Here is a 57,671-nt window from a genome sequence, read left to right as displayed (position 1 = left end):
CATTCTCGAACGGCTGAAGCGTGAGCGGCCGAAATTCGATTATGCCATCCGCGATCTGATGGAAGTGCTGCCGCTCATGACGGAGAGCGACGCGCCGGTGCCGACCGCGATCGCGCGGGGGATCCGGGAAGTATTCGGCAAGGAGCCGGAATATGTGATCTCGCCCGGCACCTACGACCAGAAGCATATCAGCCGCATCGGCCATCTGCATGATTGCGTAGCCTACGGTCCCGGCATCCTCGATCTCGCCCACAGGCCCGACGAATGGGTCGGCATCGATGACATGGTGGAATCGGCGAAAGTCATGGCGATCGGGCTCGACGTGCTTTTGAAAGGGGCAGCAAAGGCGGCATAACGGCAGGAAACCAGAACCTTTGCATTCTCGCAAAGCCCCTTGAATTGAAAGCGATTTTCCACACACCCGATTTACTCGCACGACAATTCGCGCTTCTATGGATCGGGTTCAACGCGTGCCGGGAGAATAAGGATGGGAAGCTTCAAATCCATTTTGGGAGCCACAGCGATTTTGCTGGCCACGAGCACGGCCGTATTCGCGGCACGTACCGATCTCGTGCTCGGCCTGGTTCTGGAACCGCCACATCTCGACCCGACCGCCGGCGCTGCCGCGGCAATCGATGAGGTGGTCTATGCCAATGTCTTCGAAGGATTGACCCGCATCGGCCCCAATGGCGAGGTCGAGCCGGCACTGGCGGAAAGCTGGGAAGTCTCCGATGACGGCAAGACCTATACTTTCAAGCTGCATGACGGCGTCAAATTCCACGACGGCAGCAGCTTCGACGCCGAGGACGTCAAATTCTCCCTCGATCGCGCAAGGGCAGCCGATTCCACCAACGCCCAGAAGGTCCTTTTCGAGGCAATCGAGAATGTCGAAGTCGTGGACCCGCAGACGGTGAAGGTGACGCTCAGCAGGCCGCAGGGCGCCTTCCTCTACAATATGGGCTGGGGCGATGCCGTAATCGTAGCGCCGGAATCGGCGGACGGCAACAAGGAGAAGCCGATCGGTACCGGTCCCTTCAAGTTCCAGAACTGGGCCAAGGGTTCATCCATCACGATCGTCAAGAATCCCGACTACTGGGGCGAGCCGGTCGCACTCGAAAAGGCCGAATTCCGCATCATCCCCGATGCCGCCGCGGCCATTCCGGCCATGCTTTCGGGCGACGTGCAGGCTTTTCCCAACATGCCTGCCGGCGACGCGCTTCCGCAGATCCAGGCCGATCCGCGTTTCGAGGTGGTGATCGGCGCTACCGAAGGCGAGACCATCCTTTCGACGAACAACAAGAAAGAGCCCTTCGACAATCTGAAGGTACGCCAGGCCATCGCCCATGCGCTCGACCGCGACGCGATCATCGCGGGTGCTTCGGAAGGTGGCTACGGTGTGCCGATCGGCTCGCATTTCTCGCCCGCCAACGAGGCCTATGTCGATCTCACCGACACCTATCCCCACGATGTCGAGAAGGCGAAGGAGTTGATGAAGGAAGCCGGCCTAGAGAACGGCTTCAAGGCCACGATCAAGCTGCCGCCACCTTCTTATGCACGCCAGGGCGGCGAGATCATCGCCTCGCAGCTTCGCGAGATCGGCATCGAACTCGAGATCATCCCTGTCGAATGGGCGCAGTGGCTGGAGCAGGTCTTCACCAACAAGGATTACGACCTTTCGATCGTCTCTCATACCGAGCCGAACGACATCGAGATCTATTCGCGGCCCGACTACTACTTCAATTATCAGAATCCCGAGTTCAACAAGGTCATCGAGGAGCTCGACACCACTACTGATCAAGCCAAACGCAACGAGCTCTACAAGCAGGCACAGACGATCCTGGCCAAGGATGCGGTCAATGGCTTCCTGTTCGAACTGCCGAAGATCGGCGTCTGGGACGCCAAGCTTGAAGGAATGTGGGAAAACTCGCCGGTTCAGGCAAATGATCTCACTGCGGTGAAGTGGACGGAGTGATCGCGGACGCCTCTTCTCCTCTTTCGCAAAGCGCCGGGTAGTGGATCCGGCGCTCCCGTTTTCCGGATTCCGGAATGATCTGGTCCATCTTCAGCTTGATTGACGACTACACCTGGATTCCTGTGACAAGTACAGGAATGACGATTGCAAATTTTTCTTACGTCCAATCCCAAAGGTCTATGGCTGGCATCGGCATTTTTGGAGGATTTCATTTCTGTGCTTGTCACAGGGATCCAGAGTCTCGCCGGTTCCGCTCCCGATGCGACGCAGGATATGTAATAAAAGGCTGAATGACCGCCTATCTCTTCAAACGGTTGGCAATCGCGCTGGCGACGCTCATCGTGGCGTCGGTGGTCGTGTTTGCCGTTCTGGAGGTCCTTCCGGGCGACCCGGCACGCATCATGCTCGGCATGAATGCCAGCCCGGAAGCCCTTGAATCCCTGCGCGAACAGATGGGCATGAATCAGCCGCTGATCACGCGGTATCTGAACTGGATCAGCGGCATGGCTATTGGGGATTTCGGCCGCTCCTACACCTATTCCTCGCCGGTCATCGAACTCATTGCCGAGCGAATAACGGTCTCCCTGCCGCTGGCGATCATGTCCCTGCTCCTTTCCACCATCATCGCCATCCCGGTAGGGATATTCGCGGCCTCCCGGCGCGGCAAACTGGCCGATACAATCTCCATGGGTGCTGCCCAGGTAGGCGTGGCGGTACCCAATTTCTGGTTCGCATTGTTGTTGATCTATATCTTCGCCGTCGCCCTGCGGCTCGTACCCGCCGGCGGGTTCCCCGGCTGGGGTGACTGGTGGCAGGCATTGAAGGCATTGATCCTTCCGGCGGTCGCGCTCGCCCTGCCCCAGGCCGCGATCCTGGCGCGTGTGACCCGGTCGGCCATGCTGGACGTGCTGGGCGAGGACTATATCCGCACCGCGCACGCCAAGGGCATGCCTCGACACATCGTTTTGTGGCGCCATGCCCTGCGTAACGCTATGATTCCCGTGCTCACCGTTCTCGGCCTGCAGTTCGCCTTCCTGCTCGCCGGCACTATCATCATCGAGAATGTCTTCTACCTGCCGGGCCTTGGTCGTCTGGTTTTTCAGGCCATCACCCAGCGCGACCTGATTGTCGTGGAAGGCGTGGTCATGCTGCTGGTCGCCAGCGTTGTGGCGGTGAACCTGATCGTCGACCTGCTTTATGCGGTTGTCGATCCGAGGCTGAGGGCACGCTGATGACCATGCCGGCGTCCTCCCAACCCGACGATTTCCGCCACTTCCTGCACCAGGCACTGAGAAGCGGTTCCTTCATGACGGGCCTGATCATAACGCTGCTGATAGCCGCTATGGCAGCGCTATCATTCATCTGGACGCCCTATGACGTGACCAATCTCGTCGTGGCAAACCGCATGCAAGGGCTTTCGGCAGCCCATCCCTTCGGCACCGATCATCTCGGCAGGGATATCCTCTCGATGATCATGGTCGGATCGCGCAATTCGATAGCGGTCGCCATCGTTGCCGTCGGCATCGGAATGGGCATCGGGGTACCGCTCGGCTGCTGGGCAGCCGCCCGCGGCGGTTGGCTGGACGAAGTGCTGATGCGCTTCAACGACGTTGTCTTCGCCTTCCCCGCACTTCTTTCGGCGATCATGATCACGGCGATCTTCGGCCCCGGCGCTGTTAACGCTATCATTGCCATCGGCATCTTCAACGTGCCGGTCTTCGCCCGCGTCGCCCGGGCTGGCGCCCTGGCGCTGTGGCCACGCGAATTCATTCTCGCTGCCCGCGCCGCCGGCAAGGGCAAGGCGCTGATCACCATCGAGCATATCCTGCCCAACATCGCCAGCATCCTGCTCGTGCAGGGCACGATCCAGTTCGCGCTCGGCATATTGGCCGAGGCTGGTCTTTCCTATCTCGGGCTCGGCGCGCAGCCGCCGATGCCGTCCTGGGGCCGCATGCTCTTCGACGCGCAGACACGCATGATGATCGCGCCCAACCAGGCCATCTTCCCCGGCCTTGCGATCGTCATCACCGTGCTTGGGCTCAACCTTCTCGGCGACGGACTGCGCGACATCCTCGATCCGAGATTGAGGCGCGAGCGATGAGCCTCCTAGAGATCGAAAAGCTGTCGCTGGACATTGCCGGCATGCCCATCCTCAAGGGGATGGACCTGGCGATCGACGCCGGCGAGGTCATGGGGCTGGTGGGCGAATCAGGCTCCGGCAAGTCCATGACGGCGCTAACAGTCATGCAGCTTTTGCCGAATGCCTCCCGGACGCGCGGCCGCGTGACCTTTGACGGCATCGACATTCTGTCCGCCCCGGAGGCCGCCATGTGCCGCCTGCGCGGCGACGACATCGGCATGGTCTTCCAGGAGCCGATGACGGCGCTGAACCCGGTCAAGACGATCGGCGAGCAGGTTGCCGAAGGCATCCGCTGGCACACCGGCGCCAACCGTCCCGATGCCGAGGCGCGGGCGCGCGCGATCCTCGACCGTGTCGGCCTGCCGGAAGCCAGGTTTCCGCTCTCACGCTATCCGCACGAGCTCTCCGGCGGCCAGCGCCAGCGGGTCATCATCGCCATCGCCTGCGCCTTGAAACCGAAACTGCTGATAGCCGACGAGCCGACCACGGCGCTCGACGTGGTGCTGCAGAAGCAAATCCTCGAACTTCTGCGCGATCTGGTCGACGAGAATCGGATGGGGCTGCTTCTGATCTCGCACGATCTCGCGGTAGTGGCCGACATGGCCGATCGCGTAACCATCATGCGTCATGGCGAGGTGATGGAAGCCAGCGAGACGGCAAAGATCCTGACCCAGCAGAAACATCCCTATACGCGGCAGCTTGCCGAGGCTTCAGTGCATGTGCCGGTGCGGAATGCCCCCTCACGGAGCGGGTCGGCCGGCGTAGCCGGACGGGGTGGGGCGCACGAAGATCCCTCCTTCCCGCCCCCACCCGGCCCCGCGGGCCACCCTCCCCACAAGGGGGAGGGTAAATCGGCCCCCCTCCTCGTCGTCGAGGGCGTTACCCGCGACTATGCCGGGAGGAGAAAGTCGCTTTTCTCGAAAGCCGAACCGTTCCGGGCCGTCGATAATGTCTCTTTCTCGCTGGATGCGGGTCAATCCATGGCGCTTGTGGGCCGCTCCGGCTGCGGGAAATCGACGCTCGCGCGCATGATCCTCGCCCTCGACCGGCCGACCAGCGGCGAAATCCGGCTTCTGGGGCAGACAGTTGCAGACAAATCGGAGGCCGAATTACGGCCCTCCCGACGCGAGATGCAGGTGGTCTTTCAGGATCCTTACGGCTCCTTCGATCCGCGCCACAAGGTCGAGCGGCTGATAGCCGAGCCCTTGCATCTTTTGGAGAAGAAACCCGCCCGTACCGAGCGGCGCGAAATGGTGGCCGAGGCGCTGCACGAAGTCGGGCTGGCGCCGTCCGACATGGACAAATACCCTCACGAATTTTCCGGCGGCCAGCGTCAGCGGATTTCGATCGCCCGCGCCATCATCACGCGGCCAAAGCTGATCGTGGCGGACGAGCCGGTCTCCGCCCTCGATGTCTCCATCCGCGCGCAGGTGCTCGATCTCTTCGCGGACCTGAACCAGCGGCTCGGCGTCGCCTACCTGTTCATCACTCACGACCTGACGGTGGCCCGCGCCATCACCGATCAGGTCATGGTGATGCATGAAGGAAAGATCGTGGAGGAAGGCCGCACCTCGGAAGTGCTGGACAATCCACAGACGGAAGCGGCCAGGGCCCTTGTTGCCGCAGCTCCGGACCTTGAGCGCGCCATAGCGAGACGCCTTGGCGAAACCGCTTAGCCTGCTTCAGGATCGACCAGCCCTCGGGCATCGATCCAACGCCTAGCCGAATCCGTCTTGCGAAAATCGGCCCTTTGTGATGCAAGCACGCGGCGGCTCGTCAGGCATTGGCTCAATATGTTCGATATTTCAATCGAAACCGTTCTCTTGCTCGGTTTTGCGGCATTTTTCGGCGGTTTCATGGATTCCATCGCCGGTGGAGGCGGGCTGATCACCGTCCCTGCCCTGCTGCTCGGGGGCTTCAGCCCCATCGAAGCGCTCGGCACGAACAAGCTGCAGGGCATTTTCGGCTCCGGCTCGGCAACGATCACCTACGCCGCGAAGGGCCATGTCGATCTGAAAAGGCAGCTTCCAGCGGCCTGCATGTCCTTCCTCGGCGCGGTGCTCGGCGCGCTGACTGCAACGATCATCCCGGGAGACTTCCTCCGCGCCGTCCTGCCTTTCATGCTGATCGCGCTGGCGCTCTATTTCGCACTGAAGCCGAACATGGACGACCTGGATCGGGCACAAAGGCTGTCGCCTTTCCTGTTCGGCCTACTGCTCGCTCCTGTGATCGGCTTTTATGACGGCGCTTTCGGGCCGGGCACCGGCTCCTTTTTCTTGCTGGCTTTCGTCTCACTGGCCGGCTACGGCGTCCTGAAGGCAACGGCGCATACCAAAATGCTCAATCTTGCCTCGAATCTGGGCGGCTTCACAGCCTTCGCTTTCGTGGGAGCAGTTGCCTGGAAGATCGGACTGATGATGGGGGTCATGCAGTTCATCGGCGCGCGCGTCGGCGCAAATCTGGCAATGAAAAGGGGCGCACGGATCATCAAGCCCCTGCTCATCATCGTCTGTATCGGGCTTGCCGCCAGGCTCCTCATGGACGAAACCGACCCGCTCCGTATCTGGCTCGCCGGCTGAGACCCTTTTCCAGGAGCTGATCCGCCCTAGTCTCTTCGATGGTGGGTGTTTGAAGGAGGAGGCTATGGCCGAAGCACCACGCATCTATCCGACATTCCGCTACCGCGATCCCGCACGCATGATCGACTGGCTCAGCAAGGCCTTCGGCTTCAAATTGCGTGTAAAATACGGCGAAGACGACCGCATCGACCATGCGGAACTTGCTCTCGGCTCCTCGATGATCATGCTCGGCCAGGTCAGGGACGACGGGTATGGCGCTATTGTCGGCGGTCCGGGCGAAAATGGCGGCAAATCCGTGTACCTCGCTGTGGAGGACATTGATGCAGTTTACGCCTCGGCAAAGGCCGCCGGCGCGGAAATCCTGACGGAGCCGTATGATACCGACTACGGTAGCCGCGATTTCATGTGCCGCGATCCCGAAGGCAATATTTGGAGTTTCGGCACCTATTGGCCGAAGGCGGGCGAGAAGCCGATGTGAGGGATTGAATTCCCCCATTCCGGTTCGCTTCGCTCATCAGCCCCCCGGACCGGGAGAGGAAGCGCCTGCCGTGCAAAGCGCCTTTGCCTTGGCTCACATTGCGCACATATGGCAATGGTCTAAACTGGTACTCCAAGAAGAAATAAGCCAGGGAGGCCGCCATGGATGCCACGGTGGACAAGGCCACGGGCCAGTTCGAGCTGAACGATGATCAGCGCGCCATCCGGGAGATGACGGAGGCGTTCGCCGCCGAACGCGTCGCCCCTTATGCGCTCGACTGGGATCGTGAACGATATTTTCCCTCCAATATCATACGCGAGACCGGGCAGCTCGGCTTCGGCGGCATCTATATTCGCGAGGATGTCGGCGGCTCTGGCCTCGGGCGCCTCGATGCTGTCCTGATCTTCGAAGCGCTGGCGAGCGCCTGCCCCGGCTTCTCCTCCTTCATCTCGATCCACAATATGGCGGCGTGGATGATCGACATTTTCGGCGACGAGCAGCAGCGTCAGCGCTTTTTGCCGAAGCTGACCTCGATGGAATGGCTGGCAAGCTACTGCCTGACGGAACCCGGCTCCGGCTCCGACGCCGCTGCGCTGAAAACACGGGCCGTGAAATCCGGTGGCAATGGCAGCGACTACGTCTTGAACGGCGCCAAGCAGTTCATTTCCGGCGCCGGCGAGTCAGATGTCTATGTCGCTATGGTGCGCACGGGCGAAGAAGGCCCGAAGGGCGTTTCGACCATCGTCATTCCCAAGGATGCTCCTGGCCTCTCCTTCGGCGCGACCGAAAACAAGATGGGTTGGCACATGCAGCCCACCCGGCAGGTCATCTTCGAAGACTGCAAGGTGCCTGCCGAAAACCTGCTTTCGGGAGAAGGCGCAGGCTTCAAGATCGCCATGGCCGGGCTCGACGGCGGCCGGTTGAACATCGCTGCCTGCTCGCTGGGCGGGGCGCAATCAGCGCTGGACAAGGCGCTGGCCTACACCGCCGAGCGGCAGGCATTCGGGCAAGCCATCAACCAGTTCCAGGCTTTGCAGTTCAAGCTCGCTGACATGGAGACCAATCTGCAGGCCTCGCGCATGCTGCTCTATACGGCTGCCTCCAAGCTGGACCGCAAGACGCCGGACGCCTCCAAATGGTCGGCCATGGCCAAGCGCTTTGTCACCGACACCTGCTTCGACATCGCCAATGATGCACTGCAGCTTCACGGCGGCTACGGCTATCTGCATGAATATGGCGTGGAGAAGCTTGTGCGCGACCTGCGCGTGCACCAGATCCTGGAAGGCACGAACGAGATCATGCGCGTCATCATCGCAAGGCATTTGATAGGCAGATAAGCCAGTGGCAATCGGAACAGGTTGCGACCGAATGCCGATCTGGCGACTGCCGAATTCCGGAGGACACATCACCCCATGACCACCATCGCATTTATCGGCCTCGGCAATATGGGCAATCCCATGGCCGCCAATCTCGTCAAGGCCGGCCATACCGTGCAGGGCTTCGACCTGATGCCGGAAAACCTCAAGACCGCCGAAGCCAATGGCGTGACCGTCATGGCCGACGGGCCGGCGGCAGTGAAGGGCGCGGAGGTGGTCATTACAATGCTGCCGGCGGGCAAGCATGTGCTCACGGTCTATGACGTGATCGTGCCTGCCGCAGCACCAGGCACGCTCTTCATCGAATGCTCGACCATCGACGTGGACTCCGCCCGCAAGGCCCATGCAAAGGCTGCCGAGCACAACATGCTTTCCATCGACGCGCCGGTTTCGGGCGGCGTTGGCGGCGCGGAAGCCGGAACGCTGACCTTCATGGCCGGCGGTTCTAAGGAAGCTTTCGCCAAGGCTGAGCCTGTTCTGGAGCCCATGGCGGGCCGTGTCGTCCATTGTGGCGACGCGGGTGCCGGCCAGGCCGCCAAGATCTGCAACAACATGATCCTGGGCATTTCCATGATCGGCGTCGGCGAAGCCTTTGTTCTGGCCGAAAAGCTGGGTTTGTCGCATCAGGCGCTGTTCGACGTCGCCTCGACCTCTTCCGGCCAGTGTTGGTCGCTGACCACCTATTGCCCGGTCCCCGGCCCAGTCCCGACCTCACCCGCCAATCGCGACTACAAGCCCGGCTTCGCGGCGGCTCTGATGCTGAAGGACCTGAAGCTTGCGCAGGAAGCAGCACAGAATGCCGGAGCCGTGACCCCGCTGGGCGCGGAAGCCACTCAGCTTTACGCCCTCTTCAATGCCATGGGCCATGGCGGCTCGGATTTTTCCGGCATCATCAATTTCCTGCGCGGACAGGGCGGCGAAGCCAAATAACGGCATTTGCCCTTGCCATCAGGACGCTGAAGGGGCATTCGGATACGGCTTTGTCATAAAACCGGATCCGAAGAAGAATGCCCGCATATCGTTCCCGCACCTCGACCCATGGCCGCAACATGGCTGGCGCGCGCGGCCTCTGGCGCGCCACCGGCATGAAGGACGATGATTTCGGCAAGCCTATCATTGCCGTCGTCAACTCCTTCACGCAGTTTGTTCCCGGGCATGTGCATCTGAAGGATCTCGGCCAGCTCGTGGCGCACGAGATCGAGGCGGCGGGCGGCGTGGCCAAGGAGTTCAACACGATCGCCGTCGATGACGGCATCGCAATGGGCCACGACGGCATGCTCTATTCCCTGCCCTCGCGCGAGCTCATCGCGGACAGCGTCGAATATATGGTCAATGCCCATTGCGCCGATGCGATGGTCTGCATCTCCAATTGCGACAAGATCACGCCCGGCATGCTGATGGCAGCGATGCGCCTCAACATTCCCACGGTCTTCGTCTCCGGCGGACCGATGGAGGCCGGCAAGGTAGTGCTCCAGGGCAAGGCTCAGGCGCTAGATCTGGTGGATGCGATGGTCGCGGCTGCCGACGACCGCGTTTCCGACGATGACGTCAAGGTCATCGAGCGCTCCGCCTGCCCGACTTGCGGCTCTTGCTCCGGCATGTTCACCGCCAATTCGATGAACTGCCTGACGGAAGCGCTGGGACTCTCGCTGCCGGGCAACGGCTCCACGCTCGCCACCCATGCCGACCGCAAGCGGCTTTTCGTGGAGGCCGGGCATCTCGCCGTCGATCTTTGCCAGCGCTATTACGAGCAGGAGGATGAGAGCGTCCTGCCTCGCAATGTCGCCTCCAGGAAATCCTTCGAGAACGCCATGGCGCTCGATATCGCCATGGGCGGCTCGACCAATACGGTGTTGCATATCCTTGCTGCCGCCCATGAAGGCGGCATCGATTTCACCATGGACGATATCGACGCCCTTTCGCGGCGCGTGCCGGTGCTCTGCAAGGTCGCGCCGGCCAAGAACGACGTGCATATGGAGGACGTGCATCGCGCTGGCGGCATCATGGCCATCCTCGGCGAGCTTGACCGCGCCGGTCTCATCCATCGTGACCAGCCGACCGTGCATACCGCCACCATCGGCGAGGCGATCGAGCGCTGGGACATCGCTCGAACCAAGAACGGCAAGGTGCGTGAATTCTACATGGCGGCCCCCGGCGGCGTGCCGACCCAGACAGCCTTCAGCCAGGACCGGCGCTGGGATGATCTCGACCTCGACCGCGAAAAGGGCGTGATACGCTCCGCCGAGCATCCGTTCTCCAGGGATGGCGGACTGGCAGTGCTCAAAGGCAATATCGCACTGGACGGCTGCGTGGTGAAAACCGCTGGCGTCGATGAATCGATCCTGAAATTCTCCGGCCCCGCAAAGGTGTTCGAGAGCCAGGATGCAGCGGTGAAGGGCATCCTCGGCAATGAGGTGAAGGCCGGCGACGTGGTCGTCATCCGCTACGAAGGACCGCGCGGCGGGCCGGGCATGCAGGAAATGCTCTACCCGACCAGCTATCTGAAATCGAAGGGCCTCGGGAAAGCCTGTGCCCTGCTCACCGACGGGCGTTTCTCAGGCGGTACTTCGGGACTTTCGATCGGCCATGTCTCTCCGGAAGCGGCGGAAGGCGGCACGATCGGGCTGGTGCGCGACGGCGACATCATCGAGATCGACATACCGAACCGCACCATCCACCTTGCCGTGCCGGAGGACGAGCTCGCCCGGCGGCGCGCCGAGCAGGAGGCTGTGGGCTGGAAACCTTCCGGGCCGCGCAAGCGCAACGTCTCGACGGCGCTAAGGGCCTATGCCGCCTTCGCCACAAGCGCAGCGCAAGGGGCAGTCCGCAAGGTACCCAGCTAAGCTATGACAGCTTACGCGGCGTCATCTCGACGTGCAGGAATCTGCACAAAAAAGCCCAAATTTACAATTGCTTAAGCTCTCGATAACTCCGCGGTAACGATGTCCCGGTAAAACGGAACGCGAGGCGGAAAACGCACACCGCCCACGCTCCGGATCAGGTCTCGCGTGCCGGAGCGGGTTGCCTCCGCAGCGTATCGGCGTCGCGAAGGGCCAGCGTCTGATTGGCAAGACCGCGTTTCTCCCCGCCCGGAGAGCGCGGTTTTTGCATTGCTCCGGCCCGGCTATTTCCGCAGATCGCTTTCCGCCAGCGTCAATGCCCTGGCGATCCTCTCGCAGGCCATGTCGATCGTCTCCTTCGCCCAGATCAGCGGCGGCGAAAGGATCATGGTGTCGCCGACGGCACGCAACATCAGGCCATTGGCGATCGCATGGTCGCGCACCGTCACGCCAGCCACGCCCTCGCCTTCGAACCGTTCACGGCTTTCCTTGTCCTTGACTATCTCGATGGCGCCCATAAGCCCGAACGTGCGTACCTCCCCCACAATGCCGTGACTGGCGAGAGCTTCCGTCAGGGCTTTGCGGAAATAGGGGCCTGTCTCCTCGCGCACGCGGTCGACCAGTCCTTCCTTTTCGATGATTTCCAGATTCTTCAATGCCACCGCGCAGGCGACCGGATGGCCGGAATAAGTATAGCCGTGGAAGAATTCGCCGCCCTTGTCCACCAATGTCGAGGAGATGCGCTGGCCGACAAGCAGCGCCGACAGCGGCTGATAGCCGGAAGTGAGCGCCTTTGCGGTGGTGATCGTATCCGGCTCGATGCCGAGCGTCTGGGCCGCGAACCATTCGCCCGTGCGCCCGTAGCCGGTGATCACCTCGTCCAGCATCAGGAGCACGTCATACTTCCGGCAGATGCGCTGGATCTCCGGCCAGTAGCTCTCTGGCGGAATCTTCACGCCGCCCGCCCCCATGACAGGCTCACCTATGAAGGCGGCGACGTTCTCCGGCCCGGCCTCGAGGATGGCGTCCTCGACTGCCTTGGCGGCCCGCAAGCCGAAATCATGCTCGCTTTCGCCCGGCAGCTTCAGCTCGAAGGAGTAAGGCGGCATGACATGGATGATATTCGGCACCGCGCCATGCAGCTGATCGTGCATCGCCGACATTCCGCCAAGAGACGCGCCGGCGATGGTCGAGCCGTGATAGGCCCAGTTGCGCGAGATGATCCGGTTCTTCTTCGGCTTGCCCTCCAATGCCCAGTAGTGGCGCACGAGCCGCAGCGCGGTGTCGTTCGCCTCCGATCCGGAGGAACCGTAAAAGACCTGATCGAGCCCCGCCGGTGCGATCCGGGCGAGCTTTTCTGCCAAGAGCACGGGTGTGGGTGTCGAACAGCGGAAGAAGGAATTGTAATAAGGTAGTTCCTTCATCTGCTCATAGGCCGCCTCGGCGAGTTCCTGTCGGCCATAGCCGACATTCACGCACCAAAGTCCGGCCATGCCGTCGAGGATTTCCTGGCCTTCCGAATCGTAGACGAAAGACCCTTGGGCCCGCACGATCATGCGCGAGCCCGCAGCCCTAAGATCCTTGTGGTCGGTGAAGGGATGGAGGTGATGGGCGGCGTCGATATCCTGAAGCTGCTTCAGGGAAAAATTCTTGTAGGTCATAGACTTGCGATCTCTGCTTGAAACGGTCCGTCAGGTTTGCGGGCTGTTCAGGCAAGATTCGGCGGCGAATAGCCGATGCGTGCGCAAAGGCGCAGCAATTCGGCATGACGCGTCCGGGGCGACGGCGTCACGGCATGGGAATAACCGGAACGAAACAACTCCATAAATCGAGTGTAGCCGAACGCTCTCTGCCGGTTCAAGCATCCGTCTCATGTCGCATCTCTGACGCTAGTGGTCGTCGCATCCGTGTTGGCGGCTATCCGCTCGGTCCATGATGACCGGCACGCATATGAAATTGGGGAAGAGCATGACGGATCAGTCCATGCCTGCGGAAGCAATGCCTCACACGGATCGGGGCCGCCGCGGCGGCAGGGCCGGAAAACGCGCGGGCGCCTCCACCGCCTTCGAACAACCGCCTTTCCGACAACTCCGTATCCCCTTCCCGCCGACGAATATCCTTTCCGAGGACGAGCTTGAATCGATCCATCTCGCTTCGCTTCGGGTTCTCAAGGAGATCGGCGTGGAGGTGCTCCACGACGAGGCGCGGCGGATGATGAAGGAGGCCGGCGCCGATGTCCGGCCTGACAGCGAGCGGGTGCGTTTTGATCCCGACATGATCCTTGGCTGCCTCGCTTCCGCACCGTCCGTATTTACGCTCCACGCCCGCAATCCCGCCCATGATCTCAGGATGGGCGGCGATAACCTGATCTTAGCGCAGATGGGCTCGGCACCGAATTCGTCCGATATCGATCGTGGTCGCCGCCCCGGCAATCAGGAGGATTTCCGTAACTTCGTCCGCCTGGCGCAGATGCACAACATCATCAATTGCACCGGCGGATACCCGGTGGAGCCGATCGACATCCATCCTTCGATCCGCCATCTCGAATGCATCCGCGACCTCGCCACGCTGACCGACAAGGTGTTCCACATCTACTCGCTCGGCAGGGAGCGCAATCTCGACGGCATCGAGATCGCCCGCATTGCGCGCGGTGTCAGCCGCGAGCAGCTTCTCGACGAGCCCTCCTGCTACACGATCATCAACACCAATTCGCCGCTCAAGCTCGATATTCCGATGCTTGAAGGCATCATCCAGATGTCGTCGCACGGCCAGGCCGTCATCGTGACCCCCTTCACCCTGGCCGGCGCCATGGCGCCCGTCACCGTCGCCGGCGCGCTCGTGCAGCAGAATGCCGAGGCGCTGGCCGGCATCGCCTTCACGCAGATGGTGCGCAAGGGCGCGCCGGTCGGCTATGGCGGCTTCACCTCCAATGTCGATATGAAGTCCGGTGCGCCGGCCTTCGGCACGCCGGAATATATGAAGGCGCAGATGGTAGGCGGGCAGCTCGCCCGCCGCTACGGCATCCCTTACCGGACCTCCAACACCTGCGCCGCCAACACGGTGGATGCCCAGGCTGCCTATGAAAGCGTGTTCTCGCTGTGGGGCGCCATCCAGGGCGGCGGCAATTTCATCCTGCATTCAGCCGGCTGGCTGGAAGGCGGGCTGCGCTGCTCCTACGAAAAGACCATCCTCGACATAGATCTCCTGCAGATGGTCGCCGAGTTCCTGACGCCGCTCGATGTTTCCGAACCTGCATTGGCGGTCGATGCCATCCGCGATGTGGGTCCGGGCGGTCACTTCTTCGGAACGCCGCACACGCAGGAGCGCTACAAGTCCGCCTTCTATTCGCCGATCCTGTCCGACTGGCGCAATTACGAAACATGGGCGCAAGCCGGTTCGCCGACAGCGATCGAGAAGGCAAACCGCGTCTGGAAAGAACGGCTTGCGGCCTATGAGAAACCGGCGATGGACCCGGCGATCGAGGAGGAGCTGAACGACTTCGTCGAACGCCGCATTGCGGAAGGCGGCGCTCCTACGGATTTTTGATTGGCGATGCGATCGGTTCGMCCCCCACTCCGGTTTGCTCCGCAAACCACCTCTCCCCCGTTCGACGGGGGAGAGGAAGCATCTGCCGCAATGACAGGCTCCTTTCCTCTCCCTCCGGAGGGGGGAGAGGTGGCGCCGCGCAGCGGCGAGGAAGTGGGGGAAGGCGCTCGTGACAAACGAAGCCGCTGCAGGTCCGGGGTTACCAAACGCGCGCGCCAACTGCGCCATGGAGATAACGAAGCGGAAGCCCTGCTCTGGCTGGAATTGAAGCGCCGCAAGCTGGGCGGCTACAAATTCACCCGACAACTGCCTATCGGCCCCTACTTCGCAGACTTCGCCTGTCGCAAGGCAAAGCTCATTGTCGAGGTAGATGGCAGCCAGCATGCTGGCAGCCCTTATGACCGCCGCCGCGACGAATTCCTGCGCGGCCAAGGCTATTCCGTCCTGCGCTTCTGGAACACCGATATCCTGAAACATCGCAGTTCGGTCTGCGAAACCATTCTCGCCGCGCTCAACAGTCGGCTTGCCGAAGACGTAGCAGCATCTGACCTTCGCTTTGTCTACGCGCCGCCAGCAATATTCAAATCTTCATACACGGAACTATCCCCATGAAATCTCACGCAAAAGCGATTGTGATCGGCGGCGGTGTCGTTGGCTGCTCGGTGCTCTATCATCTCGCAAAGGCCGGCTGGACGGATATCATGCTGATCGAGCGCTCGGAGCTTACTTCCGGCTCGTCCTGGCATGCGGCCGGTGGCTTCCATACGCTGAACGGCGATCCGAACGTCGCCAAGCTGCAGGCCTACACGGTCCAGCTATACAAGGAGATCGAGGAGCTTTCAGGCCAATCCTGCGGGCTGCATCTGACCGGAGGCGTGATGATGGCCGACACGCCCGAGCGCATGGATTTCCTGCGGCTGACCCATGCCAAGGGCCGCTATCTCGGCATGCAGACGGAGCTGATCACGCCTTCCGAGGCCAAGGCCATGTTCCCGCTCATGGACGAGACGAATTTCGTCGGCGCCATGTGGGACCCGGTCGAGGGGCATCTCGATCCATCGGGCACCACCATTGCCTATTCCAAGGCGGCGAAGAAGCTCGGCGCGGAAATCGTCCTGCGCAATCGGGTCGTGGAACTGACGCAGGAGCCCGACGGCACTTGGAACGTGGTGACGGAACAGGGCACCGTGAAGGCCGAGCATGTGGTCAATTGCGGCGGTCTGTGGGCGCGCGAGATCGGCCGCATGGTGGGTTTGGAACTGCCAGTGCTCGCCATGGAGCACATGTATCTCTTGACCGAACCGATGCCGGAAGTGGAGGAATTCAACGCCCGTACCGGCCGCGAGATGGTCGGCGTGCTCGATTTCAAGGGCGAGATCTACACCCGCCAGGAGCGCAACGGCATTCTGCTCGGCACCTATGAGAAGGCCTGCAAGCCGTGGTCGCCGGTCAACACGCCATGGGATTTCGGCCATGAGCTCCTGCAGCCCGACCTCGACCGCATCGCACCTTCCCTGGAGCTCGGCTTCAAGCACTTCCCCGGCATCGCCAATGCCGGCATCAAGCAGGTCATCAACGGCCCCTTCACCTTCGCGCCCGACGGCAACCCGCTGGTCGGGCCGGTACAGGGCCTGACGAACTTCTGGTGCGCCTGCGCCGTCATGGCTGGTTTCAGCCAGGGTGGCGGGGTCGGACTGGCGCTGTCGAACTGGATGGTGAACGGCGACCCCGGCTTCGACGTCTGGGGCATGGACGTGACCCGCTTCGGCGAATGGGCTACGCTTCGCTACACCAACGCCAAGGTGCGCGAGAACTATTCGCGCCGCTTCTCGATCCGCTTCCCAAATGAGGAATTGCCCGCCGCGAGGCCGGCGCAGACCACGCCGCTCTACGACATCATGCTGAACCAGAATGCCGTCATGGGCGATAGCTGGGGCCTCGAGACTCCCCTCTGGTTCGCGCCCAAAGGGAGCGAGCCGAAGGATATCGTCTCCTTCCATCGTTCGAACGATTTCGAGCATGTGGGAAATGAAGTGAGAGCCACACGCGAGCGCGTCGGCGTCACCGAGATCGCCAATTTCGCCAAATACCAGGTAAGCGGTCCGGGTGCGGAGAACTTCCTCAATCGGCTGATGACGAACCGAATGCCGAAGGTGGGCCGCATCGTGCTGACCCCGATGCTGAACGAATTCGGCAAGCTGATCGGCGATTTCACCATCGCCAAGGCCGCGGAAGATCGTTTCATGATCTGGAGCTCCTCGGCGGCGCAGAAATACCACATGCGCTGGTTCGAGAAGCATCTGCCTAGGGATGGGTCGGTCAGGCTCCATCGCTTCGACCAGACACTGGTCGGCCTTGCGATCGCCGGTCCGAACGCGCAGGCTCTCCTGCAGAAGCTGGTTGACGAGGGCGTCTCGACCCAAGCGTTCCGCTTCATGGATTACCGGGAAATGGCGGTCGGCGGCGCGCCCTGCATGGTCAATCGCCTCTCCTACACCGGCGATCTCGGCTACGAGATCTGGATGCAGCCGGCCTATCAGCGGCTGGTCTATAGCGCGATCAAGGAAGCCGGCAAGGAATTCGGTATCGTCGATTTCGGCATGCGCGCCCTGCTCTCCATGCGGCTGGAGAAGAATTTCCCGACCTGGTTCCGTGAGCTTCGCCCGATCTACGGACCATTCGAAGGCTCGATGGAGCGCTTCATCAGGCTGGAGAAGAACGATTTCATCGGGCGGGAAGCCGCGGCGAAGGAAAAGGCCGAAGGTCCGAAGCTGCGCCGCGTTTCGTTCGTGGTCGATGCCGAGGATGCCGATGTCATGGGCGACGAGCCCGTCTGGGCACGTGTTAACGGCACCGACCACGGAACCGTCGAACCGCCGCACGGCTACGGCGCGCCAAGGTTTGATGCCAGCGGAGCGAAGGCAAAGACTTCCGATGCGGCATCGGATGCTTCTGCAGTAACGGGCATCCATGACGGCGACTGGAGCGTCGTCGGCTGGGTGACTTCGGGCGGCTATGCTCACTATGTCGGAAAATCCATGGCCCAGGGATATGTGCCGGCCGCGCTTGCGGAAAACGAGAGCACTGGCCTGTTCGAGATCGAAATTCTCGGAAAACGGCGGCCGGCCCGCATCAATATAGAGCCTCTCTTCGACCCCAAGGGCGAACGAATGCGCGCCTGATCGGAATCCCCGCCATGGACTCGACCGCTAATTTCGGACGCCACAAGCGCAAGATCGCGCCCTTCGAGACACAGGAAACGCCGTGGACGCCGGAGGAATATGAGCAGCTCTGGATGGAGGCACGTGCAAAAGCCTCGGCGCAGAACTGGCATGCAATCGGCTATGGCGATCTTGCGGAAGGCGAGTGGCGTCAGGCCGGCTTGGCCGATCCGGATCTGCCGGCCATGCGCAAGCTGCGCCTGGAGCGCATCCGCCACGAGCTGACGCGTCGCGATTATGCCGGCATCCTGCTCTACGACCCCCTCAACATCCGCTATGCCGCAGACCACACCAATATGCAGGTCTGGACGGCGCACAATGCGAGCCGTTACCTGTTCGTGGCAACGGAGGGGCCTTCGGTCCTCTTCGAATTCCAGAATTGTTTTCACCTCTCCGATCACACCGGCATGGTGGACGAGGTGCGCCCCGCCAAAAGCATGATCTACATGTTTGCCGGTGACGATTCTGTGGGCGCGGCGCGGGATTGGGCGGCCGAGATCGCTGATCTCGCCACGGCCCATGGCGGCGGCAATCGCCGTCTTGCCGTCGATCATCTCGATCCGGAGCCAGCAGCCGCCCTCTCCGCTTGCGGCATCTCCATCCATAACGGCGAGGCCGTCATGGAGCGCGTGCGCATGATCAAGACCGAGCATGAGTTGCGCTGCATGCGCAGGGCTATCCATTCCTGCGAGCGCGCCGTGGCCGAAATGGAAGCGGCGCTGACGCCTGGTATCAGCGAAAACGAGCTATGGGCCGTGCTTCATCGCGGCAATCTCGTCCGCGGCGGCGAGTGGGCCGAGACGCGACTGCTCGCCTCCGGCCCGCGCACCAATCCGTGGTTTCAGGAATGCTCGGCGCGCATCATCGAGAACGGCGACCTCGTCGCTTTCGATACCGACCTTATCGGCCCTTATGGTTATTGCTGCGACATCTCACGCACCTGGCTTGCCGGTGACGGCCAGCCGACCAATGAACAGCGCGATCTCTACCGCATTGCGGCCGACCAGATCGCTTACAATACCGGGTTGATCAAACCGGGCGTGACGCTGCTTGAACTGTCCCAGACCTGCCGATTACCGCCTCCGGACTGCCGGCCCAACCGCTACGGCGTTCTGATCCACGGCGTCGGCCTGTGCGATGAATATCCAAGCGTCTACCACCCGGAGGATATAGACGAACACGCCCCGGAAGAGCCGCTGCAGCCCGGCATGGTACTCTGCGTGGAAAGCTATACGGGCCGGCTCGGCGGCCGCGAGGGCGTGAAGCTCGAGGAACAGGTTCTTGTCACCGAAACCGGCACGGAAAAGCTTTCAAGCTATCCTCTTGATCCACGCCTTTCGTGAGCAATTCCGGAAAGGAGCCTAAAGCGCGGTCCCAGTTCAGAAGCGCAACGAGAACACTGGCGCCTTCAGGCCGGCAATGTAAGGCAATCCCTTGCGTCTAGCGGTCCAGCCGACGACACGAAGTTCCGCCACCTTCGGCTCGAAGCGGCGGGCGAGATCCCAGGTCCGGCAGTCTATGGCGCATACATCCGCCCTGCCATCGGCAACGGCGATGATCGAGGCGCGGTGTCCCCCTGTTTCGATGCGCTCACGGAAGATGTGAAGCCCCCCGCCCATCGCCTCGAGATCGCGCTTCAGCGCAATGACGCCGGACATGGAATCACCGCTGTTGAAGGCAAGACGGGCGCCTCGGAGGAGATCGAGGGGAAGAGACGATGCGCCGGCCTTGTCTGGTTTGGCACCGTCGGGAGCGTCGTGTCTTGAAGTCCCCCCCTCTGATAGCTGGGTTTCAGCAAAGTCTGCCCACCGCATCAACACGGCGCTGGAATAAAACTCCCCCTCCCCACCCTGGAATTCCGAATAATCCGGCTGGCCGACGACGCGCACATGGGCGGAAAGGCCCATTTCCATCGGCCCCCAGCAGGTCTGAGCAAATAGCAACCGCGGATGTCTCCATAGCGTATGCAGGTCGAGTTCGTCAGGCGGGAGTGTCGCCGGATCGGACGCGATGACCGCCCCGGCCGCATCGCGGATGCCTCCAGGCACTGCGGGCATATCCGCGTTTCGTCGCACCAGGCGCTCGGGGGCGTCGATCCCTTGCCTAAGCAGTTCCTCGCGCAACACCGCCCAGTGCGCATCCGTCTCCGATTGCACCTCAGGCCAGTCATACATTGGCAAAGCGGCGATGAAATCGCTCATGCCGCCTTATCGAGCCTCAGATATACCGAATGCAAGCTCGACGTCATTCCTTGGGCGGCTTTGCCGGCACAGGCACTGTGCCGCCACCCGTGAAGGAGCGGCCGAGAACCCGAGGCCGGAACGCACGGCCCTGCTCCGGCGTGCGGCGGAGCACCGGATGTGGCACCGGCTCCTTCGCCTTGAAGGCGAAGTCCGTCAGAAGCGCAAAATAGTTCGGATAGGCATAGCCGCCATTCATCTTCAGCCATTCCTCACGGCGCGAGCGGAACAGGGCCGGCAGACGATACCAGGGAACCGTCGGCATCTTGTGATGCACAAGATGCAGGTTGTTGTTCAGAAACAGGATCGAGAGCGGCGAACGCTCAACGATGATGGTGCGGCCATCGGGCCGCTCCGACCATTGATGTTCGGCGAAAGTGCGGATCGAGATGATCGACTGTCCGAACCATGCCGGCACGAGCACATAGAGCCAGATCGGCATGCCGAAGCCATAAACCACGATCGGCAGAACCACCGCCAGGCCCAGGCAATGGAGAAGCCATGCCTTCCGCACCACCCGGTCACCGTCGAGCATCAGCTTCACCTCCGAAGAGATGAAGCCGGCATTCGTAATCAGCGGCCCGAAGAAAAAGCGGCCGATCATGGTATTGTTGACGGCGAGCATGAAGCGCACCATGCGCGGCAGTTCCTCATATTGCCAGAGCGCCCGGTAATAGCTTTCCGGGTCCTCGAAGGGATCGGTCAGCCGCTCGTCCGCATGGTGGCGCAGATGCAACGCCTTGAACCGGCGATAGGGATAGACGAGCCCGATCGGCAGTCCGACCAGAGCTTCGTTGACCACAGCATTGCGCGTAGGATGGCCATGCAGACATTCATGCATCAGCGAGGATTGCATGGCTACGGTGAGGATGAGGACGGCCAGGGATGCCAAGGGCCATTCCGGCCAAAGCAGAAAGCCGGCTCCGGCCCATGCCGCATAGCAGGCTATGATGAGAAAGATTGTCGGCCACTCGATAGCCGGCGGGCCGACATGCCGGTTCCCCTTTTTGCGAGTCATCGCTGCCCCTGAACCCGCGCTTTTCGCGCTTCTGTGGTCCGAATCCTTTTGATCTGCTGACACAATACTGTCAGCATGCCACCGGCCCGCAATGCGATTTTGCGCACAAAATGTTTATATTGCTCATCAAATATTGCGATTGTTTATTATAGTAAACATTAGAGTCGATAAATCACATTGCAGGTTTCCATGGACAAGCGTGATCTTGCCGATCTGTTTCGCGACCGCCTGAAAGCGCTCATGGCGCGCTCAGGCCAGAACCAATCGGCCTTTGCAGCGGCAATCGGTATTGACCGCTCCGCTCTTTCCCAGCTTCTTTCCGGTACGGCGACACGCCTCCCCCGGGCGGAAACCCTGCTCAATATCGCCGCAGAGCACAAGGTGTCACTCGACTGGCTTTTGGGCCTGAGCCATGACGAGGGAGTCACGGGCGAATTGCGCGCCAGCCTGGAAATTGCCGAGGCACCCGGCGGCTTCGATCGTACCTTGCTTGCCAAATGGCATGCCGAGGCCGTCGGTACCAAGATTCGCTATGTGCCGGCAGGCATTCCCGACCTGCTTCGGACGGAAGCCGTCATCGCCTATGAAGCGGAGGCGGCCGAACAGAACCGCGCCACCCAGATCGATGAGGCGCAGTACAGGATCGATTACAATCGCCGGCCGGAGACCGACATGGAGGTCTGCATGCCAAGGCAGACTCTGGAGATATTTGCCAAAGGACAGGGCATCTGGTCCGATCTGCCCGAAAGCATCCGTGTGAAGCAAATCGATCACATGGTGCGGCTGCTGGACGACCTCTATCCTACATTTCGCCTGTTTCTTTATGACGGGGCGAAACGCTTCTCGATCCCTTATACGATTTTCGGCCCGATCCGCGCCGCGATCTATGTCGGCGGCATGTATCTTGTGCTGAATGCGACGCAGCCGGTGACGACCCTGACGCGGCATTTCGATTTTCTCATCCGCAGCGCGGAAGTGAACGCGGACGAGGCCGCGGCATTCGTCTCGTCACTCAAGCTCGCCTGACGGATCGCATTTAGCCATCGCATCTCGCGGCGCGTTGACGCCATATAAAGATTTCTTTATATGATTATCTCGATATGAAAATTTTGGAAGATAAGCCTCCCATGGACAACCCGATCGACGCGCTGCTGGCCGAAAAAGGCGTCCTGCTGGCCGATGGTGCAACAGGAACCAATCTTTTCGCCATGGGCCTGCAGTCGGGCGAGGCGCCTGAACTGTGGAATGAGAGCGCTCCGGAAAAGGTGGAAGCGCTGCATCAGGGCTTTGTCGATGCCGGTGCGGACATCATCCTGACCAATTCCTTTGGCGGCACGCGGCACAGGCTGAAGCTGCACGGTGCGCAGGACCGCGTGTATGAGCTGAACCGCAAGGCGGCGGAACTTGCCCGCAAGGTTGCGTCCTCCGCCGGCCGCAGGGTTATCGTGGCCGGTTCCGTCGGCCCAACGGGCGAGTTGCTCCAGCCGCTCGGCGCCCTCACCTATGAAGAGGCTGTCGATGCCTTTGCCGAGCAGATCGAGGGCCTGAGGGCCGGCGGCGCCGAGGTCGCCTGGATCGAGACCATGTCGGCCCCCGGCGAGATCAAGGCTGCTGCCGAGGCCGCTATCCGTGTCGGCCTGCCTTACACCTACACGGGGTCCTTCGACACGGCCGGCCGCACCATGATGGGGCTCGCGCCGAAGGATATCCATGGCGTGGTCGATGAGCTCGATACAAAAGCGGTCGCGGTCGGTGCCAATTGCGGCGTTGGCGCTTCCGATATACTGGCTGCACTGCTCGATATGTCGGAAGCGAAGCCGGATGCAACCATCGTGGTCAAGGGCAATTGCGGCATCCCCGAATTCCGGGGTTCCGAAATTCATTATTCCGGCACGCCCGAACTGATGGCGGATTATGTCCGCCTCGCCGTGGACGGTGGCGCGAAGATTATCGGCGGCTGCTGCGGAACATCCTTCGAGCATCTGAAAGCGATGCGTGCGGCGCTTGACAGCCATACCAAGGCGAGCCGGCCGACCATCGACGACATTGTCTCGCGCGTCGGCCCCATGCGCAACAAGACGGCCGGCGAAAGCGGTGCGGCAACGGCTCCTGCCGGGCGCCGCGAAAGGCGCCGCGCTCGGGCCTGATCGGGCGCGGCAGCAGAGCGCCACACGTGGTCACAAGATTTCTGTGACAAACATGAGGCAAACCGTCTCGCCCTCGTGAGGTTATCCGGCGACAGCCTTCAGCAGGGCATTCGTGATCGACTGCTTCCACCCCATGGCTTCGGCCCAGGGGTCGGCTTGTTCCAGCCGAGCGGCCATGTCGCCGATATGAAAACTGTTAGCGGCCTTCAGCGATGTCAATTCCTCCCAGGAAACGGGCATTGCGACAGGCGCGCCCGTTCTTGCCCGTGTCGAATATGGCGCGATCGCCGTCGCTCCGCGCTCGTTCCGCAGATAGTCGATGAAGACCTTGCCCTTGCGCTTCGCCTTCGAGGCTTGCGCGATATACCGATCGGGCTCCTCTCCCGACATCTGCTTGGCGAAATCATGGGCGAACTGCTTCACCTCCGGCCATTCGGCCCGCCTCTCCAGCGGCGCGACGACGTGAATGCCCTTGCCTCCGGTCACCAGCGGCACCGACTTCAGCCCGATCTGCTCCAGCCGCTCCCGGACGTCGAATGCCGCCTCCCGCACATCGGAAAAGGTCAGCCCTTCGTCAGGATCGAGATCGAAGACCAAGCGGTCAGGATATTCCAGCCGATCGATGCGCGAACCCCAGATGTGGAATTCGAGAGTGCCCATCTGGACTGCGGCTATGATGCCGGCCAGATCGTCGACATAGAGATAACTGTCTTTCTGTCCGTCCTTCTCGACAATATCCATGCGCCTGATCGCATCAGGAAAGCCCTTGGACTCGTGCTTCTGGAAAAAGCATTGGCCCTCGCTGCCTTCCGGACAGCGCACAAGGCTGATCAGCCGCTTTTCGACAAAGGGCAAGATGCGCGCGGCCACTCTCTCATAGTGAGCTGCGAGATCGGCCTTGGTAACGCCCTGCTCGGGAAACAAAACCTTGTCGGGGCTCGAAAGACGAACGCCCGCGAATGTGTCGCGCTGCTCGTGCGTTCCCATCGGGCTTCTCCTTGATCAACAATCCGATGACAGCCTCTGGAACGGCTGGGGAATTCCCGGTGCTGGCTGCTAGAACCGGCCGGTCTGCCGGAAAATGTCGAATGTCGCCCGGATATGATCGGCTGCCGCCTTCACCGGAGCGCTGGCATCCGGCGCAACGATCATGCCCAGATGATAATTGCCCATCGGGGGCAAACCGTCTTTCGGACCGAGTTCGACCAGATCATCGCCTATGAAGGATTTCGGCAAGGGTGCGACCGCCAGATCGGAAAGGATCGCCGCCCGCTGCCCCGCCGTATGCGCGCTCATATAGGCGACGCGGAACTTGCGCCCCACCCCGCTCAACGCATCAAGCGCCCCTGCCCGCCAGATGCAGCCTTCCTCCCAAAGCGATACCGGCAGCGGTTCGCGCATATGGGCGCAGCCGCCCTTGGCGCCAGCCCACACGATCGGCTCCGTAAGCAGGATTTCCACATCCGTACTGCCAGCATTATCCGAGCAGGTAAGCAGCGTGATGTCCAATTGGCGCGCTGCCAACCGCTTTCTCAAATTGGAACTCTGATCGATCACCACGTCCACCGCGATCGCCGGATGCGACTGCGCGAAGCGCTTCAAGACATTGGGCAGCACCCTTTCGCCAAAATCATCCGGTGAGCCAAGCCGCACAATGCCGCTGATATCCGGCATGACGAATTTCGACACCGCCTCGCGATTGATTGCGAGCAATCGCCGCGCGAAGGTCAACAGCATCTCGCCATCCGTGGTCAGCGAGACCGAACGCGCATCCCGCAGGAACAGCGCGCGGCCCAATACCTCCTCCAGCTTCTTGATCTGCATGGAGACCGCCGAAGGCGTGCGGAATACCGCATTTGCGGCAGCCGTGAAGCTGCCCGTCTCGGCTATAGCGACAAAGGTGCGCAGCACATCCAGTTCAAGCAGCGGGAGGGGGTGATTGAGCGGGGCGTTCATCGATTCCTCTTATCAAAAACATTGAACGAAAGCTTCACTTCATTTCGTTTGATTGAATATCAATTACCCCCCATAGTCAATAGCGACCGGACAGAAGCCGGTAGCGAGAAGGAGAAGAGAGATGTCGATATTGTCGATCATCAGCCACTATGTCGAAGCTTACCGGGTCGACCGTCAGCGTACACGCACCGCGCGGCTGATTGGCAGCCTGCCAGCGGAAATCCGCAAGGATATCGGTTGGCCTGGCTCCTATGCCCCGAAGGGTCCCAGAATGAGTGGACTCGACCGTTCATGACCCTCAACTGCGACGATGCAAGAACTACGACCGGCCGCCTGAGGGCTGCCGGCAAGACGGCCTGATGACAGGCGGCCGGTCGGAAGAGACAGGATCGGAGACGGCGAATGTCTATTTTCACAACCCTGCGCCACTTCTTCATCGAATACAGCGCCATCATGGAGCAGGCGCGAACCGGCCGCCGACGGACTAGCCCGACGAACGAAGGGCAGATAAAGAGCCACCGGAAGCGCTTCTAGAGACCGGCATCACGCCATGTCGCATTTCCTATCCTGTGCTTCGCTTTTGACGCGTATGCGCCGCTTAGGCACTCCTATATGAGCAGCGAACGAACGATCACCGGCGGCAACAGCCGATCCGGCAGCCGATGGAGATAGATGATGAAACTGTTTGGCCGCGTCCTGCGCCGACGCCATGAAACAAACCTGACCACCGAACTGGAACGCCAGCGGCTCGCCAAGACGATGCCCGGCCAGACCGGGGCGCTCGCAGCCTCCCGCCTTGGCTTTATCGTCAACTGACGCAGGCCCGTAGCCATTTCTGTGACCGCCGTGCCGGCTGCCTGCCCGCGCGGCGGTTTGCGTATTGAGCAGAATCCCGAAGAGCGATGAAATTTGTCTCTTTCCGCAGCCACATGCCATTGACAGAAAAGCGTTTTCCTGATGACGCTTTGCTGATCGCGACATGGCCTGCTGGTTAGCGGGGAGGTTTGGATGACGCCAAAGAACGCCGTCAAAAGATCGATCGTCTTTTTTCTCATTCCTGATTTCACGATGATCGCCTTTGCCACGGCGCTCGACCCTTTGCGCTCGGCCAATCGCATGCTCGGTTATGAGGCTTATTCCTGGCGGCTGGCCAGCGTGGACGGCAAGCCCGTGCGCGCCTCGAACGGCGTCGAGGTGGCGGTCAACTCATCTCTGGAGGAAGAGCGAAAGAAGATGACCGGACAGGACCGGCCTTCCATGGTCATCGTCTGCACCGGCCTCAATGCCGACCGCTACTCGAACAAGACGGTCTTCGCCTGGCTGCGCGAGGAATACAATCGCGGCGTGGCGCTGGGCGGCCTGTGCACCGGCGCACATGTTCTCGCAGCCGCCGGCCTGCTTGCCAACAAGCGCTGTGCTATCCATTGGGAGAACCTGCCCGGCTTTGCCGAAGCCTTTCCCAAAGCCAATGTCTTTGCCGATCTCTTCGAGATCGATTCCAACATCTATACCTGCGCCGGTGGCACGGCAGCGCTCGACATGATGCTGAAGCTCATTGGTGAGGACTTCGACGACAATCTGGTCAACAGCGTCTGCGAACAAATGCTGACCGACCGGGTGCGCAGCCCTTCGGACCGTCAGCGCCTGCCTCTGCGGGCGCGGCTTGGCGTGCAGAATTCCAAGGTGCTGACCATTATCGAGCTGATGGAGGCCAATCTCTCCGAGCCGCTGTCGCTCGTGGAAATCGCCGAAAGTGTCGGACTTTCACGCCGGCAGATCGAGCGCCTTTTCCGTCAGGAGATGGGACGCTCGCCGGCCCGCTACTATCTGGAGGTTCGCCTGGACCGAGCCAGGCACCTGCTCATCCAGTCATCCATGCCCGTGGTGGAGGTGGCTGTCGCTTGCGGTTTCGTCTCGGCTTCGCACTTTTCCAAGTGCTATCGCGAACTCTATGCCCGCTCTCCCCAGCAGGAGCGTGCCGACCGCAAGCAATTGTTGGCAGCTTAAGCGCGACTATCTTTCGGCGAGACTTACGGGTCGTTCCACATCCAGAAGCGGTCGTCCCACATCTTTTCGCCAATCAGGCAGTCATACTTGCCTTCCGAAGCCGCTGTCATCACGAGGAAATCCGATGGATTCCTGCCGGCCAGCTCGATCACCAGCTTGCGGCGGATCGCCTCCGGGAACTGGGTCCAGTCGTTGACCGGGATCATGAAGGCTCCCGGCCCGCCGATCACGCATTGGGCATAATAGTTGTCGAGATCATCGATGCTGAACGAACTCGCCGCGCCGCCATTCGTCATGAGCGGAAGGCCGTTGATCGTAATGCCTTTCGATACAAGTTCATCGCGCGCGACATCCACCCGCGATCCTTGATTGTTCGGGCCATCGCCCGAAATGTCGAGGACGCGCCGCGCGCCCTTGTAGGCGCTTTCGGCGAAGATATCCCTGGCGAAATTGATAGCCCCGGAAATCGAGGTGCGGCGCGCGCTGCCTGGCGGCTGGGCGGTAAGGCGGGAGGCAACGCGCTCGGCGTCCTCGGCAGAGGCAATCGTCGTCCAGGGCACGATCACGTGCTGGGAACTGTCCCCTGCCCATTCGAAATAAGTGATGGCGATCTTCCCGTACAGCCCGTCCTCGATGGCTCGGATCACGTCCTCATGCGTGAGGGCGGCCACATAGCCGTCGCGCTGGATTCTCAATTCGTCCGGCGACATTGAAAGGGAGACATCGACCGCCAGCACAAGCTCGACATCGACAGGCTCCTGGGCCAAGATCGGGGTCGTGACAGCCGCAAAGAGGGCGGCACAGACCCCGCCTGCGACGACGCAACCAGAAATCCCCCTCCGTGAAGTGGCCCAGCCTGTCATGGAGGAAATGATATTCGGCGACGGCCAGCCGGGAAGCAGAAACGCGTTTCAGGCTCTTCACGTTTTCGCGATGAATGAAATGATGGGCACCGGCGAGACATTTTTGCCCGCCGCCCACGCTCCACATCCCGCGCCCTTTTCTGTGAGCGAAACGGCTGGGGGCCTAGCCTGTCAGGCCCTCAGCGCCGTGTTCTCCGGATCGAACGGGCTCTCCGCGATGACCGTCGCCTTGTGCGGATTGCCGAGGATCTTGATCTCCAGTTCGGTGCCCTCTGCGGCGCATTCGGGCTTGACCATGGCGAGCGCCAGACTCTTGCCCACCCGCCAGCCGTAGCCGCCATGGGTGGCACGGCCGACAAGCACTCCATCCTTGTGGATCGACTCCGAGCCCCGGGCATCCGCGTCGGCCACGCCATGCACTTCAAGCGTGACATAGGTCCATCTCGGCCCTTTCTCCCGCAGTTGCACCAGAGCGTCGCGGCCGATGAAATCGCCCTTGTCGGGATGAACGAAGCGGTCCAGCCCGCTTTCCCAGGCAGAATATTCGATCGAAAGCTCGCGCGGGATGAGCCTGTAACTCTTTTCAATCGCCATGGCAGTCATGGCGCGGATGCCGAAAGGCTTGATGCCGAATTCCGCACCGGCCTCCATGAGGCGATCGAAGATGTAGTTCTGCATCTCGATCGGGTGATGCAACTCCCAGCCCAGTTCGCCGACAAAGTTGACGCGTAGCGCATGCGCGCTCGCCGCACCGACCGAGATCGGCTTGCCAGAAAGCCAGGGGAAATCCTCGTTGGCCAGGCTGGTGCGCGTGAGCTTCTGCAATAGGTCGCGGCTTCTCGGTCCGGCAAGTACCAGAACGCCATACATCTGCGTGATCGGCTGCAGTACAACCGACCCATCGGTCGGACAAAGCTTGCGCAGCACGTCGTGATCATGCGCCTCATAAGCGCCGGCCGATACGAGATAGAAGCGGCCCGGCTTCCATTCATAAACCGTGAATTCCGATTTCACGCCGCCATGCCTGGTCAATAGATGGCAGAGCGCAATGCGGCCGCGCTTCTTCGGGATACGGTTGGCGAGGATCGAATCCAGCCACCCGCGGGCGCCCGGCCCCGACACCTCCATCTTGGCGAAGGCCGACATGTCGAGAACGCCGACATTCTCATGGACATTCTTCACCTCGTTGCCGATATGCTCGAAATAGTTCGAGCGCCGGAAGGACCATTTCTCCACGATGCGGCCGTCTTCCAGCGGCTCGGCATGGTTGTGATTGGTCAGAACGTCGGCGCCGACGCCGAGTTCTTCCTTGGGAACTTCATAGCCTTCTGGCGCAAACCAGTTTGCGCGCTCCCAGCCATAGACCGAGCCGAAGACTGCACCGAGCTTCTTCAGCCGGTCATAGACCGGCGTTGTCTTCAGAGGCCGCGCGGCGGCGCGCTCCTCGTCCGGATAATGCATGGTGAAGACATTGGCATAGGCTTCCTCGTTCTTTTCCTTGAGGTAGCCTTCCGTGGCATAGGGGCCGAAGCGGCGAGGATCGACGCCCATCATATCGATCGTGGGCTCGCCGTCGACGATCCACTCGGCAAGCTGCCATCCCGCCCCGCCGGCCGCCGTCACGCCGAATGAGTGGCCTTCGTTAAGCCAGAAATTGTTCAGGCCCGGCGCAGGCCCGATGATCGGGGAGCCATCCGGCGTATAGGCGATGGCGCCGTTATAGATCTTCTTTATGCCTACCTCGCCGAATGCTGGGACACGCGCGATTGCCGTGTCGACATGTGGCATCAGGCGTTCGAGATCTTCCTGGAAAAGCTCGTATTCGCTGTCATCCGACGGCCCGTCGACATAGCAGACGGGAGCGCCCTTTTCGTAAGGGCCGAGCAGCAATCCGCCATTCTCCTCGCGCATATACCAGGAGGAGTCGCTTTCGCGCAGCACGCCCATTTCCGGCAGGCCCTGCTTCTTACGCTCCAGAATCGCCGGATGGGGTTCGGTGACGATGTACTGATGCTCGACGGGGATGACCGGAATATTGATGCCGACCATCTCACCCGTCTTGCGCGCGAAATTGCCGGTGCAGGAGACGACATGCTCGGCGGTGATGTCGCCCTTGTCGGTCTTCACCAGCCATTTGCCGTCCGGCCTCTGTTCGAGGCCGGTCACCGTCGTGTTGCGGTAGATCGTGGCGCCGCGGTCGCGGGCGCCCTTGGCGAGCGCCTGGGTGAGATCGGCCGGCTGGATATATCCGTCTTCGGGGTGCTGGATCGCGCCGAGCAGTCCGTCCGTCTCGCAAAGCGGCCAGACCTCCTTCACCTGCTCCGGCGTCAGAATGTTGACCGGCACGCCAATCGTCTCTGCGACACCGGCGTAATACATATATTCGTCCCACCGGTCCTTGGTGCGCGCCAACCTGATATTCGAGCATTGGGTGAAACCGACATTCATGCCTGTTTCCTTCTGGAGCTCCTGGTAGAAGCGCACCGAATATTTGTGGATCTGGCCGACCGAGTAGCTCATGTTGAAGAGCGGCAGCAGACCGGCGGCATGCCACGTCGAGCCGGAAGTCAATTCCTTGCGCTCAATGAGTACGACATCCGACCAGCCCTTTTTGGCCAGATGGTAGAGTGTCGAGACGCCGACCACTCCACCCCCGATGACGACCGCACGCGCTTCCGTTTTCATCCCGGCATCCCCTGCAAAACCGAGCTGCGGGGTCTGGCCCCGCTGCTTCACAAGCTTCGAATAGTCAGGGACAATATTCCGCTCCGCAAGTCCGCATTCGGCCTGTTTGCGACATCGCGGGAAAGTCTCGCGACTCGGATGCACTCCTCGCCGCAGAATGGTCCATGACTGGCCGGCACCGCCCGCCCGGGGCGAGCATAGGAAGGATCGTGCCGTGGCAAAGATGGGGATTCCAGGTCGGAGGATTGAAAAGCCATGGCGCTTTATTTGCGTTCGCTCGCTCTGTTGGCCTATAGGTTCGGCATACATTCCGGAAATCGACAGCGGGATCGCATGGCGGAATACTCGGCTTTTTCGCTTCTCAAGCACGCATTCAACGGCAACAAGGGTTGGAAGCCCGCGTGGCGCAAGCCCGATCCCAAACCATCCTATGACGTGGTGATCGTCGGTGGCGGGGGCCATGGTCTCGCCACCGCCTATTATCTCGCCAAGGAACACGGCATTACCAATGTGGCGGTGGTGGAAAAGGGTTGGCTGGGTTCCGGCAATATCGGCCGCAACACCACCATCGTCCGCTCCAATTACCTCCTGCCGGAATCGATCCGCTTCTACGATTTCTCCGTGAAGCTGTGGGAGAACCTCTCCCATGACCTGAACTATAATGTGATGTTCTCGCAGCGCGGTGTGCTCAATCTCGCCCATTCGCCCTCCCAGGCCGACGATTACATCCGCCGCGGCAATGCGATGCTGCATGGCGGCGGCGATGCCGAATGGCTGACGCCCGACCAGATCGCGAAGGAAGTTCCCGGCCTCGACCTTTCAGGCTCGGCGCGCTTCCCCATCGTCGGGGGGCTGATGCAGCGCCGCGCCGGCACCGCCCGCCACGATGCTGTCGCCTGGGGTTTCGCCCGCGGCGCAGACCGGCGCGGCGTCGACATCATCGAGAATTGCGAGGTCACGGGCTTTCTGCGCGATGGCGACCGGGTGACAGGCGTGGTCACGTCCCGCGGTGAAATTCGTGCGAAGAAAGTGGCCGTGGCGGTCGCCGGCAGCACAGGCCGCGTCATGAAGCTTGCCGGCATCGAGCGGCTGCCGATCGAAAGCCATGTGCTGCAGGCCTTTGTCTCCGAATCGCTGAAGCCCTTCGTGAACTGCGTCGTCACCTTTGGCGCGGGGCACCTCTATATGTCCCAGTCTGACAAGGGCGGCCTGGTCTTCGGCGGCGACATAGACGGCTACAATACCTATGCCCAGCGGGGAAACCTGCCAGTGGTCGAGGATGTGATGAGCGAAATGGTCGCCATGTTCCCCAGCCTTGCCCGCATTCGCCTGCTTCGCTCCTGGGGCGGCGTAATGGACATGTCGATGGACGGCTCCCCTATCATCACCAAAGGCCCGCTACCTGGCATGTACCTGAATTCCGGCTGGTGCTACGGCGGATTCAAGGCGACGCCGGCCTCCGGCTGGACCTTTGCCTGGACCATCGCCAGGGATGAGCCTCACCCGATCAACGCGCCGTTCACGCTCGACCGCTTCAACCGCGGCATCCTGATCGACGAAAAGGGCCAGGGCGCGACGCCCCGGCTGCATTAGGTCCACACATGCTGATCACCTGTCCCTATTGCGGTCCACGTGACCTTTCCGAATATACTTATCAGGGTGACGCCAACCGCACGCGTCCCGATCCTGCGTCGACCGATCAGGCCGCGTGGAACGCCTATGTCTATGAGCGGACGAATCCGGCCGGCGACCATCGCGAATACTGGCAGCATTCCGGCGGCTGCCGCGCCCATCTCGTCGTGATCCGCAATACATTGACGCACGAGATATCGGAGGTCTCCTTCGCACGTGCCGAGCTCAATCACCATGCGGCGCCGCGGCGAATTACTGGAGCAAAAGCATGAGCGCCCGCCGTGCAGTCAAAGGCGGGCTCGTCGATCGCGCCCGCACGATCCGTTTCACCTTCGACGGCAAATCTTATACCGGCCATGCGGGCGACACCCTCGCATCCGCGCTTCTGGCCAACGGAGTGACGCTGTTCGGCCGTTCGTTCAAGTATCACCGGCCCCGCGGCGTCTTCACCGCCGGCATCGATGAGCCAAGCGCGCTGGTGACGGTGCTGAAGGGCAAGGTGCGCGAGCCCAACCTGCCCGCCACGCTGGTCGAGATATATGACGGCCTCGTCGCCGAAAGCCAGAACCGCTACCCATCGCTCGATTTCGATCTGGGGGCAGTGAACCAGCTCGGCGGGAAACTGTTCGGTGCCGGGTTTTACTACAAGACCTTCATGGGCCCGGTCATCGGCCCGTTGAAGGGCACCCGCTTCTGGATGTTCTGCGAACATTTCATTCGCCGGGCTGCCGGCCTCGGCCGCGCCGGCTTCGAGAAGGACGACGCCCGCTATGCGCGGATGAACGCCTTTTGCGACGTGCTGATCGTCGGCGCCGGCCCGGCGGGMCTCATGGCTGCCGAGGCGGCGGCAAAATCCGGCAAGCGCGTCGTCATAGCCGACCTCGACGCCCTGCCGGGCGGTTCGGCCAAATGGTCGGGCGAAACCATTGCCGGCAAGCCTGCCGCGCAATGGGCGCTGGAGACGGCTGAGGCACTGGAGGCCATGGCCAATGTCCGCTTCCTGCGCCGCACGACGGTTTGGGGCTACTATGATTCCAACACGCTGGCTGCGATCGAGCGTGTCAGCGATCATCTGAAAGAACCTGCCGCAGGCGCGCCGCGCCACCGCCATTGGACAATCCGTGCGGGGTCGGTAGTGCTAGCGACGGGTGCCCTCGAACGGCCGCTGATCTTCCCCGGCAACGACCTGCCGGGAGTCATGCTGGCCGGCGCCGCCGAGCGCTACGCCAACGAATACGGTGTCCTGCCGGGCGAGAAGATCGCCGTCTTCACCAATAACGACAGCGCCTATCGCGCGGCCGCATCCCTGAAGAAAGCGGGCGCCGCCATTGTGGCGATCATCGATGTGCGACAGGAAGTCATGCCCGCCGCCCTTGCGCTGGCCGCCGAGGCAGGCGTGCAGCCGATTATCGGCCATGCCGTCACCGGCACGACGGGCGGCAAGCAGCTCACCGGCGTCAAGGTGCAGCGGCTGAACACCCAGACCGGGCTGCCTACCTGCGACGTGCGCACCTTGGCAGTCGATATGCTTGCTGTTTCCGGAGGCTGGTCGCCCGCGCTCCATCTTGCCAGCCAAGCCGGAGCGAGCCCGGAATGGGATGCCACGCTCAATGCCTTCCTGCCGCCCAAGCCGACGCAGAACTGGCGCGGAGCCGGCGCCTTCAATGGTAGCGCTACCACGGCCGAGGCCTTGGCAGAGGGCCGCAATGTCGGACTTTGGGCGACGGGCGCCAGACCCTCCCGCGCTAAACTGCCGGAGGTCGAAGCTCCCGCACTTGAGTCGGGTTGCGCGCCGGTCTTCGAGATCAAGACAGAGGGCAAGGCTTTCGTCGATCTGCAGCACGACGTGACGGCCGAGGATGTCCGCCTCGCCCATCGCGAGGGCTTCATCTCCGTCGAACATCTGAAACGATACACCACGCTCGGCATGGCGACAGACCAGGGCAAGACCTCCAACATCCCCGGCCTCGCCATCATGGCCGATGCGCGCGGCCTCCCGATCCCGGAAGTCGGCACCACTCGATTCCGCCCGCCCTTCGCCCCGGTCTCGCTCGGCTCGCTGGCGGGCGAGCGCTATGGTGACCTCAGACCCGAGCGTCTGACGCCCATGCACGACTGGCATGTCGAGCATGGCGCGCGCATGTACTCGGCCGGACTGTGGTATCGCCCGATGATCTACGGCAAGCCCGGCGAGACGGTCGAACAGGCCTATGTCCGCGAGGCCAAGGCCGTGCGTTCCTCGGTCGGCATTGTCGACGTCTCGACGCTGGGCAAGATCGCCGTGCAGGGCCCGGACGCCGCCGAGTTCCTCGACCGGGTCTATACCAACATGTTTTCCACCCTGCCGGTCGGCAAGGCGCGCTATGGCCTGATGCTTCGCGAGGACGGGCTGGCCATGGACGACGGCACGACCTGGCGGCTCGGCGAGAACGAGTTTCTGATGACGACCACCACGGCCAATGCCGGCAAGGTCATGCAGCATCTGGAATATTTTCTCGACGTGATCTGGCCCGACCTCAAGGTGCATCTCACCTCCGTCACCGATGAATGGGCCGGTGCTGCCGTCGCCGGGCCGGATTCACGCAAGGTATTGGCTGCCTGCGTCAAGGGAACCGCGGTGGATAATGAGGCGCTGCCCTTCATGGGCATCGTCAAGGGCGAAATTGACGGCATCCCGGTGATGACATGCCGCCTCTCCTTCTCCGGCGAACTCGCCTACGAGGTCTATTGCGGTGCCGGTTATGGCACGCAAATGTGGGAAGCGCTGATGGAAGCGGGCGAGCCCTTCGGCATTGTGCCCTACGGCCTGGAGGCGCTCGGCACGTTGCGCATCGAGAAGGGCCATGTCACGGGCGCCGAGATCGACGGCCGTACGACCGCACGCGATCTCTATCTCGACTGGCTCCTGTCGAAGAAGAAGCCCTTCATCGGTTCCGCCATGATGGATCGCAGCGGCCTCATCGCGCCCGACCGTATCCGTCTTGTCGGTATCGTCTCGCTTGACGGCCTTCCGCTTGCCGGCGGGGCGCATATCGTCGAGAAGCAAGGTTCCGACGGTCTCGGCCTAAGCATCGGCCACATCACCGCTTCCTGCTATTCGCCCGCTCTGCAGAAATATATCGGGCTGGCGCTGGTGAAGGGCGGAAAGTCCCGCCACGGAACGCGTGCCTTCATCTCCGATCCGCTGAGGAAGCGCTTCGGGCCAGTCGAGATCATCAGCCACCATATGTTCGATCCGGAAGGGAGCCGCATGCATGCCTGAGCGTGAATCCCCCCTCGGCACGGCCCTTCGACCCGGCTCCCACGGCAATTTCGCCGATGGAATCGGCGTCACCCTGTCGGAGCAAAGGCCGGGCTCGATCGTACAGGTGGCTGCCTGGCCTGGCGAGGAACGCGCCCTGCTCGCAGCGGTGAAATCCGCGACGGGGCTTGTCCTGCCCGATGGCGCCGGAGGCGGTCTCGTAAAAGCCGGCAAGGGAGCCTTCGGCTTCGCTCCGGGACGCTTCCTTGTCGTCGATGAGGAGGAAGGACTGGCCGCAAAGCTTTCGGCGGCGGTGGCAGCCGAGACCGGAACCGTTACCGACCTCTCCCATGGCCGCACCGCAATCCGCGCTGCCGGTCCGAAGGCCGAATGGGTCCTGGCGAAGTTTTTCGCCATCGATTTCGCCCTGCCCGCCTTCCCCATGGGTTCGGGACGCTCGACCGTGCATCACGACATTTTTGCCATGATCCAGCGCACCGGCGAGGAACAGTTCGATATCTATCTATTCCGCTCCTTCGCCCGCTCCTTCTGGACGGCTCTCTGCCATGGGGCAGAGGAAGTCGGCTATCAGGTGGCCTGATCCGAACTTGCAGCGTGGGGGTACTGGGCCTGCGGCCCAGCCCTTCTTCACTTCATGAATGCGACGAATTCCTCCAGCGGCGCGCGTTCGGTGCGCAACTCGTTCTCGGGCTTCGAGGTGTCCTCGTAGCCGAGAGCCATGCCGCAGGTGACGATTTCCTCGTCCGAGAGACCAAGCACCGGCCGGATCTGCCGGTGATAGGGAGCGAAGGCGGCCTGCGGACAGGTATGCAACCCCCTGCCCCGCGCAGCGATCATGATCGACTGAAGGAACATCCCATGGTCGATCCAGGAACCCATGTTGAGCCGCCGGTCTATGGTGAAGATCATGCCTACCGGAGCATCGAAGAAGACAAAGTTGCGGTCGTGCTGCGCCCGCATCCGGTCGACATCGCGCCGGCCGATGCCGAGCAGCTCATAGAGCGCGTAGCCGACCGCGCGGCGGCGCGTCAGATAAGGTTCAAAGAACTTGTCGGGATAGTATTTGTATTCTTCCCATTCGACCTTCTCGGCGCGGATGCCCGAATTCAGGATTGCGTCCGAAAGCCTCTGTTTGACAGCGCCGGTGGTCACATAGACCTTCCAGGGCTGCATATTCGTTCCCGAGGGAGCCCTCGCGGCCACCTCCAGGATGTCGCGGATTACCTGCTCGTCTATCGGATCGGGGAGGAAGGCCCGCACAGCGCGCCGGGTCTTCATGGCAGCGTCGACGATCTCCGCTTCGTCGGCATCCGTATATCTATTGTCGGGCGCCAGCATCTCACCGTCCTTGGATCTGGTTGGTCATGCGTGGAATGCGGCAGGAGCGCCGGCATCTGCCTCTCCGGCAATGAGCATGTGAAATTTTTCTTGATTTTTTCATATCGCTCCGTTTCATGAAATTCCAGAGGGAATTTTCATGCAACCGTCATCGCTCACAGAAACAGCCGATACCGGCGCAAAAGCCAAGGCGCTACGTCTTCTGGCAAGCGATATCCGTGCCTTGCGTAAAGCCCGCGGGCTCACGCTATCCAGGCTTGCCGAAAAGCTCGGGCGTTCGGTCGGGTGGCTGAGCCAGGTGGAGCGGGGCATCTCGCTTCCATCTCTTTCTGATTTGCGCGCCCTTGCCAACCAGTTCAGCGTGCCAGTTAGCCTTTTCTTTGCCCAGGCCGGCGACGACGACAGCGAGCACGAGGTGATCGTGCGCGCCGAAAATCGGCGCCTGATCGCCGGCGGCGATGCTGGCGTGGTGGAAGAACTGCTTTCGCCCGATCTTTGCGGCAGCTTCGCGATCATCCGCACCGAATTCGCCCCCGGTCGGGAACTCGCCGAGCCGGCGCAACGCCAGACGGAGGAAGCCGGTTTCGTGATCTCAGGCCAGTTCGAGATCGAGATCGCGGGAATCTGGCACCGGCTGTCGCCCGGCGACAGCTACTGCGTCCGCCGGAAACCCTTCCGATGGCGCAATCCGGGCACAGAAACTGCAGTCGTCCTGCAGGTGATGTCACCCCCTGTCACTTGACCGGCAGACCATTTTCAGCCAGCCAGTATCCTTCCCTCGCCGCCATACCACCGCAGGGCGGGCGAGAAAGATTCCTCGGTTCTTGAGAGTAAAAACATGCCCAAGCCATCGTCCCGCATTTCCGGCATTGTGCCTTCCGGCAAGGACGGGTGGGAAGTTCATTTCGCCGCCCTCACCCGCAAGCAGGCGGGAGAAGACATCCTGATGCTGTCCGTCGGCGACCATGATTTCGATACGCCGAATGAGACCGTCGAGGCCTGCGTGGAGGCAGTACGCAGCGGCTATCATCACTATGTCCAGCTTCCCGGTCTGCCGCGCCTGCGCGCCGGCATGGCGAAGCTTTCCGAAGAATGCACCGGCGTTCCGACCTCCGCTGACGAAGTGATCGCAACGGTTGGCGGTCAAGGCGCCCTCTTCGCCGCCTGCCAGGCGATCCTCGATCCCGAGACGCATGCTATCGTCGTGTCGCCCTATTACGCGACCTATCCCGGCACGATGCGCGCCGCCGGCGCCAGCTTCACGGAGGTCGAGGCACGCGCCGAGGATGGTTTTCAGCCGGATACACAAGCGATCGCGGCGGCGATCCGTCCGGAGACGCGGGCGATCCTCATCAATTCGCCTAACAACCCGACCGGCGCCGTCTATACCCGCGCCACGCTGGAGGTGATTGCTGATCTCTGCCGCAAACATGACCTTTGGCTGCTGTCGGACGAGGTTTACTGGACCTTCCGCGCCGAACGAGAGCACATTTCGCCGTGCTCTCTTCCTGGCATGAAAGAGCGGACGCTCGTCATCAACTCGCTGTCGAAAAGCCACGGCATGACCGGCTGGCGCATCGGCTGGCTCACCGCCCCCGCCGACATCGTCCGGCTCCTCACCAATCTCAATCTCGTGGCCACCTATGGCCTGCCGGATTTCGTCTCGCGGGCGGCCATAGCGGCCATCGAGAACGGTTTCGGGGTTGAAGAGATCGCTAGCCGCTATGCCCGCCGCCGGACCGTATTTCTCGACGCGATCCACGGTCTCAACGGCGTCACGGTGCGCGGCTCGGAAGGCGGCATGTATGTGATGCTCGACATCAGCGCCATCGAAGCCGATTGCGAGAAATTCGCCTGGGACCTGCTTAACACGGAGAAGGTGGCGGTAATGCCCGGCTCCAGCTTCGGCGATGCCGCCAAGGGGCATATCCGGATCAGCATGTGCCAGGAGGAAGATCTCCTGAAAGAGGCGGCATCGCGCATCCGCCGCTTCATCACCCGATCGGCCGAGGATCGCCGGGCGACCACCGGCTGACGGAATTCCCTACCAGTGCCGGAAAGGCTGATCGTCGCTCGACTGCTTACAGGTATATGCAATCGGACATTTGTCCGTGTCGCGTGTCTGTACCCAGGTCATCCTGGCAATGTAGGGGATGTCGCAATAGCGCTGGCCGCTTACAAAGCGGTCATATGTATGCTGGCCTGTCGTCAACACGATGGCGCCATACCGGTCCACCAGCGCCTGCGCCTGGGCGCAGGTCATCGTTCTGGTATCCGGACGTGCCTGCGCCGTACCGACTGTCGTCACGGTGGCGATCACCACGCCTACTAGAAACTTGTGTATCGCTTGCATGGATGCACATCCTTTCGAAACCCACTCGGCGGGGTTTCCTGGACCCTTCGGTGCGATAGTTATCCTGCGCGAAAGCCCGGTCAATGGCAGCTCGCTTCACATCGGCGTGCTCGCCTCAATTTCAGCCAAGTCAGGAAGGTTGTGCACTGCAGCAGGGTCCGTTAAACATTTGTGCCCGCGATCCAGCCATAATCATCCATCATGTCAGGATATACCGCAGATCTCCCTTCTTCAGCCGACTTGAACCTCATGGCCGGAAAGACTGCGCTTTTTCTGGATTTCGACGGCACGCTGGCCGAAATCGTGGACCATCCGGAAGAGGTTTCCGTTCATTCCGACATCATATCCGCTTTGGAGCGGCTTTGCGGCACGACGGGCGGCGCCGTGGCGATCGTGACCGGACGAGCCATCCAGGATATCGACCACTTCCTGGTGCCGCTGAAGCTGCCTGTCGCTGGCGTTCACGGTCTGGAACGGCGCGCTGCGAACGGCGCGATCACCTCCGCCACCACCAATTCCGAAGCGCTTTTGGAAGTGAGCAGGCGGCTCGAACGTCTCCAATCGGAGATAGCCGGCACGCAACTGGAGCGCAAGCCCGGATCGGTCGCGTTCCACTACCGGAAAAGGCCCGAGCTTGCCGAAGAATGCATCGCCGCGGTCCATCACGCTATTGAAGGAATGGAAGGATTGCAGATCCTCCACGGCAAGATGGTCGTGGAGGTAAAGGCCGGCAGGGCGACCAAGGCCGACGCGATTGCGGAATTCATGCATGAGGAACCCTTCGAGGGAAGGATTCCCGTCTTCGCCGGCGATGACGTGACCGACGAGGACGCCTTCGGAGAGATCGCGCGGCGCGGCGGTATTTCCATAAAGATCGGCGGCGGCGACACTACCGCCGGCTTTCGTGTCGCGGGGACAGAGGATTTTCGTAACTGGCTGTTGTCGTTGGCAACGAGTTTTGAAGGACAGATGCAATTGGACAAGGAGGCCAGATCGTGACGAGCCTCGATCTCGGAGTGGTAGGCAACTGCAGCTTTTCCGCCCTCGTCAACAGCAAGGGCAGCGTGGTCTGGTGCTGCCTGCCACGCTTCGACAGCGACCCGGTCTTCAATGGTCTCCTGCGCAATCATGGCGACGCCTTCGAGGGCGCCTTTTCGATCGAACTGGAGGATTTACGGGAGACGGAGCAGTACTACGAACCGAACACGGCCGTTCTGATCACCAGGCTGCACGGCTCGGGCGGTTCGCTGGAGATCGTGGATGTCGCCCCTCGTTTCAACTGGCGCGACCGCATTTTCCGCCCGCAGACTCTTGTGCGTCGCCTGCGTCCGCTTTCGGGCACGCCGCGCATCACCATCCGGATACGCCCGAATTTCGGCTATGGAACCATCCAGCCGGCCAAGACGCGCGGTTCGAACCATATCCGCTACAGCGGACCCGATTTCACGCTCAGGCTCTCCACCAATGCCCCGATCGACTACGTGATCGACGAGACGCGCTTCAATCTTTCAGCGCCGATCGACCTCATTCTGGGCCCTGACGAGACGCTGGGAGGATCGATTGCCGATACCGCCCGCGACTTCGAGGAGCGTACCTCCCAGTACTGGCGGGACTGGGTGGCTCGGCTGGCGCTGCCCCTCGAATGGCAGGACGCGGTCATCCGGGCCGCCATCACGCTCAAGATGTGCACCTATGAGCCGACCGGCGCGATCATCGCGGCGATGACAACGAGCATCCCCGAATCTCCCGATAGCGGCCGCAACTGGGACTATCGCTTCTGCTGGCTGAGGGATGCCTTCTTCGTCGTGCGGGCCCTGAACAGCCTCGGCGTGATCCATACCATGGAAAACTACTTCCGCTTCCTGATGGATCTTGTGCCGGAAGCGGAAGGCGGTCATCTGCAGCCCGTCTACGGCATCGGTCGCGAGCGCATACTGACCGAGAGCGTGCTCGACAATTTCGACGGCTATCGCGGCATGGGGCCAGTTCGCAAGGGCAATCAGGCCTATGAGCACTACCAGCACGACGTCTACGGCAATGTCATCCTGGGGTCGGCACAGATCTTCTTCGACAAACGCATCCAGATGAAGGCTGGATTGACAGATTTCGAGCAGTTGGAGGCCGCCGGCGAACAGGCCTACCGGCTGCACAACGAGCCGGACGCCGGCATGTGGGAACTTCGCTCGCGCTCACGCATTCATACCTCATCCAGCCTGATGTGCTGGGCGGCCTGCGACCGGCTCGCTCACATTGCGGTCCAGCTCGATCAACATGATCGCGCCAAGCGCTGGAGAAAAAGAGCCGATGAGATCAAGGCCCGCATTCTTGCTGAGGCCTGGTCTGAAAAACGTCAGGCATTCGTCGAGAGCTTCGGAGGTGAAACCCTTGATGCGAGCGTGCTCCTCATGGCTGAAGTCGGTCTCATCGACCCGAAGGATCCCCGCTTCGTCAGCACCGTCGATCAGCTTGAGCGGACGCTGGCCAGAGGACCGCACATGATGCGCTATGAGGCGCCGGATGACTTCGGCGTGCCGGACGTGGCCTTCAATATATGCGCCTTCTGGCGCCTCGACGCACTCGCCCGCATCGGCAGGCAGGAGCAGGCCCGCGAAATCTTCGAGGCCCTGCTTGCAGCCCGTAACCCGCTCGGCATGCTGTCGGAAGATACCGATCCGACAACGGGCGAGATGTGGGGCAACTATCCCCAGACCTACTCCATGGTCGGCATCATAAACGCGGCACGCCGCCTGTCGCGATCATGGGAGACCGTGGTGTGAAACGGCTTGTGGTCGTGTCCAACCGCGTCGCCGACCTGACCAAAACCAGCCAGTCAGGCGGCCTCGCCGTTGGCCTTGCCGACTCTCTCAAAATCCGCGGCGGCCTGTGGATGGGATGGGACGGCAGGAGGCTCAATTCCGACGAGCCGCCCGAGCCGGTCGTCAAGACAACCGGCGAGATAACCCAGGCGACTCTGCCGCTCACCGAGGACGACTATGCCGAATATTATCTCGGCTTCTCCAACAGCGTGCTGTGGCCGCTCTTCCATTACCGGCTCGATCTGGTCGAGTATCGAGGCACCTTTATGGAAGGCTATCGGCGCGTGAATGCCAAATTCGCCGACGCCCTCCTTCCGCTCCTGCGGCCAGACGACATCATCTGGGTGCATGACTATCATCTTATTCCGCTGGCGGCTGAACTTAGGCAGCGCGGCTGCAGTCAGCGGATGGGATTTTTCCTGCATATCCCCTTCCCGCCGCCGGAGATTCTTACCGCCGTGCCACGGCATCGTCGGCTGATAGAAGATCTCCTGCAATTCGATCTCATTGGTCTGCAGACCAATACGGACCTTGCGAACCTACACCGCTATATCGAGGAATATCTGAAAGAGCAGGTGGACAAGGACGGAACGGTCCATCACGGACAGCGCAAGGTCTTCATCGACAGCTTCCCCATCGGCATAGATGTCGATGCCTTTGCCGAAATGGCCGAGGAGCCAAATGACGCGGTCCAGATCGAGACCATGCGGAGGGCGATCCTTGGCCGCAAGCAGATTATCGGCGTCGATCGCCTCGATTACACCAAGGGTTTGCCGGACAGGCTGAAGGCATTCAGTCGGCTTCTGGAGCTCTATCCGGAAATGCGCAAATCCGTCACCCTGATGCAGATCGCAACGCCGACGCGCGAAGAGGTCGAGGCCTATACCGAGATACGCAGCGAACTGGAGGCATTGTCGGGCCAGATCAATGGCCGCTTCGCCGATTTCAACTGGACGCCGGTGCACTATATCCACGGCGCAGTGCCGCGCGAGGCGCTTGCAGCCCTCTTCAGGGCCAGCCAGGTCGGCTTCGTCACGCCGCTGCGCGACGGCATGAATCTGGTGGCGAAGGAATATGTGGCCGCCCAGGATCCCAACGATCCGGGCGTGCTGGTCCTTTCCAAATTCGCAGGCGCGGCGGAAGACTTGCACGAGGCTCTGATTGTCAATCCCTATGACGTGGACGACATGGCGAAGTCTCTCTGCCGTGCCTTGACCATGCCGCTCGAGGAGCGGAAGGAACGTCAGAACGCCTTGATGAAACGGATACGCCAGCACGACGCCCAAAGCTGGGCGGACAGCTTCATAGAAGCATTGGAAAACTGCCCGTCCATTGCCGCCTGAGGCAGGCTGCAACCACTATGCCCTATTTCTTCTTGCCGGGCAGGTTCTTGCGCTTGGTTTCGGCCAATTCTTCCAGCTCCTTCTCGGTCATGGATTCGACCATTCCCTTCGAAGCTCCCCTGAGCTTGGATTTCGGCGTCTCGCCTCGTTTTGCCGAAAGTGCAGCTCCGGCCGCCTTCTGCTGAGCTTTCGATTTGGCAGGCATCGCCATCTCCATTCAGATGATGTTTTGACAAGAAGATCTGTTCGGGCGGATTGTTCCCGGGCAAGGCCGGTGAAGGGCTGGTCTCAACGCTTCTCCTCGTAAAGCTCCCGCGTCGCCCGATCTCGCATGGCCTGCTCGCCGGGGCTGAGATAGCGCCTCCGAGCCAATGCGAAACCGAGAGCGATTCCGAGGATCAAAGGGCCGGCAGCAACCGCGAAAAGCCAAAGGTAATCAATGAACATGATCCGATCCTCTCATATCATTCGTCTTCCCCGCCCTCGTTCTCGGGGGTTTCGGGGAGCGCGCGTGGGGGAATAACCGGCGTCTTGCCCTCGTCCGGCGCTGGCTCGACAAATTCCGGGTCGCCTGTTGGTGGCGGTTTGAGGACCCCGCCGCAATCGGCAAGTCGTTCGGCCCGATTTTCAGAACTGCGATCAAGGCCGCTCTCACCGTTGGCCTGGCTGTTGTCCGGCGGCACGACGCATTCTTCATCGGCGGACGGGTCCTCCTGGTCCTGCGCCTGAACGGCCAAGCCGCAGCCCAGGAGGGCGGCAAATGCCACCATAGCAAGAGTCGGTAGGTGATTGGCGCGTTCCATCATTCTCTTCCGGGCGTTCAAGAGACGAACACCCTGGAAGCCGAAATGTTTCAGTTGATTGGCGGCTGTGCCTTCTGCCTCATCGCCCGCAGTAGAAGCCGGGAATAGACATGCTCCTTGAGACCGGATGGATCGGCAAGCTTCATGCGCCGAAGCGCAGCGGTCTCCTTTGCATCGGGCAAAGCCTGACCCAGGCTTCCCACAAGCATGCGGACAAGCGACAGGCGCGATGCGCCCGCCTGTTTCAGGCGCTCCAGGGCCGGGAGCAACCGCTGTTCCTCCTCGGTGAATTCGGTGCCGAAAGGGAATGTCATGCACCAGCCCTCCGCCTTCAGCGGCTTCAGGGCGTCGGCGATCCTTTCCGGCACATTGTTGCGGAAAGCCAGCGGGATTTCATAATCCCTTTCGATCTTTCCGGCCGATTTCGCCTTATCGAGAAGTTCATCCTGAAAAGCGGCATCGGCAATGTTCAGCATCGCCGCAACGCAATCGCGATCGGTTTTCCCGCGCAGATCCGCGACGCCGTATTCTGTCACCACTATATCGCGCAGATGGCGAGGGATCGTGGTGTGACCATAGGACCATACCAGCCGTGACTGGCGCCGCCTGTCCTTGCTGCGCGAAGCGTTGAGCGTGATAATGGAGCGCGCATCCCGAAGCGCAAAGGCTTGGGCGACGAAATTGTACTGGCCGCCAACCCCGGAAACGATCCTGCCGTCCTCAAGCGCGTCGGAGACCGTCGCGCCGAGCATGGTCACCATCATGGCGTTGTTGACGAAGCGTGCATCGACGCGATCGGCGCGCTTGCGCTCCTCCTTGCCATAGAGATCGTTGACGAAGGAGATGCCGCACATGCGGAAGAGCGCCCTCTCCTCGTCCGGAAGCTCCCTCAGGAAACGATAGAAGGCTTCGCTGCCGACGAAGAAACCCGCATGAAGCACCGCTCCGTCCGAGGCGCGGCGCTTGAGGATGCCTTCGCGGTAAAGGTCCATGAAGCCATCGACGAACATCTCGCTTGCCGCGTAGAGACCTTTCGCAAACAAGCCTGTTTCACCCAAAATTCGGCTTTGGACGCCGGGTGGTGTCAGCCTTTCGATGGCGGCACGGAAAAGCTCCGGTTCCCGGTGCCGCAACACCAGTCCTGCGGTCAGTGCATCTCCAAGCGATCCAATGCCGATCTGCAGCGTTCCGCCATCCTTGACGAGTCCGGCCGCATGGAGTCCGACAGCGTGGTCGGCATCGGTCACCGGGCTTCGCGGCGCCACAAAAAGCTTGCCGTCGCTATGCTCGCCCTCCAGCACGTGATCGAAATCGGCAGCCGGCAGCACGGCCTCGCCCGGCATGAAGGGCAATTGCGAACTCACCTCGCCGACGAGCAGAAAGGGCTCCTTGCGCGCCTTCAACTCGGGCAGGATGTCGAGCGTGATGTCGGGATTGCAGGAAAGACTGTATCGCGCATCGGCTCCTTCGCCGCGTTTCGCCACGAGTTGCGCGATGACATTGATGCCGCGGTCGAGTATGTAGCGCGCTGCGTGGGTGTAATTTGCCGAAACATAATGCTGCTGCGCCGGCGCGACCAAAAGCCAGCGCCCGGCCAGGAAGAAAAATTCGTTGACACGGATATTGCCTGGAACCGTGCCGGTGCGCAGGGCTTCCACATAGGCAAGCCCCTGATAATCCGGGAAAAGCCGCTCGACGAGCGGTTCGGCGAAGCGGCGCTCCATATCGCTAGACCAGCCCGGCTTTTCCAACGACAGAGCCGTGAAGATGGTCAGGTCTATCGACGGATCGGCGACCGCCCTGTCAAAAAGCGCATTGGCGATGCTGTTGGCCTTGCCTAGACCGAGAGGGAGCGCCAGCAGGATGCGGCGGCCGATCGTCTCCAGGATCCGCTCGGCAACGCTCTCGGCTTTGTGGTGATATTCAGGTGGTTTCGCCAACCTTCTCGCCAGAGCCTTCCGCCCCCAAAGCTTCCCAACCCTTGTCCGGAGCGAAGCGTGCGCCGTGCTTCTGGGCAAGCTGTGTCAGTTTTTGCACGATGGCGCCAGTGCCTCGACTGCGCGCATAGTGGATGGGACCACCCCTGAAGGGGGCGAAGCCGGTTGCGAAGATCATCGCGCCGTCAAGCGTCTCCTCGTCTTCGACCACGCCTTCGCGGAGGCAGCGCACGCAAGTGTTGAGCATGGGCAGGATGAGCCGGTCAGCCATTTCGCTATCGGGTGCTGGCGCATCTTCCGCTTTTTGCGGCTTGCCCTTTGAATCATATGCATAGAGGCCCTTGCCCGCCTTGCGCCCGGTTTCGCCGCTTTCGACCTTTTTGACCAACCATGCTGGAATGTCCGGCATCGGGTCCTCCAGGCTCTCCTTGAGCATTTTCGCCACTTCGAGCCCTATATCGAGCCCGACCCGGTCGGCAAGCTCGATCGGCCCCATCGGCATCCCGAAATCTTCCGCCGCGCGGTCGATCGTCTCCTTCGCCATCCCCTCGTCGAGCATGACGAAGGCCTCAACCAGATAAGGGGTCAGGCATCTGTTGACGAGAAACCCCGGCGCGCTCCCGACCGGCGCCGGCAACCGGTCGATTGCACCGCAAAATGCGCGTCCTCGAGCCAGCGTCTCGGCACTGGTCTTGTCATGGCCTACTACCTCAACCAGTTCCATGCGGCTAACCGGATTGAAGAAATGCAACCCGATCAGTTTCTCAGGTGTTTTCAATCCCTTGCGCAACTCTTCAAGAGGAATGCTCGAAGTGTTCGTGGCCAGGATCGCGCCTTCCTTCGTCTTCGGAACGGTCGCTTCGAAGACCCTGTGCTTCACTTCCGCCTTCTCGGCCACCGCCTCGATCACGAGATCGGCGCTTGCCACGCCCGCGCCGGCGAAATCGGGGATCAACCGGTCGAGCGCATCGCGCCGCTCTATGCGTGAATGGAGCCGTTCGTCATAAAACTCCGACGCTCGGCCGATCGCCTTGGCAATCGCCTGCGGATCGAGGTCCGAAAGCGTTACCACCATGCCCCTCGATGCGCACCACGCCGCGATTTCTCCGCCCATCGTGCCGGCGCCGATCACATGCACACGGCGGACGCCGCTGTCGCCCTTGCCATGGCTCTTGAGCTTCTCGCGCAGGAAGAAAACCCGGATGAGGTTCTGTGCCGTCTCGCTGACCAGCAGCTCCGAGAAGGACCTGATCTCCGCTCGCTGCATGGCTTTGGCATCGCCGCCATGCTCCTCCCACAGGTCGATGAGGCGGTAAGGAGCCGGGTAGTGTTTCTTGGGAACCCGCTTTTCCGCCTGCGTCCTCATCTGGCGCGCCGCAAGCTGCCGAGCAGGCGCGAAGCCGAGCAAGCCCGCCTTCCAGTTTCCGCGGTCGGTCCTGAGCGTGTCCCCGATTGCCGCGCGCACGGCATTCTCCACATGCCGTTCCTCCACCACTGCATCGACCAGACCGAGCGCCTTGGCTTTCTTGGCGTCAACCGTCTTGCCGGTCAGCATCATCGTCATCGCTTCCATCGGGTCGATGAGCGCCGGCAGGCGGAAGGTGCCGCCGAGACCCGGATGGATGCCAAGCATGACTTCGGGGAAGCCGAGTTTGGCATCACCGACGGCGATCCTGTATCGGCAGGCCAGAGCGAGTTCCAGGCCGCCGCCGAGACAATGGCCGTGGATCACCGCAACGCTCGGAATGGCTAGACGCGCAAGACGGTCCACAATGGCATGGGCGCGTGTCATGCGGGTCTCGACCTCATGGGCTTCCTTGACGTCCTTGAAGTCGCGGATATCCGCTCCCGCGATGAAACCACTCTTCTTGGCGGAACGGATGACAACCCCCTTTGCGCCCATGCCCTCTATGTCATTGAGCGCGGCATCAAGTTCCGCCATGACGGCTTCGGAAAGCGTGTTGGCACTGTCATTGGCGCGATCGAGGAGCAGCCAGGCAATGCCTTCGGCGTCTTTGGCAAGTCTCCAATGGCTGAAGCTGCCGGATGCGACCCCGCTCGGCCCAAGCTCGATGTTGCGTGGCTCCAGCACATTCCAGACGGATGCTTTGGTGACGGGCATCAGACCACCTCCAGAAGCATGGCTCCGCCTTGCCCGCCGCCGATGCATTCTGTGGCGAGGCCCCGTTTCAGCCCCAGACGGCGCATGGCATTGACGAGATGAAGCACGATACGGTTGCCGCTCGTGCCGACCGGATGCCCCAGGCTGATCGCACCGCCATCGACATTCAGCCGGTCGCGGGCAATGCGGCCGAATATGCCGTCGAGACTGAGTACATCACGGCAATATTCCTCATCTTCCCATGCCGCGAGACAAGCGAGCACTTGGACGGCGAAGGCTTCATTAAGCTCCCACAGATCGATGTCCTGGCGCGAAAGGCCCTGCCGCGTGAGCAATTCGGTCGAACAAAGCGTCGGACCGAGCCCCATGATCGATGGATCGAGCGCCGACCATTCGCTGTCGATGATGCGGGCGACCGGCTGCAATCCGTATTTTTCCACCGCCGCCTCCGAGGCGAGGATAACCCAGCAAGCACCGTCGGTGATCTGCGAGGAATTGCCGGCCGTAACCTTGCCGAACGGCTTCTCGAAGACCGGATTGAGCTTGGCGAGCTTTTCCATGGATGTATCCGGCCTCACGCCGTCGTCGCGGTCGAAGATCGTGCCATCTCGGGCGATCGCCGGAACAACCTCGCCCTCTAGGAAACCGCTGTTCTGTGCCCGCGCCAGTCTTTGATGGCTTTCCAGCGCATAGGCGTCAGCGGCTTCCCGCGTTATCCCGAAGAGATGGCCTATAACTTCGGCCGTTTGGCCCATATTGAGCTCGGTGATCGGATCGGTCAGCCCGCGTTCGAGTCCGATCACGGGTTTTGCCATTTCCGGCCTCAGACCGCCCATGGCTGCAGCCTTCTCGAAGGGAGACTTGGCCGCGGCAAAGCGGCCGAACCATTCCACCGCCTCCTGCCGCAGCACCAGCGGTGCATGCGACAGCGCCTCCGCGCCGCCGGCCAAAATGAGATCCGCCTTGCCGCTCTCTATAGTGCGGAAGGCAGTGTCTATCGACTGCATGCCAGAACCGCAATTGATCTGCACGGTGAAAGCGGTCATTCCCGCGCCCATGCCGAGCCGGAGAGCGGCTACCCGCGCCGGGTTCATCTCGTCCGCAATGACGTTGACGCAGCCCAGGATAACCGTGTCGAAGGCATCCGCAGCGAAAGGCTGGCGCATCAGGAGCGGCCGCCCGCATTGCACTGCCAGATCGACCGGCGTGAACGGCCCAGGCTTGCCGCGCGCCCGCAGGAAGGGCGTCCGTGCACCATCGATGAGGTAGACGGGCCTGCCGGTCGTGTCGGTGACGGCGCGCCGGACCTGTCCGGCAGCGCGGCGCGGCAGCGGCTTGCCTCCGGCGGTCACCGACGATCTTGGCCTTTTGGCCGAAGTTCCTGGTTGGCCCGCCATCTATTGCTTCCCCGCTACCGGCATGTCGTCTGTCATGAAGACCTGCGGAATGGTCATGGCTCCCCTTGCAATCAGCTAAATTGCGAACGCGACAGCCATTCCGATGGTTCCGGCTGTTCTTCTCACAATGCCTATTTGGGTGCCCTGCCTTCTTCCGCCGATCTTCCAAGCGTATCGGCAACCACCGCACCCCGGCTGCCGAGAGGCTTCGGCCGCCCGATCGTGGAGTCATGCGCCGTCTGGTGCTCCATTTCGGCGTTGAGCTTCGCGCATACCAGCAGGATCATCACCGAAATCCAGGTCCACATCATGAAGCCTATGACTGCGCCCAGGGAGCCATAGGTGGCGTTGTAATCGGCGAAATTCTGCAGATAGAACGAGAAGCCGGCCGAGGCCGCCAGCCATATGACGGTTGCGATCACGCAACCCCAGGTGATCCAGCGCCATTTTGGCCGCTCGCGGCTCGGTCCGTAGCGGTAAATGATCGCTATGGCTAAGGCGATGACCAGAAGCATCAACGGCCAGCGCAAAAGCCGGATAAGCAGTTCCGTCACGGCTTCCAGGTTGAGGAAAGCAAGGACAGCCGGCACCACCCCGACGGATATGATCATCAGGATTCCCAGGACCATCGCCATCAGGGTGAAGGTCAGCGACAGGAGGTTCAGGGCGATGAATCCCCGCTTCTCCTTCTCTTCATAGGCGATGTTCAGCGCATCGAAGAGCGCCTTGATGCCGGCATTGGCGCTCCAGAGCGCCACCAGCAAGGCGATGATGAAGCCGATTGAAAGGGCGCTCCGGTCCTGCGAAGCCAGGGCGCTCAACTGCTCGCGGATAATGTCGATGCCCCCTGAAGGAAGCAGCCCGCCGAGATAGGAGACATGATCGGCGATGGTCACGGGATCGGCCACGAAGCCGTACAAGGACACGAAGGCCGTCAGCGCGGGAAAGAGCGCCAGAAGGAGATAGAATGTCACTCCGGCGGCTACCAGCATGATCCGGTCCTCGCTCACCTCCCGGAAAACGCGCCACAAGATATCCTTCCAGCCGGTCAGCGGAATCTGCCTCGGATATTCGGCATTCCTGCCGCGTCCGGATTCGCGAGCTCTCTCTTCTGTTGTTTTCATGCCTCACACTGTCTGCATTTTAACGGAAGGATCAAAGCCGTTATTGGACATGCGCGCCGGAGTCGTCTAACCCTTTTGGCATCAAACCTTCGGATGTGCCAATGCCGCCAGCCTCTGGTTCTTCCGAAGAAAGAGCTTGGGAACCAATAAGGTTCAAGCTTTTCTTCAAGGCGGCAAAGGTAGGGATTACGGGTTGGAGCGTCTCGGTTCTTCGCGGAGCCGGCAGGAGGGAAGTGGTTGAGTAGTCCTGACGCAACGCGAAATCGGCACAAGCGGCTGCGACTTGCGCTTTTGCTCGGTGTAGCATTGGCAGGCAATGTCGGTCCCGGCTTGGCATTCGAACTCTTCGGCATGAAGTTCTTCGAGCGCGACACGTCGGAAGACGAGGTCATCGGCACGCCGCAGGAATATACGGTCGACTTTCAGGTCTCCGGCGACGAGGGTGACCTCGAGAAGGTACTGAAAGGATCCTCCAACCTTTGGGCCGACCGCGAGGAACCCGCTTCCGGCGCCGCGGGCCTGCTCGCCAAGGCAAAGGGCGACTATCGCCGGCTGCTTGACGCGCTCTACGGCGAAGCGCGCTATGGCGGCACGATCAGCATCCTTATCGACGGGCGCGAGGCGGACGGCCTGCTTGCAAATGCCGAATTCGCCAGTCCCGCCAATGTCCAGGTTCTGGTCAATCCAGGTCCTGTCTTCCATTTCAACGAGGCGCGAATCGTCAACCGCGCCCCGCCGCCGACGAGCCGCCGCGACGAAGTCGATCTTCCCGAGCAGGAGGGCTTCACTCGCGGTGAAGCTGCCCGCTCAGGCACGATCCTGAAAGCCGGCAGGCTGTCGATCGATGCCTGGCGCCAACAGGGCTACGCCAAGGCGGAACTGGCGGACGAGCGGGTGGTCGCGGCCCATGACAGCGCTACCATCGACGCCCGGCTGACCGTCGATCCCGGCCGCAAGGCCTATTACGGCGCCGTCGGCGTCCAGGGCACCGACCGGATGGATCCGGAATTCGTAGCCCGGCAGACGGGGCTGGTGCCCGGCCAGGAATATGACCCCGACGACATCAAGGACGCCTCCGACCGCCTCGCCCGGCTTGATGTCTTCCGTTCCGCCCGCATACAGGAGGCGGAGGAGATCGGCCCGGGCGGGCAGTTGCCGATCCAGGTCATCGTGCAGGAACGCCTGCCGCGCCGCTTCGGCGTGGGCGGATCCTATTCCACGGTGGACGGCCTCGGCCTGGAGGCCTTCTGGTTACACCGCAATCTCTTCGGCCGCGCCGAGCGCCTGCGCATAGAGGGCAAGGTCGCCGGCATCGGGGAGACATTCGACCCGACGGAATTCACCTATCGCGTCGGTGGTATCTTCACCAAGCCCGGCGTCTATACGCCGGACACCGATTTCGTCGCCTCGCTCTATGGCGACAGGGAAGTGCTTGACGCCTATACGCGCAATAGCGTCACGGCCGAAACCGGCTTCACCCATATGTTCAGCAAGGAGCTGTCCGGGCGCCTCCTCGTCAATGGCAGTTATTCGCAATTCGAGGACGATGTTTTTGGCAAGCGCGAATTCGTCACCGTCGGCCTGCTGGGCGGCCTGACATACGATAGCCGCGACAACGCCGCCGACGCCACCGAAGGCATCTATGTCGAGGCGGTGGCAGAGCCTTTCTACGAGTTCAATTACGGCAATTTCGCCACCCGTTTCACAGCCGAGGGCCGCACCTACTACGGATTTGGCGAAGACAACAGGATCGTGCTCGCCGGACGCCTGAAGCTTGGCAGTCTCGTTGGCGCCTCGATTGCGGAACTGCCGCCGGACAAGCTGTTCTTCGCTGGTGGCGGCGGCTCGGTACGCGGATATGCCTATCGCAATATCGGCGTCGAAACACCGGACGGCATCGTCGGCGGGCGCTCGCTGATCGAGGGATCGGCGGAAATCCGCGCCCGCGTGACGCAATCCATCGGCGTCGTGGGCTTTGTCGATGCCGGCTATGTGAGTTCGGAATCCTTTCCCGACTTTTCGGAGGACCTGAAGCTCGGCGCGGGCGTGGGGCTGCGCTATCTTACCGGTCTCGGACCGATCCGGCTGGATGTGGCCGTGCCGCTCGATCCCGGTCCGGACGACCCCGATTTCGCTTTCTATGTGGGAATAGGACAGGCCTTCTGATGCGGATCCTGCTCGCCATCGTCCTGCTTTTTCTGACCCTGCCCGCGCTGGCTCAGGACACGCCGGAAGAAGAACGCTCCTTCTTCCTCTCCTTCATCGAGGACCAGCTTTCCACGCCGAACCGGCAGATCAGGATTTCCGGCATACAGGGTGTGCTCTCCTCCAATGCCACCATCGGCCAGATCACGATTGCGGACCGCGAGGGCATATGGTTGCGCATCACCAACGCCTCGATCATATGGAGCCGGACGGCCCTGTTGCTTCGCCAGCGGCTGGAAGTCGAGCGCCTCGCGGCCGACAGCATTGAGGTCCTGCGCAAGCCACTCCCCGAGGAGGGCCTTCCACCGCCCGAATCCAGCTCGTTCCAGATCCCCGAATTGCCAATCGCGATCGACCTTGCGCGCCTGGAAGTGCCTTCTGTAAGCTTCGGGGCCGACGTTTTCGGGCTTGAATCGGAGCTTTCAGTCGAGGGACGGCTCCGCCTGGAAGGCGGGACGCTTGATACCGAGCTTGCCATCCGGCGTCTCGACGGGCCGGGAGGACAGTTTGCGCTGGCCGCGCAATATGCCAACGATACCCGCATCCTCGACCTCGACCTGTCTCTGCAGGAACCTGCAAACGGCATCGTCGCCAATCTGCTGAGCATCGAAGGCCGGCCTCCCCTTTCGCTGACGCTTGCCGGCTCCGGTCCGCTCGACCAGCTTGACATAACGCTGGCGCTCGATGCGGAGGGACAGCGTGTTCTCGACGGCACGGCCAACCTGCGCCGCCAGTCCGAAGGGATCGGCTTCCAGACGGAGCTTTCCGGCCCGATCGCGCGGCTCATCCCCGAGCGCTTCCGCGATTTCTTTGGCGCGGAGACGATGCTCACGGCCAACGGCGTGGCCAAGGATGCCGGCGGCTTCACGCTCGAATCCCTCAATCTCGACAGCGCCGCGCTTCATCTCGAAGCTGCTGCCGATACCGGTGCCGATGGTTTCCTGCAACGCCTGGCGCTCAATGCGGCAGTGGAGGATTCAACCGGAGATACCGTCCTTCTGCCTGTACCTGGCGGCGAGACCACGGTTCAACGCGCCGCCCTTACGCTCGATTTCGGCGGAGCTGGCAGTGAGGAATGGGACGGCAGGCTGGACATTTCGCAGCTTACCACCGGCGACTTCGCAGCCGAAAGCGTCGCAATCGATCTCGGCGGCGTTGCCGAGAACCTGAACCTGCCCGACCAGCGCCGCATCAGCTTCAATGCCGAAGGCGGCATTTCAGGCATCATCGCCGAGCAGGCCGACATCGCCGAGGCCCTTGGCAACGAAATCCGCCTTGACGTGGSGGGCGACTGGCGAGCCGAACAGCCCGTGGCGCTGGAACGGGCCGAGCTTTCCGGCAACGGCCTCAGCGTCTCGCTCGCCGGCGAGATCGCCGAACTCGCCTTTAATGGCGATATAGGCGTGAGAGCTTCCAGCATCGTGCCGTTTTCCGGTCTTGCCGGCCGCGATCTTTCCGGCGGACTGGACCTCAAGGCAAACGGCACGGTCGAACCGGTGACCGGCGCCTTCGATCTCACGCTCGACGGCAGCGCCACGGAGTTGCGCATCGGCAATGACGCAGCCGACAATCTGCTCAACGGCACGACGAGGCTCACCGGCCGCGTGGCGCGCGGCGAACAGGGACTGAGGACCGAAAATTTCCGCGTCGCCAATGACCAACTCCAACTGACCGCCGATGGCGTCTTCGCCTCCGGTGCGGCGGATTTCGATCTTGATTTCGCTCTCGAGGACCTCGCACTCGTTTCCGATAGTGCTTCGGGCCGTCTTACCGCCACGGGGCGGGCAGCGGGCAGCGACGGCCGCATCAATCTCACCTTCGGCGCGGATGTCCCATCCGGTTCCCTCATCGGCAAGCGCTTGACCGAAGCCGGAATCGATTTCGAAGGCGTGCTGCAGGATAGCGCCTTGACCGGCGCGGTGACGGGGAGCGCGTTCCTCGACGGTGTTCGCGCCGATCTCGCCACCGACATCGCGGTCAGGGATGGCGAGCGCCGGCTTTCGAACCTCGACTTCTCCGCCGGGGGAGCGCGCGCCACGGGCGGGGTTGTTCAGAACCGTGACGGGCTGCTCGAAGGCAACCTGACGGTGGAGGCAGCCGATATTTCCACGGCCGCGGCCCTTTTCCTTGCCGAGGCAAGCGGCTCGATCAACGCCGATATCCAGCTTGCCCATGCCGATGGCAGGCAGAATGCCGAGGCATCCGGTGACGTCCGCAATCTCCGTGTGGAGACGAATTCCATCGGTTCAGCGGATTTCCAGGCCGCGATCGAGGATCTGTTCGGCGTACCGCTCGTCAATGGCACCATCGACGCCCGCGACCTTTCGGCAGGCGGGATCGACGTGGCGACCTTGCGGGCGGACGCTACACGCAGCGGCGAAACGACGGAGTTTTCCGCCAATGCCACGCTGGACAATGGAGCGGCCCTTTCGACCAGCGGTTCTCTCAGCCCGCAGGATGGCGGTTTCGACCTGACGCTCAACGAGGCCGAATTGTCCCAAGCGGAACTGAATGCTCGGCTCTTGGAGCCGGCAGCGATCCGGCTGCGCGGCGAGAATGTCTCCTTCGATACGATCACGATCGACGCTGGCGGTGGGCAGATCGCGGCACGCGGCGAAGTTGCCCGGGAAATCGACGTGGCGTTGCAGATCCGGGACCTGCCCTTGGCCATTGCGAATTCCATCCGCCCGGATCTCGAACTCGGCGGTACGGTCAACGGCACCGCCACTGTCACCGGGCCTCGTGATACGCCGAGCATCGACTTCGACATAGCCGGCCGGCAATTGCGCGCCGCCGCCCTCGCCCAGGCAGGCCTCAGTTCGCTCACGATCGACGCAACCGGCACGACCACCGCCGAGCGCCTGACGGTGGATGCAAGAGTGACCAGCCCCGAGGGTCTCAATGCCGCGGCGCGTGGCGCAGTGCCGATCGGCGGCGAAGGTTCCATGTCGCTCAACATAGATCTGAACGCCTTCCCTCTCGCGGTCGCTAATGCCGTTGCGCCGGGACAGGATCTTGGCGGCCAGATTTCGGGTACGGCGCGCGTCACAGGCACCCTGACATCCCCGGAAGCCAGTTTCGATCTGCGCGGCGACGGGCTCACGGCAGCGCCTCTGGCCGAGTTCGGCGCAGCCCCCCTCCAGCTTTCGGCCAATGGCCGCTTTGCCGACGAGACCGTCACCCTTTCCGCGCTGCGCACCACTGGACCGCAGGGGCTGACCGTATCGGCCAGCGGCCGTCTGCCGGTCTCCGGCACCGGCCTGGCGCTCGATGTGGACGGTACCATACCGCTTGCCCTCGCAAACAACATGCTTGCCGAGCGCGGCGCGACCGTCACCGGCACGTTGAACGTGGACGCAAATATTTCAGGCAGCCTTTCGCAGCCGGCGATCAACGGAAACTTCTCCACTTCCAACGCGCAGGCGATCGACCCGGAATCGAATGTCCGGCTGAATCCGATTCAGGTTTCGGGCACCATTCAAGGCGAGACCATATCGATCAATTCTGCCACCGCCACGCTGGCGTCCGGTGGCTCGATCTCTATCGGCGGCACAATCTCGACCAATGCGGTCGCGAATTTCCCGGCCGATCTCAACATCCGCCTCAACGAGGCGAGCTATACGGATGGCGAAATGGTCGCCGCAACGGTCAGCGGCGCCATGTCGCTCACTGGTCCCCTTACCCGAGATCCGCTGCTTTCGGGCGACCTGACTTTGTCGCGTGCGGAAATCACCGTGCCGGAGAATCTCGGYSGCAGCGGTGCCGCCGGCATCAATGTCAAACATATCAATCCGCCGCCTGCCGTGCAGCGGACGCTGGAACGCGCGAAGGCCGATGACGGCACACCCATGCCTTCCAGCCGGCCGAGCGTGCTCCGGCTCAATGTGCGGGTCAACGCCCCTGCCCGCATCTTCGTGCGCGGCCGCGGGCTTGACGCCGAACTCGGCGGCTCGGTCGAACTCGCCGGGTCGGTCAACAACATCCAGCCAGTCGGCGGTTTTGAGATGATACGCGGGCGGCTCTCCATCCTCGGCAAGCGCATCACCTTCGACGAGGGTACGGTCACACTGGTGGGCGATCTCGATCCGTTCCTTGATTTCGTGGCTCGTTCGGAAGGCGACATAACCGTCTTCATAACGGTGCGCGGCCGGGTATCCGATCTCGATATCGCTTTCTCCTCGCAGCCCGAACTGCCCCAGGACGAGGTTCTGGCGCGGCTCATCTTCAATCGTGGCATACAGGATTTGTCCCCCATGCAGATCGCCCGGCTC

The 57,671-nt window shown here is 61.8% G+C and carries 47 protein-coding genes (1 of these 47 cut by a window edge); 31 read left to right on the top strand and 16 right to left on the bottom strand.

Going from position 1 to position 57,671, the window contains the following annotated elements; genetic code table 11:
- The 10 genes from L598_RS00665 to ilvD all read left to right on the top strand — a co-directional run.
- Nucleotides 1-355, top strand: partial view of an acetylornithine deacetylase/succinyl-diaminopimelate desuccinylase family protein gene (locus tag L598_RS00665; RefSeq protein WP_144859041.1) — the 3' portion only. The gene continues 929 nt to the left of window position 1, outside the view; 355 of the gene's 1,284 nt are visible here — the last part of the coding sequence; its start codon lies off the left edge, out of view; it ends in the stop codon at nt 353-355.
- A gap of 132 nt (nt 356-487) precedes the next feature.
- Nucleotides 488-1,972 carry an ABC transporter substrate-binding protein gene (locus L598_RS00660; RefSeq protein WP_144859039.1) on the top strand — a complete coding sequence of 495 codons (1,485 nt, stop codon included), beginning with the start codon at nt 488-490 and terminating at the stop codon, nt 1,970-1,972.
- Nucleotides 1,973-2,262: 290 nt separating this feature from the next.
- The gene (locus L598_RS00655) at nt 2,263-3,204 is read left to right on the top strand and encodes an ABC transporter permease (RefSeq protein WP_144859037.1); all 942 of its coding nucleotides are present in this window, start codon (nt 2,263-2,265) and stop codon (nt 3,202-3,204) included.
- On the top strand, nt 3,204-4,073 hold the full coding sequence (locus tag L598_RS00650) for an ABC transporter permease (RefSeq protein ID WP_144859035.1): 870 nt from the start codon (nt 3,204-3,206) through the stop codon (nt 4,071-4,073). Before L598_RS00655 ends, L598_RS00650 begins: the two co-directional genes overlap by 1 nt.
- Nucleotides 4,070-5,788: a dipeptide ABC transporter ATP-binding protein gene (locus L598_RS00645; protein ID WP_144859033.1), complete on the top strand. Its 1,719-nt coding sequence runs from the start codon at nt 4,070-4,072 to the stop codon at nt 5,786-5,788. The genes L598_RS00650 and L598_RS00645 overlap by 4 nt, the downstream gene beginning before the upstream one ends.
- A 117-nt stretch (nt 5,789-5,905) precedes the next feature.
- Nucleotides 5,906-6,691 (top strand): TSUP family transporter, encoded by a 786-nt coding sequence (locus tag L598_RS00640; protein WP_144859031.1) that lies wholly within the window; start codon nt 5,906-5,908, stop codon nt 6,689-6,691.
- A 64-nt stretch (nt 6,692-6,755) separates the two neighbouring features.
- Nucleotides 6,756-7,169, top strand: a complete 414-nt coding sequence (locus L598_RS00635) for a VOC family protein (RefSeq protein ID WP_144859029.1) — start codon at nt 6,756-6,758, stop codon at nt 7,167-7,169.
- A 161-nt stretch (nt 7,170-7,330) separates the two neighbouring features.
- Nucleotides 7,331-8,506 (top strand): isobutyryl-CoA dehydrogenase, encoded by a 1,176-nt coding sequence (locus L598_RS00630; RefSeq protein ID WP_144859027.1) that lies wholly within the window; start codon nt 7,331-7,333, stop codon nt 8,504-8,506.
- A 75-nt stretch (nt 8,507-8,581) separates the two neighbouring features.
- On the top strand, nt 8,582-9,475 hold the full coding sequence (gene mmsB, locus L598_RS00625) for a 3-hydroxyisobutyrate dehydrogenase (protein ID WP_144859025.1): 894 nt from the start codon (nt 8,582-8,584) through the stop codon (nt 9,473-9,475).
- A gap of 77 nt (nt 9,476-9,552) precedes the next feature.
- The gene (gene ilvD / locus L598_RS00620; RefSeq protein WP_144859023.1) at nt 9,553-11,388 is read left to right on the top strand and encodes a dihydroxy-acid dehydratase; all 1,836 of its coding nucleotides are present in this window, start codon (nt 9,553-9,555) and stop codon (nt 11,386-11,388) included.
- Between the two features lie 281 nt (nt 11,389-11,669).
- Here the strand turns inward: ilvD and L598_RS00610 are convergent, their stop codons facing one another.
- A complete protein-coding gene (locus L598_RS00610) occupies nt 11,670-13,046 on the bottom strand; it encodes an aspartate aminotransferase family protein (protein ID WP_144859018.1) in 1,377 nt (458 codons plus the stop codon).
- Between the two features lie 307 nt (nt 13,047-13,353).
- On the opposite strand from L598_RS00610, the gene L598_RS00600 reads away from it, so the two are divergent.
- The 4 genes from L598_RS00600 (at nt 13,354) to L598_RS00585 (ending at nt 19,495) form a co-directional block, all read left to right on the top strand.
- Entirely contained in the window at nt 13,354-14,931 is a 1,578-nt protein-coding gene (locus tag L598_RS00600; protein WP_144859016.1) for a trimethylamine methyltransferase family protein, read from the top strand.
- Between the two features lie 153 nt (nt 14,932-15,084).
- On the top strand, nt 15,085-15,543 hold the full coding sequence (locus L598_RS00595; RefSeq protein WP_246658575.1) for a DUF559 domain-containing protein: 459 nt from the start codon (nt 15,085-15,087) through the stop codon (nt 15,541-15,543).
- On the top strand, nt 15,540-18,113 hold the full coding sequence (locus L598_RS00590; RefSeq protein WP_144859012.1) for an FAD-dependent oxidoreductase: 2,574 nt from the start codon (nt 15,540-15,542) through the stop codon (nt 18,111-18,113). Before L598_RS00595 ends, L598_RS00590 begins: the two co-directional genes overlap by 4 nt.
- A 14-nt stretch (nt 18,114-18,127) precedes the next feature.
- Entirely contained in the window at nt 18,128-19,495 is a 1,368-nt protein-coding gene (locus L598_RS00585; RefSeq protein ID WP_144859010.1) for a Xaa-Pro peptidase family protein, read from the top strand.
- A gap of 36 nt (nt 19,496-19,531) precedes the next feature.
- Here the strand turns inward: L598_RS00585 and L598_RS00580 are convergent, their stop codons facing one another.
- Both L598_RS00580 and L598_RS00575 read right to left on the bottom strand, forming a co-directional pair.
- On the bottom strand, nt 19,532-20,353 hold the full coding sequence (locus tag L598_RS00580) for a PhnD/SsuA/transferrin family substrate-binding protein (RefSeq protein WP_144859008.1): 822 nt from the start codon (nt 20,351-20,353) through the stop codon (nt 19,532-19,534).
- Between the two features lie 43 nt (nt 20,354-20,396).
- A complete protein-coding gene (locus L598_RS00575) occupies nt 20,397-21,410 on the bottom strand; it encodes a fatty acid desaturase (RefSeq protein ID WP_144859006.1) in 1,014 nt (337 codons plus the stop codon).
- Nucleotides 21,411-21,599: 189 nt separating this feature from the next.
- Between L598_RS00575 and L598_RS00570 the strand changes: the two genes are divergently transcribed.
- Both L598_RS00570 and bmt read left to right on the top strand, forming a co-directional pair.
- Entirely contained in the window at nt 21,600-22,436 is an 837-nt protein-coding gene (locus L598_RS00570; RefSeq protein ID WP_144859004.1) for a helix-turn-helix transcriptional regulator, read from the top strand.
- A gap of 101 nt (nt 22,437-22,537) precedes the next feature.
- Nucleotides 22,538-23,557 (top strand): betaine--homocysteine S-methyltransferase, encoded by a 1,020-nt coding sequence (gene bmt / locus L598_RS00565; RefSeq protein ID WP_144859002.1) that lies wholly within the window; start codon nt 22,538-22,540, stop codon nt 23,555-23,557.
- 81 nt (nt 23,558-23,638) lie between these two features.
- Here bmt and ligD read toward each other — a convergent pair whose 3' ends face one another.
- Together ligD and L598_RS00555 are read right to left on the bottom strand one after the other, a co-directional pair.
- Entirely contained in the window at nt 23,639-24,544 is a 906-nt protein-coding gene (gene ligD, locus L598_RS00560) for a non-homologous end-joining DNA ligase (protein WP_144859000.1), read from the bottom strand.
- Between the two features lie 69 nt (nt 24,545-24,613).
- Nucleotides 24,614-25,513 carry a LysR substrate-binding domain-containing protein gene (locus tag L598_RS00555; protein ID WP_144858998.1) on the bottom strand — a complete coding sequence of 300 codons (900 nt, stop codon included), beginning with the start codon at nt 25,511-25,513 and terminating at the stop codon, nt 24,614-24,616.
- 121 nt (nt 25,514-25,634) lie between these two features.
- Between L598_RS00555 and L598_RS21335 the strand changes: the two genes are divergently transcribed.
- From L598_RS21335 to L598_RS00550, 4 genes are all read left to right on the top strand, one after another.
- The gene (locus L598_RS21335) at nt 25,635-25,808 is read left to right on the top strand and encodes a hypothetical protein (RefSeq protein WP_186444892.1); all 174 of its coding nucleotides are present in this window, start codon (nt 25,635-25,637) and stop codon (nt 25,806-25,808) included.
- 107 nt (nt 25,809-25,915) lie between these two features.
- Nucleotides 25,916-26,047 (top strand): hypothetical protein, encoded by a 132-nt coding sequence (locus L598_RS21900; protein ID WP_281407346.1) that lies wholly within the window; start codon nt 25,916-25,918, stop codon nt 26,045-26,047.
- A gap of 141 nt (nt 26,048-26,188) precedes the next feature.
- Nucleotides 26,189-26,329, top strand: coding sequence for a hypothetical protein (locus L598_RS21330; protein WP_186444891.1), 141 nt, complete (start codon nt 26,189-26,191; stop codon nt 26,327-26,329).
- Nucleotides 26,330-26,521: 192 nt separating this feature from the next.
- Complete coding sequence (locus L598_RS00550) at nt 26,522-27,520, top strand: GlxA family transcriptional regulator (RefSeq protein WP_144858996.1); 999 nt, start codon at nt 26,522-26,524, stop codon at nt 27,518-27,520.
- 23 nt (nt 27,521-27,543) lie between these two features.
- Here L598_RS00550 and L598_RS00545 read toward each other — a convergent pair whose 3' ends face one another.
- Nucleotides 27,544-28,383, bottom strand: coding sequence for a DUF1194 domain-containing protein (locus L598_RS00545; protein WP_144858994.1), 840 nt, complete (start codon nt 28,381-28,383; stop codon nt 27,544-27,546).
- 171 nt (nt 28,384-28,554) lie between these two features.
- Nucleotides 28,555-31,068, bottom strand: a complete 2,514-nt coding sequence (locus tag L598_RS00540) for an FAD-dependent oxidoreductase (RefSeq protein WP_144858992.1) — start codon at nt 31,066-31,068, stop codon at nt 28,555-28,557.
- 333 nt (nt 31,069-31,401) lie between these two features.
- On the opposite strand from L598_RS00540, the gene L598_RS00535 reads away from it, so the two are divergent.
- Genes L598_RS00535 through L598_RS00520 form a run of 4 tightly spaced genes read left to right on the top strand, consistent with a single transcriptional unit; the run spans nt 31,402 to nt 36,542 of the window.
- Complete coding sequence (locus L598_RS00535; protein WP_144859348.1) at nt 31,402-32,661, top strand: sarcosine oxidase subunit beta family protein; 1,260 nt, start codon at nt 31,402-31,404, stop codon at nt 32,659-32,661.
- Nucleotides 32,662-32,669: 8 nt separating this feature from the next.
- Nucleotides 32,670-32,972 carry a sarcosine oxidase subunit delta family protein gene (locus L598_RS00530; RefSeq protein WP_144858990.1) on the top strand — a complete coding sequence of 101 codons (303 nt, stop codon included), beginning with the start codon at nt 32,670-32,672 and terminating at the stop codon, nt 32,970-32,972.
- Nucleotides 32,969-35,962 (top strand): sarcosine oxidase subunit alpha family protein, encoded by a 2,994-nt coding sequence (locus L598_RS00525; protein WP_144858988.1) that lies wholly within the window; start codon nt 32,969-32,971, stop codon nt 35,960-35,962. Before L598_RS00530 ends, L598_RS00525 begins: the two co-directional genes overlap by 4 nt.
- Nucleotides 35,955-36,542, top strand: a complete 588-nt coding sequence (locus L598_RS00520; RefSeq protein ID WP_144858986.1) for a sarcosine oxidase subunit gamma — start codon at nt 35,955-35,957, stop codon at nt 36,540-36,542. Before L598_RS00525 ends, L598_RS00520 begins: the two co-directional genes overlap by 8 nt.
- 47 nt (nt 36,543-36,589) lie before the next feature.
- Here the strand turns inward: L598_RS00520 and L598_RS00515 are convergent, their stop codons facing one another.
- Nucleotides 36,590-37,300, bottom strand: a complete 711-nt coding sequence (locus tag L598_RS00515; protein WP_144858984.1) for a nitroreductase — start codon at nt 37,298-37,300, stop codon at nt 36,590-36,592.
- 139 nt (nt 37,301-37,439) lie between these two features.
- Between L598_RS00515 and L598_RS00510 the strand changes: the two genes are divergently transcribed.
- Together L598_RS00510 and L598_RS00505 are read left to right on the top strand one after the other, a co-directional pair.
- Entirely contained in the window at nt 37,440-38,042 is a 603-nt protein-coding gene (locus L598_RS00510; protein ID WP_144858982.1) for an XRE family transcriptional regulator, read from the top strand.
- A gap of 96 nt (nt 38,043-38,138) precedes the next feature.
- The gene (locus L598_RS00505) at nt 38,139-39,335 is read left to right on the top strand and encodes a pyridoxal phosphate-dependent aminotransferase (RefSeq protein WP_144858980.1); all 1,197 of its coding nucleotides are present in this window, start codon (nt 38,139-38,141) and stop codon (nt 39,333-39,335) included.
- Between the two features lie 9 nt (nt 39,336-39,344).
- Here the strand turns inward: L598_RS00505 and L598_RS00500 are convergent, their stop codons facing one another.
- Nucleotides 39,345-39,653: a hypothetical protein gene (locus tag L598_RS00500; protein ID WP_144858978.1), complete on the bottom strand. Its 309-nt coding sequence runs from the start codon at nt 39,651-39,653 to the stop codon at nt 39,345-39,347.
- A gap of 249 nt (nt 39,654-39,902) precedes the next feature.
- Here L598_RS00500 and otsB point away from each other — a divergent pair, with 249 nt between their 5' ends.
- Genes otsB through otsA form a run of 3 tightly spaced genes read left to right on the top strand, consistent with a single transcriptional unit; the run spans nt 39,903 to nt 43,812 of the window.
- Nucleotides 39,903-40,652, top strand: a complete 750-nt coding sequence (gene otsB / locus L598_RS00495) for a trehalose-phosphatase (RefSeq protein ID WP_186444890.1) — start codon at nt 39,903-39,905, stop codon at nt 40,650-40,652.
- Complete coding sequence (locus tag L598_RS00490; RefSeq protein ID WP_144858974.1) at nt 40,649-42,430, top strand: glycoside hydrolase family 15 protein; 1,782 nt, start codon at nt 40,649-40,651, stop codon at nt 42,428-42,430. The genes otsB and L598_RS00490 overlap by 4 nt, the downstream gene beginning before the upstream one ends.
- Nucleotides 42,427-43,812 carry an alpha,alpha-trehalose-phosphate synthase (UDP-forming) gene (otsA, locus tag L598_RS00485; RefSeq protein WP_144858972.1) on the top strand — a complete coding sequence of 462 codons (1,386 nt, stop codon included), beginning with the start codon at nt 42,427-42,429 and terminating at the stop codon, nt 43,810-43,812. Before L598_RS00490 ends, otsA begins: the two co-directional genes overlap by 4 nt.
- Before the next feature lie 22 nt (nt 43,813-43,834).
- Here the strand turns inward: otsA and L598_RS00480 are convergent, their stop codons facing one another.
- The 7 genes from L598_RS00480 to L598_RS00455 form a co-directional block, all read right to left on the bottom strand.
- The gene (locus L598_RS00480) at nt 43,835-44,017 is read right to left on the bottom strand and encodes a DUF3008 family protein (RefSeq protein WP_144858970.1); all 183 of its coding nucleotides are present in this window, start codon (nt 44,015-44,017) and stop codon (nt 43,835-43,837) included.
- An 83-nt stretch (nt 44,018-44,100) separates the two neighbouring features.
- Nucleotides 44,101-44,259 (bottom strand): hypothetical protein, encoded by a 159-nt coding sequence (locus tag L598_RS21325; RefSeq protein WP_186444889.1) that lies wholly within the window; start codon nt 44,257-44,259, stop codon nt 44,101-44,103.
- A 17-nt stretch (nt 44,260-44,276) separates the two neighbouring features.
- On the bottom strand, nt 44,277-44,615 hold the full coding sequence (locus L598_RS00475) for a hypothetical protein (protein ID WP_144858968.1): 339 nt from the start codon (nt 44,613-44,615) through the stop codon (nt 44,277-44,279).
- 50 nt (nt 44,616-44,665) lie between these two features.
- Nucleotides 44,666-46,555, bottom strand: coding sequence for an acetyl-CoA hydrolase/transferase C-terminal domain-containing protein (locus L598_RS00470; protein WP_144858967.1), 1,890 nt, complete (start codon nt 46,553-46,555; stop codon nt 44,666-44,668).
- Nucleotides 46,539-48,674 carry a 3-hydroxyacyl-CoA dehydrogenase NAD-binding domain-containing protein gene (locus tag L598_RS00465; protein ID WP_144858965.1) on the bottom strand — a complete coding sequence of 712 codons (2,136 nt, stop codon included), beginning with the start codon at nt 48,672-48,674 and terminating at the stop codon, nt 46,539-46,541. The genes L598_RS00470 and L598_RS00465 overlap by 17 nt, the downstream gene beginning before the upstream one ends.
- Nucleotides 48,674-50,071, bottom strand: coding sequence for an acetyl-CoA C-acetyltransferase (locus L598_RS00460; protein WP_144858963.1), 1,398 nt, complete (start codon nt 50,069-50,071; stop codon nt 48,674-48,676). The genes L598_RS00465 and L598_RS00460 overlap by 1 nt, the downstream gene beginning before the upstream one ends.
- A gap of 131 nt (nt 50,072-50,202) precedes the next feature.
- A complete protein-coding gene (locus L598_RS00455; RefSeq protein WP_144858961.1) occupies nt 50,203-51,195 on the bottom strand; it encodes a YihY/virulence factor BrkB family protein in 993 nt (330 codons plus the stop codon).
- 351 nt (nt 51,196-51,546) lie between these two features.
- On the opposite strand from L598_RS00455, the gene L598_RS00450 reads away from it, so the two are divergent.
- Complete coding sequence (locus L598_RS00450) at nt 51,547-53,361, top strand: autotransporter assembly complex family protein (protein WP_144859346.1); 1,815 nt, start codon at nt 51,547-51,549, stop codon at nt 53,359-53,361.
- The coding region (locus tag L598_RS00445; RefSeq protein ID WP_186444888.1) for a translocation/assembly module TamB domain-containing protein at nt 53,361-57,671 on the top strand (4,311 nt) is incomplete at its 3' end. The genes L598_RS00450 and L598_RS00445, both read left to right, overlap by 1 nt.

The sequence above is a fragment of the Mesorhizobium sp. J18 genome (assembly GCF_007829525.1).
GTDB lineage: Bacteria > Pseudomonadota > Alphaproteobacteria > Rhizobiales > Rhizobiaceae > VLJP01.
This window is presented reverse-complemented; position numbering and strand designations above follow the sequence as displayed.

Bases quoted from the DNA above. Each gene is read 5' to 3' on its own strand.
- L598_RS00660 (WP_144859039.1), top strand. From the start codon at position 488: ATGGGAAGCTTCAAATCCATTTTGGGAGCCACAGCGATTTTGCTGGCC.
- L598_RS00655 (WP_144859037.1), top strand. From the start codon at position 2,263: ATGACCGCCTATCTCTTCAAACGGTTGGCAATCGCGCTGGCGACGCTC.
- L598_RS00650 (WP_144859035.1), top strand. From the start codon at position 3,204: ATGACCATGCCGGCGTCCTCCCAACCCGACGATTTCCGCCACTTCCTG.
- L598_RS00645 (WP_144859033.1), top strand. From the start codon at position 4,070: ATGAGCCTCCTAGAGATCGAAAAGCTGTCGCTGGACATTGCCGGCATG.
- L598_RS00640 (WP_144859031.1), top strand. From the start codon at position 5,906: ATGTTCGATATTTCAATCGAAACCGTTCTCTTGCTCGGTTTTGCGGCA.
- L598_RS00635 (WP_144859029.1), top strand. From the start codon at position 6,756: ATGGCCGAAGCACCACGCATCTATCCGACATTCCGCTACCGCGATCCC.
- L598_RS00630 (WP_144859027.1), top strand. From the start codon at position 7,331: ATGGATGCCACGGTGGACAAGGCCACGGGCCAGTTCGAGCTGAACGAT.
- mmsB (WP_144859025.1), top strand. From the start codon at position 8,582: ATGACCACCATCGCATTTATCGGCCTCGGCAATATGGGCAATCCCATG.
- ilvD (WP_144859023.1), top strand. From the start codon at position 9,553: ATGCCCGCATATCGTTCCCGCACCTCGACCCATGGCCGCAACATGGCT.
- L598_RS00610 (WP_144859018.1), bottom strand. From the start codon at position 13,046: ATGACCTACAAGAATTTTTCCCTGAAGCAGCTTCAGGATATCGACGCC.
- L598_RS00600 (WP_144859016.1), top strand. From the start codon at position 13,354: ATGACGGATCAGTCCATGCCTGCGGAAGCAATGCCTCACACGGATCGG.
- L598_RS00590 (WP_144859012.1), top strand. From the start codon at position 15,540: ATGAAATCTCACGCAAAAGCGATTGTGATCGGCGGCGGTGTCGTTGGC.
- L598_RS00585 (WP_144859010.1), top strand. From the start codon at position 18,128: ATGGACTCGACCGCTAATTTCGGACGCCACAAGCGCAAGATCGCGCCC.
- L598_RS00580 (WP_144859008.1), bottom strand. From the start codon at position 20,353: ATGAGCGATTTCATCGCCGCTTTGCCAATGTATGACTGGCCTGAGGTG.
- L598_RS00575 (WP_144859006.1), bottom strand. From the start codon at position 21,410: ATGACTCGCAAAAAGGGGAACCGGCATGTCGGCCCGCCGGCTATCGAG.
- L598_RS00570 (WP_144859004.1), top strand. From the start codon at position 21,600: ATGGACAAGCGTGATCTTGCCGATCTGTTTCGCGACCGCCTGAAAGCG.
- bmt (WP_144859002.1), top strand. From the start codon at position 22,538: ATGGACAACCCGATCGACGCGCTGCTGGCCGAAAAAGGCGTCCTGCTG.
- ligD (WP_144859000.1), bottom strand. From the start codon at position 24,544: ATGGGAACGCACGAGCAGCGCGACACATTCGCGGGCGTTCGTCTTTCG.
- L598_RS00555 (WP_144858998.1), bottom strand. From the start codon at position 25,513: ATGAACGCCCCGCTCAATCACCCCCTCCCGCTGCTTGAACTGGATGTG.
- L598_RS21335 (WP_186444892.1), top strand. From the start codon at position 25,635: ATGTCGATATTGTCGATCATCAGCCACTATGTCGAAGCTTACCGGGTC.
- L598_RS21900 (WP_281407346.1), top strand. From the start codon at position 25,916: ATGTCTATTTTCACAACCCTGCGCCACTTCTTCATCGAATACAGCGCC.
- L598_RS21330 (WP_186444891.1), top strand. From the start codon at position 26,189: ATGAAACTGTTTGGCCGCGTCCTGCGCCGACGCCATGAAACAAACCTG.
- L598_RS00550 (WP_144858996.1), top strand. From the start codon at position 26,522: ATGACGCCAAAGAACGCCGTCAAAAGATCGATCGTCTTTTTTCTCATT.
- L598_RS00545 (WP_144858994.1), bottom strand. From the start codon at position 28,383: ATGACAGGCTGGGCCACTTCACGGAGGGGGATTTCTGGTTGCGTCGTC.
- L598_RS00540 (WP_144858992.1), bottom strand. From the start codon at position 31,068: ATGAAAACGGAAGCGCGTGCGGTCGTCATCGGGGGTGGAGTGGTCGGC.
- L598_RS00535 (WP_144859348.1), top strand. From the start codon at position 31,402: ATGGCGGAATACTCGGCTTTTTCGCTTCTCAAGCACGCATTCAACGGC.
- L598_RS00530 (WP_144858990.1), top strand. From the start codon at position 32,670: ATGCTGATCACCTGTCCCTATTGCGGTCCACGTGACCTTTCCGAATAT.
- L598_RS00520 (WP_144858986.1), top strand. From the start codon at position 35,955: ATGCCTGAGCGTGAATCCCCCCTCGGCACGGCCCTTCGACCCGGCTCC.
- L598_RS00515 (WP_144858984.1), bottom strand. From the start codon at position 37,300: ATGCTGGCGCCCGACAATAGATATACGGATGCCGACGAAGCGGAGATC.
- L598_RS00510 (WP_144858982.1), top strand. From the start codon at position 37,440: ATGCAACCGTCATCGCTCACAGAAACAGCCGATACCGGCGCAAAAGCC.
- L598_RS00505 (WP_144858980.1), top strand. From the start codon at position 38,139: ATGCCCAAGCCATCGTCCCGCATTTCCGGCATTGTGCCTTCCGGCAAG.
- L598_RS00500 (WP_144858978.1), bottom strand. From the start codon at position 39,653: ATGCAAGCGATACACAAGTTTCTAGTAGGCGTGGTGATCGCCACCGTG.
- otsB (WP_186444890.1), top strand. From the start codon at position 39,903: ATGGCCGGAAAGACTGCGCTTTTTCTGGATTTCGACGGCACGCTGGCC.
- L598_RS00480 (WP_144858970.1), bottom strand. From the start codon at position 44,017: ATGCCTGCCAAATCGAAAGCTCAGCAGAAGGCGGCCGGAGCTGCACTT.
- L598_RS21325 (WP_186444889.1), bottom strand. From the start codon at position 44,259: ATGTTCATTGATTACCTTTGGCTTTTCGCGGTTGCTGCCGGCCCTTTG.
- L598_RS00475 (WP_144858968.1), bottom strand. From the start codon at position 44,615: ATGGAACGCGCCAATCACCTACCGACTCTTGCTATGGTGGCATTTGCC.
- L598_RS00465 (WP_144858965.1), bottom strand. From the start codon at position 48,674: ATGCCCGTCACCAAAGCATCCGTCTGGAATGTGCTGGAGCCACGCAAC.
- L598_RS00460 (WP_144858963.1), bottom strand. From the start codon at position 50,071: ATGGCGGGCCAACCAGGAACTTCGGCCAAAAGGCCAAGATCGTCGGTG.
- L598_RS00455 (WP_144858961.1), bottom strand. From the start codon at position 51,195: ATGAAAACAACAGAAGAGAGAGCTCGCGAATCCGGACGCGGCAGGAAT.
- L598_RS00450 (WP_144859346.1), top strand. From the start codon at position 51,547: ATGAAGTTCTTCGAGCGCGACACGTCGGAAGACGAGGTCATCGGCACG.